Below are 55632 nucleotides of genomic sequence, written 5' to 3'. Positions count from 1 at the left end.
TCCGCGCGGCGCGCTAAAGCTCGAAGACAGTCAGGCGGCCGCCGCCGTCGGCCAGATCGCCCTGGCGCGTCTCTGGGCCGAGATCCTGCACGACCGCGGCCTCGTCGCCGGGCAGGTGCTGGTGACGCTCGGCGACACGGAGGAGCGCCGCCGCTACCTCTATGCGCGCGAATGCCTGACGCGGCTTTTATCGCTGCGCGCCGTGCCGGTGATCAACGAGAACGACACGGTCGCGACGGCGGAAATCCGCTATGGCGACAATGACCGCCTCGCCGCGCGGGTCGCCACCATGGCGAGCGCCGATCTGTTGATCCTACTCTCCGACGTCGACGGGCTCTACAGCGCCCCGCCCGATTCCAACCCTGACGCCAGACACATCGACATCGTGCCGCGCGTCACCGCCGAGATTGAAGCGATGGCGGGGGGCGCCGCGTCGCAATATTCGCGCGGCGGCATGCGCACCAAGATCGAAGCGGCGAAAATCGCCACGACCGGCGGCGCGCATATGGTGATCGCCGACGGCCGCGAAGAGGCGCCGATCGCGCGCATCGCCGCGGGCGGCCGCTGCACCTGGTTTCTGACGCCCTCCAATCCGGTGACCGCGCGCAAGAAATGGATCGCCGGCTCGCTGGAGCCGAAAGGCGCCGTGCATATCGACGACGGCGCGGCGAAGGCGCTGCGCTCGGGCAGGAGCCTGCTGCCGGCGGGCGTGACGCGAATCGAAGGAGGCTTCGCGCGCGGCGACTGCATTTTGATCCGCAACGCCAAGGGCGGCGAGATCGGCCGCGGCCTCGTGACCTATGACGCGGTCGACGCGGCGAAGATCGTCGGGCGTTCGACGAAAGACATTGAAGGGCTCCTGGGTTTTAAAGGCCCCGATGAGATCATTCACCGCGACGACATGGCGCTCGGTGGGGGGTGATCCTTTAAAGCTATATGATAGGCGTAAAATAGAATGCGCATGGTTGCATCCAGGATACTGAAGCGCAGAAATTTTGCGTCCTTTTCGTAGGAAGCGATCAGGTCAGTCTCGTCATAAGTAGCGATATTGCAAATGCCATTGATAATTTGCGATTTGTCCGACCGCTGCTTTATTAACTCGATCAGAGCGAGGTCTGCGAGTTTGATATTATGGGCGTAGGCATTCCGTAAACGTCTAATAGACTCAACGAAGCGAGAATCCTCCGGTGGGCAACCCGACGCTTTTAGTAAGTGGAGAAGCGAGGTCTTACCGTTCATCGGTAAGCTGTCCACGAACTCGCCCAAGCCTCTACGCCGACAAAACGATTAAGGATTTTCAATTTTAGCCCGCTCTTGACGATTTCCTTGGTCGCGGTCTCGAGCAGAGCATCAATTTTCAGAATGAACGTCCAGTCGTTTTCTGCTTCGAAAATCTGGTGCATCAAGTCTCTGTGAAGACCGACCGTCATACAAAAACTTTGAGCTTCCTCGAATAGGATTTTAGCCCGGAATGAAAGCTCGTCCTCTGGTGTGAGTTTTTTCCTTTTGACTTTGACGTTTGCTGGGGGGCCACGCTTTTTCGTCACTCGGCTCCTGCCTCCACTAAACCTCAAGAGACTGTTTAGAACGAAACCCTGTTGGGGGAAACGAGCTTCGCGCACTACTTCTCGCCAAGCCCTCCTCACGACCCTGCCCGCCTCGCCAACTCCGGCGCGGCACCATAGTCACCTCATCCTGAGGAGCGCGCGCAGCGCGCGTCTCGAAGGACGAGGGGCTGGGTTCCTTAGCGCAAGCAATCCCACACCCGTCATGGCCGGGCAAAGCCGTCAAAGACGGCGTCGCTTCGCTCGCCTATGACCCGGCCATCCACGCCGGGACATTCCGCAAATGTTGCAGGGCGCATGTAGCGGAGCCACGTGGATGCCCGGCACAAGGCCGGGCATCCGGCTGAAGTATTTCAGAACTCCAAATACCGTGTTAGTATTTTGCATGCGGCTCACGACCTTCACCGACTTTGGCCTGCGCGCCCTCATCCTCCTCGCCGACCGCAATCCGGAGGTGATGAGCGCGGCGGCGATCGCCGATCATTTCGACGTTTCGCGCCACCATATGGCGAAAGTGCTCCAGGAGCTCGCCGCAGCCGGATATGTCGAGGGCATCCGCGGCGCGCAAGGCGGCGTTCGACTGGCGCGCGATCCGCGCGACATTCGAATCGGCGAGGTGGTCCGCAGGCTTGACGACCAGCCGCTGGTCGAATGTTTCAGCCCGCAAGGCAGCAACTGCGCGCTTTTGCCGCGCTGCCGATTGAAGGGCATGTTAGCGCGCGCCGAACAGGGATTTATGCGCGAACTCGATCGCTACACTCTGCACGACTGCCTCGAAAAAACCGCCGCCTTTCCCCTCGCCGATCTCTCCGCCTGAACATGCGCCGCGAACATCGCTTGCCGCGGCTTGACTTCCGACCTTTTTAATACGCATTCTAAATACCTATTAAGGGAGCCAGGAGGGAGCGACATGTTCTGTTACCAATGCGAGCAGACTTACCGGTCGGACGAGGGTGCCGGCTGCGCCGGCGCGAAAGGCATGTGCGGCAAGGACGCGACGACCGCCGATCTGCAGGACATTCTGCTCTATGTCTGCGAGGGCGTCGGCCAATATCTGCATCGCGCGCGCCTGCTTGGCGCGACGGACATCGAAGCCGACCGCTTCATCCTCTTCGCCTTCTTCACGACCCTCACCAACGTCAATTTCAATGCGGCGAAATTCGTCGAGCTGATCCAGCAGGCGTCGCAAATCCGCGATCGGGCCAAGGCGCTTTACGAAGACGCCGCGCGCGCCGCAGGTAAGACGCCCGAGACTCTGTCGGGCCCCGCCGCTTTCGCGCCTGCCAGCGACATGGCCGGACTTTCCGCGCAGGCGTCCGAGGCGGCGGTGCGCAAGGACGCGGCGATCCTCGGCGAGGACGCGGTCGGCGCGCGTGCGCTCATTCTCTATGGCCTCAAAGGCGTTTGCGCCTATGCGCATCACGCGCGCGTTCTAGGCGAAGAGCGCGACGCGATCTATGCGACGGTCGAACATGCGCTCGATATGCTGGCGCGCGAAGAGCGCGACGTCGCGACGCTGCTCGACGAGGCGCTGGCGCTCGGCCGCGCCAATTTCCTCGCCATGGAGGCGCTCGACGCCGCGAACACCGGCGCATTTGGCGCGCCGACGCCGACGAATGTGCGCGTGACGCCGATCAAGGGCAAAGCGATCCTTGTCTCCGGCCATGATCTGAAGGATCTGCACGCCATCCTCGAAGCGACGAAGGACAAGGGCGTCAACGTCTACACGCATGGCGAAATGCTGCCGGCGCATTCCTATCCCAAACTCAAGGCCTATCCGCATCTCGCCGGCAATTACGGCGGCGCCTGGCAGGAGCAGCAGAAGGAATTCGCCGAATTCCCCGGCCCGATCGTCATGACTTCGAATTGCCTGATCGAGCCCCAGCCGCGCTACCGCGGACGCATTTTCACCGCGGGACCAGTCGGTTGGGCGGGCGTTCGCCACATCGCCGATGAGAATTTCGCGATCGTCGCGCAGGCGGCGCAGGCCCTGCCCGGCTTCACTGAAGACGCGCCGGAGAAGACCATCACCATCGGCTTTGGGCGCGAGGCCGTGCTCGGCGTCGCCGACAAGGTGGTCGACGCGGTGAAGAGCGGCGCCATCCGCCACTTCTTCCTCGTCGGCGGCTGCGACGGCGCCGCGCCGGGCCGCAACTACTACAGCGATTTCGCCGACGAAGCGCCGAAGGACACGGTGATCCTCACGCTCGGTTGCGGCAAATATCGCTTCAACAAGCATGACTTCGGGACCATCAACGGCCTGCCGCGCCTTCTCGACATGGGCCAGTGCAACGACGCCTATTCGGCGCTCGTCGTCGCGACGAAACTGGCGGAAGCCTTCGGCGTCGGCGTCAATGAACTGCCGCTGTCGCTCATCGTCTCTTGGTTCGAGCAGAAGGCGGCGGCGGTTCTTCTCACGCTGCTCGCGCTCGGCGTGCGCAATGTGCGCATCGGCCCGACGCTGCCGGCCTTTCTCACGCCCGCGCTCGTTGACGTGCTGGTGGAGAAGTTCGGCGTCCAGCCGATCGGCGACGCCAAATCCGACATCGCAGCCTCGCTCGCCCGCGCCGCTTAGGCCCATACGGCGGACGCCCCATCTCGGGCGTCCGCCCTTCGACGGAATCCGCCATGTACAAGGTCAGCCTGCTCACGCGCGACGGCGCGACGATCGCCTTCGACGCCGAACCCTCGGACACGCTACTGGACGCCGCCGAACGCGCGAGCATTTATCTTCCCTCCTCCTGCCGGGAGGGCGGCTGCGGCGCCTGCCGCGTTTCTCGCGCAAGCGGAGAGGTCGAACTCATGGCCTACAGCAGCGCAGCGCTAAGCGAGGACGAGCGCATGGCGGGCGACATATTGCTGTGCCGTGCACAGGCGCGCAGCGATCTCGCATTGCGGGCGCCCTTCGACGAAGCGGCGGTCGGCTTTGCGCCGGTGCCCGAACGGCGGGCGACGCTCGTCGCGCTTGAGCCCGTCGGCTCCGGAACGCTGCGCCTGCAGCTTCAATATGAGGACGATCCGACGTTCGGGCGCGCGGCGCAATTCACGGCCGGCCAATTCATCGAACTCATGCTTCCCGACGGCTCGGCGAAGCGCTCCTATTCGCTCGCCAATGCGCCGAACTGGGATGGAACGCTCGAGCTGTTCATTCGTCTTCAGCCGCACGGCGCCTTTTCGGATTATCTTCGCGATCGCGCCGCCGTCGGCGATACGCTGCTTGTGCGCGGTCCGCAGGGACAGTTCACCCTCGATGAGTCGAGCGCGGCGCCGCGCTGGTTTGTCGTCGGCGGCACCGGCCTCGCGCCGTCGCTGTCGATGCTGCGGCAAATGGCCGAATTCGCCGATCCGCGCTCCTGCCGGCTGTTCTTCGGGGTCAACAAAGTCGACGAGCTTTTCGCACTCGACGTGATCGAGGAGCTCAAGGCGTCGTTGCCGCAACTCGTCGTGACGCTCTGCGTGTGGAAGCCGGAACAGGACTGGCGCGCCTTCGTCGGCACGCCGGTCGAGGCGCTGGCGCAGGCGCTGTCGGGCGCGACCGAGAGGCCGGACATTTACGTCTGTGGACCGCCTGCGCTCATCGCCGCGGCTGAAGAGGCGGGCCAATCCGCTGGCGTCCTGCATGACCGCATCTTCAGTGAGAAGTTTACGGCGGCGTGAGGAAAGGTTTCACGTCATGGCCGGGCTTGTCCCGGCCATCCACGTCGGGACACTTCGCCAATGCTGAAAGTCCTGCGCAGCGGCGCCGCGTGGATGCCCGCGACAAGCGCGGGCATGACGCTGAAAGGCGACGCACTGACGATAGCCGCCGCCGTGCAAGGTTGAGGCGCGCCGCTGACGTAAAGCCATGCCAAAGAGGCGCGGCGCCCCCATCGCCCCCCGCAACGGAGCCGTTGCTCCCTGCGCCGGCCGCTCGACCGGACGAGCGCTACGCTACGCCGTGAGCGTGGCGGGGATGTCGCCATTTTGACCCATTTCTTTCAAACAATGAGCCGCAAGCAATGGGCCGCTGTGCGAAAGTCGCGCATCAGGTCCCCAGCCGGATTCCCGCGAGCTCCGTATCCTGCGAACCGGCCTCTGGCGAAGAAACCCATCGAGGGCGGTCCAAAAGAGGGTCACAAATGTTTTCAGCGCGCCGATTCGCTGCATCCTTGCCTGTCGCAAGCGCCTTTTTTGCCTTTCTTTTTCCCTTCTCAAACGCTCAGGCTCAAGATTCGCCCTGCGAGGAATCGGCTGAGGTCGCGGTTGTAACGTCGCCGGCGTCGCCTTGGGCAGGCGCGCCCCTGCGCATCCTCATCGCTGCGGAAAAGCCGCTCGACGGCGAGCTTTCGCTGATTGGGCCTGATGGAAGGGTCGCGGCCAGATCGCGCGGACAGCGTGGCGGACCTCCGTATGTCTGGTTCGCCGAAGTTGCGTCGCCTGGCGCCGGCGCGTGGCGTGCGACGCTCGACACGTCTTCATCCACTTGCGGCACGATCACCAAGGACATCGCCGTGAGCGCGCGCAAATCGTCCGCCGCGCACGCGGCCGAAGGCAGTGTCTGGCAGCTGCAAACTTCATGGAACCGCGCGACGGAGAATTTGTATTCAGCGTGGATCGCCAAACTTTTTGATGCGCCGCTCGAAGCGGAGCAGTCGTGGAAGACATGGCACGAGGTGCTGCGCAATCCCTCGCGCAATGTCCTGTTCAATCACCTCGGCATGGGCGAAGACAGCTTCACTCAATCGCTGAAACCCGACTGCGCCGATTTCGTCTACTTCTTGCGCGCCTATTTCGCCTACAAGATGGGGCTGCCTTTCGCCTATTCGAATTGCTCGCGCGGGGCCGGCGGCGCGCCGCCGCGATGCAATGAACGATTCGATATACTGCATCCCCAACTGACCCGACCCGCGCCGCCGCCCGAACAAGCCGTGGCGTCGGCCGCCGCGCCGCCGGCCCCTACCCGCATAGCGGCTCCTCCCACGAACTTTTTACAGCAGCTATTTGCACAGCCTCAGCAGGTCCAGCAGGCCGCGGCGCCGACGACTGCGCCGCTCGCCCCTGCGAAACCGCCCGCGCCTAAACGGCCGGCCGGCGTCGCCGGATATTTACGGGCCGTGGGCGACGTCGTTCATTCCGGTTCGGTGCGCGCGCCGGCAAACAGCGACAAATCCGATTTTTACACGATCCCGCTGACGCAGGAGACGCTGCGTCCCGGAACCGCCTACGCTGATCCCTACGGGCACGTCATGATGCTGGTGCAACGCATTCCGCAGACGGCGGACGCCGCGGGCGTGTTTCTCGCCGTCGACGCCGAGCCGGATGGCACCGTCACGCGCAAACGGTTCTGGCGCGGCAATTTCCTCTTCGCGAACGGAGCTTCCCTCGGCAGCCCCGGCTTCAAGCGCTTCCGGCCGATCATGCGGGAGAACGGCGGGTTGCGGGCGCTCACCAACGCCGAGATCGCCAAGAACCCGGATTACGGCGATTTCTCTCTGGAGCAATCACAACTCAGCGCCGAGGATTTCTACGATCGCATGGACGAAGTGATGTCGCCGGAGCCGCTTGATCCGACGCGCGCGATGATGGCGGCCATCACCGCGCTTGAAGAGCAGGTGAAGACGCGCGCGGTTGCGGTCGAAAACGGTCGCAAATTTCAGAGTGGTGGGCGCGGCGAGGCGTCGATGCCGGACGGCCCGGCGATTTTCGCAACCTCCGGCGCGTGGGAAGACTTCTCGACGCCGGCGCGCGATCTCCGCCTGCTGATCGCGATCGATGTTGTGCGCGGGTTTCCAGATCGAGTCGCCCGACGCAGCGATCGCTACGCCATGCCGTTTGGCAGAGGTCTGGCGGGCGTTCAGGCCCAACTGCAAAGCGCGCTGGCGAGCGAACTCGCGGCCCGCACATTTTCCTACACGCGCAGCGACGGCTCCGCCTGGACGCTCTCGCTCAAAGACGTGATGGACCGCGCGGCGGACCTTGAGATGGGCTACAATCCCAACGACTGCGTCGAGCTGCGGTGGGGCGCTTCGGACGGGAGCGCCGAGGCGGCGACATGCACGCGGCGCGCGCCGGCCGCCCAACGCGCGAAGATGACGGACTATCGCAACTGGTTCCGCGAACGCCACTGGCCGCACGCATAGTGGGAGGGCGACGGAAGTCAGGTTGGATCAATCACTTTGTCCGTGAGTTAAACCCGCGCGAAACATCGGCGGGAGAGTTCGGGGCGCCCACTCGCCGCCAGATTTCGAAAGTTTAATCGGCCGCGTTCGCGCTTGGGGCTTGGCGGCGTTTTGCGCCGGGGCCATATCTTCCTGCGCCGCGCCTTCGAGGGCGGCAACGATGGAGAACCCTATGTCACCGGAAGAACGCCAACTCATCGCTGGACTGTTCGAGCGCACCAAGAGCGCCGCCTCGACGCCGCGCGACCAGGCGGCGGAGGCTTTCATCAGCGAACAGATCAAGGCTCAGCCGGCGGCGCCCTATCTCCTGGCGCAGACCGTGATCGTGCAGGATCAGGCGCTGCAAGGCGCCAATGCGCGCATTGAGGAGCTCGAGGCGCGTGTGCAGGAGCTTGAGTCGAAGCCCGCCGGCGGTTTCCTTGGCGGCCTCTTCGGAGGTCCCCGTCCGGAGTCGCCGCGTCCCCCTCAGCAGGCTCGTCCGAGCGGACCTTGGGGAGCCCCTCAGGGCGGCATGAATCCCGTGGCCGGCGGCTACGCGCCGCAGGGCTGGGGACAGCAGCAGGCGCCTGCGCCTGAAACCGGCGGATTTCTGAAGGGCGCGCTCGGCACCGCCGCGGGCGTCGCGGGCGGCGTGTTGCTCGCCGACGGCATCCGCAGCCTGTTCTCGCATGGCGGCGGCTATGGCGGGATGGGGAATCTCGGCATCGGCTCCGGCTTTACGCCAACCGGCGGCGATACGGTGATCAACAACTATTACGGCGGCGATGAATCGGGCTCGGGCGCCACCGACGCCGGTTATGACTCCGGCGACCACGCGGGTGGGGTGGAGGACGCAGATTATGGCGCGGACCCCGGCTTCGATGACGGCGGCGGCTTCGACAGCGGCGGCGACGGCGGCTTCGACGTCTGACGCAGTTTGGCTCCCGGCCCACAAGGCCGGGAGTTCTTGTATCTGGCGCCCTGTGCGCCAGCGCACCGCGACTCCCCATGCGACGTTCTAGGGTCCGTTCATCCGCTGATCGAGCGGACGGACCACGGGGAACTCGCCATGAACCGTTCTATGAACAACACGACGAACCGCACGACTAACACCAGCTTCGCTTCGCGACCGGTTCGCATCGCGCTGGCCATGAAGATCGCCTTCGCAATCCTCGCCGCCAATGTCAGCTTCGCCGCCGCCAAGGCGCTCCTCGTCAAGGCGCCGGACTGGCAGCCTGCGCACGCCGCCGCCGACGCCTCGTCGGTAAAGCCCTTCATCCTCCCCATCGACTGGCAGGAGTCGACCGCCGTCGCACAGTCGGATCCTACGCAGAATTGCCATGGCGTCACCGTCGAGACCGACGAAGGCTATGGCGTGCGCGGACAAACGATCCGGTTCGTTTGCCGCAAGGCCTTGTAAGAGGCTCACAGGAGTTTGAGTCATGTTTCGCGTTTCGCTCCTCCCGCAGGCTGCTCCTTTCGTCATCGCAGGCGCACTGCTCGCCGCCCCGGCCATGGCGCAAATGTCGAACGCGCAAAACGATGCGCCCGACTCGCCAGCGGCCACAGAGCGCAGGGCGAGGCCGGCGCTGGAGCGTGAGAACTTCAACCGGCCGACGACCAACGCGCCGCGGGAAGCCGATGAGCAGCAGCAGAGCGATGAGCGCCGAGAGCTCGACCAAGGGCTCGAAAAGCAGCAGGAAGCCGACGCGCCGCAAGGCGTCGTCGATGACAAGCAGAGGGCCGATGAGCGGCAAGCGACCGATGCGCGCGAAAGCCTCGCGCGGGCGCTGCGCGACTGGTCGAATGAGGAGCCCGACGACAGCCGAAGCGTCCAGCGTTCGGAAATCGCCGCTTACTACAAGAGCCGCGATTATGCGCCGATCTGGCGCGATGCGGACGGCTTCGCCAAAACGGCGAAAAGTGCGCTGGACACCCTGCGCGACGCCGGCCGCGACGGCCTGCGCGTAAAGACTCCTGCGCAAGAGTCGTCCTGGAGCGCCGAGGGCGAACTGGCGCTATCGGAGGCCGTGGCCGATTATGCGGCGCAAGCGAGCGGCGCCCGGGTCAATCCTGCAACGATTTCTCCTGACATTGAGGAGCGGCCATCGGTGGTGAAGCCGGCGCAAGCGCTCGACGCGATCGCCGAGGCTGGAGACGGGGCCGGCGCGCGGCTTGCCGCCTTCAATCCGCCGCACCCGGCCTATGCCGCCTTACGCGAGAAGCTCGCAGAACTGCGCGCCGCGCGCGGGCATCCGCGCCGCGAGGCCACTGCGGCTCACGGGTCGGATGCGCGGCCCATCACGAATTTTGCGTCGCTGCCCGAAGCCAAGGCGAAGCGCGTCGAGGCGGAGATCATCGCCAATATGGAGCGGTGGCGTTGGGAACCGCGCGACATGGGCGCGACGCGCCTCGAAATCAATATTCCGCAGTACGAGGTGGCCTTCACGCGCGACAATGAACTCGTGCAGCGCGAACGCGCTGTCGTCGGGAAGAAGACGTCGGCGACGCCGGTGTTTTCCGACGTGATGCCATATATCATCATCAATCCGACCTGGACCGTTCCGGAGTCGATCATCGAGAAGGAGCTGGAGCCCAAAACCGGCGGCAAGCTCTCCAAACTCCGAGCGCGCGGATACAAAGTGACCTACCGCAATGGAAAGCCATTCGTTCAGCAGGAGCCCGGCGAGAAGAACGCGCTTGGCCGGCTGAAATTCGTCTTCCCGAACGATCTCCTGATCTACATGCACGACACGCCGCAGAAGAAACTCTTCGCCCGCGCCAAGCGCGCATACAGTCACGGATGCGTCCGTGTCCAGAATCCGTTCAAGCTCGCGGAAGAAATCATCGGGCGTCCTGGCTATGACGAAAAGCGCCTGAAGGCTCTGATCGGCAAGAAGGAGCACCGCATCAATCTGGCGAAGCCCATTCCGGTGCACATCGAATATTTCACGGCCGTGGTCAACGACGACGGCGCACTGAAGCTTTACGACGACATCTACGGCTATTCGGCGAAGGTGCGCTCGGCGCTGGCTTTGTAACTGGAGCAGGTTCCAAAAAAGTTGACAGACTTTTTCGAAGAGAACCTGCTCCAATATTTTTGATTTTGAGCGATTCCTAATCGATCACATGATTCCATGTGATCGGGAAGCGCTCTAGGCCGACGAGGCGAGCCGCGCCACCTGCCGGCGCAATTCCGCCTGCGCACGCGCCAGATTTTGATGCGCCCGCGCGCACCAGAGCTTGCGCGTCTCGTCGAGGCGGTAAAGCGCGTCTCCATGCGCGGCGAATGTGTCGATCATCTGGAGCCGCCCTAGGCAAAAGAGCGGCTCGGGCACCCAGGCGTATTCGAAACGAAGCCGCGCCAGATTTTGCTCGAACTCAGGCCAGGACGCGCCAAGCGAGGAAAGATCGAGGTCGAGGAAGAGGTCCAGATCGCGCGAAAAGCCAGGGTAATGCTCAACCGTCGCGCGCGCATTGAGGTGGTTCGCTGTCGCCATGATCAGATCATGGATGGCCTGCGCATCCGTTTCGTCGAATTTCGAATGACGTTCGAAGAGCGTTGCGCTCGCGCGAACATTTTCGGCGTCGGGACGAAGCAGACCGTCGTCGTCGCATGTCACATAGACAGCGTCATGCCAGAAGATTGCGGCGGCGATCAGATCGGGCCGGACGGCAAGCGCTTTCAAGCAGTCGAGCTTCGTCAGCAAATCGACGATATGGTTCCAATCATGATACCTGCGTTGCGGCTCGCGATAGGCGGCGTCGATGACCGAAAAAGCACTCGTGTCGTGACGCCCGGCGATCAGGGCCCAATAATTCCGTACCGGATTTGAGATCATGCGCGAGTAGCGATCATAAGAGAAACCCATAATACATGCGGCTTCACGGCAGGACAGCAGTCGCGCTCGGACGCAAACGTCACTTGCTCGAAAGATTCCATACCGAAGACCAGTTATCCTGCGACCCCTCCCTGGCGAGACCGCGATACCGCTGCTCCAAGACGACATAGAGCGCGGGCCAGGGCTCGGGAACCGATCGCGCCAACGCCGAGGCGCCCTCGGCGGCGGCCTCGAATCGGCCCGACTCATATTCCTGTCGCATGAGGTCGTGCGACTTGCGCCAGCGCACATACGAGTCCGAGACCGCCGTCTCGCGGTCGCCGACGAGCGCGAAAACCCTCGTCGGTTCGCTCTTTCCGACGACGCGGACACGCCCAAGGTCAAGCCAGGCGAAGTCTGGCGCGGCGTCGTGGACCGCGCCAGAGGCCACAATGTCCGTCTGAAACGCCTTGCTCGCCCCTTCGAGCCGCGACGCGAGATTCACCGTGTCGCCGAGAATCGAATAGTCGAAGCGACGGATGGACCCCATGTTGCCGACGCTGCAAGGGCCGAGATTGAGGCCAAGCCCCATCGCCGCGGGCTGCGCATCAGTGCCCGACGACGCAGCGGCCGCGGCGCGCCTTTTGTTGAGGCTGGCAAGAGCCTCGCGCATCGTCAGGGCGGCCTGAACGGCCTTGCGCGGATGGTCGTCGATATCGAGCGGCGCGTTCCAGAAGGCGAGCACCGCATCGCCCATATATTTGTCGATCGTGCCTTCCTTTTCGAGGATCGCGTCGGTCATGGGAGTCAAATATTCATTCATGAACTGCGTGAGTTCGCGCGCGTTCATGCCTTCTGAAATCCCTGAGAAATTGCGTAGATCTGAGAACAGTACGGTCAATTCGCGCGTCTCGCCGCCGAGCACCAGCCGCTCCGGATGTTCGGCGAGGCGATCGACGACGGCGGGCGAGACGAACTTGCCGAAGGCCTGACGGACATGGCGACGCGCGGACGTTTCGGACCGCCAGAGCGTCACTGCGCCGAAGAGATAGCCGCCAATGATCGCGAGACTCGGATAAGAGGGATCGAGCAGCAGGCCGCGGCGATCGAACAGATAAAAGGCGCCGGCGAATAGCCCCGCGACGGCGAGCGGCGCCGCCGCCGCCGAGACGAGTGGCGGCGCGACAAAGAGCAGGCTCATGATCAGCAAAAACGCGAAGGCGGCGACGACGAACTCCAGTCCGGGCGCCCAGTCCGGGCGCGCGAGCAGCGAGCCCGATGCGATCGATTCGACGATTTGCGCATGCACGTCGACGCCAGGAACGACCGGCTCCAGCGGCGTCGCGCGGACGTCGCCGAGACCCGTCGCCAACGCGCCGACGAAGATGATGCGCCCCTCGATTTCGTCGTGCGCGACGCGGCCCTCGAGCACGTCCTTGACTGAGATGTCCCGCACAGCGTCGGTATGCGAATAGCGTGGCCGAACCTCTGCGTTGGGGCCGGTCGAAATTTCGAAGGCGCCGACCTTGATCGCGTTGACGCCCGTCTGCTTGCCGAAGGCCGTTTGTCCGCTGGCGTTTGAAGACCGAATGATGATGGCCGGCTCACCCTGGGCGACGCGCAGCGCTTCGAGCGCCAGGGAGGGCATGAGAACGTCGCCGGCGCGCGTCACCAGCGGCACCCGACGAACGATCTGGTCGTGATCGGGCAGCCAGTTTGTCGCGCCGAGCCCTCGCGCCGCTTCCGCAAGCTTTGGTGCCGGGCCGACCGCGCCGGCGAACGCGGCGAGAAAGGGTGCGGGATCGTCGCCGGTGGTGACCAGCCCCGACTTCGCGGGCAGCGGCGCCGAAACGGCGTCGGTTAGCGTCACTCCAAGCGTGGCGGGCGCCTTCGAGAGAGCCTGAGCCAAGATTTGATCGCCGCTCGGCGCTTTTGCGACGAGCTTGGCCACCTCGGCGCGGGCGCGTGGGTCAGGAATCGCCTCGATGAGCTGGGACGCTCCCGCGCGATCCGCCTCCGCGAAGATGAAGTCGAAGGCGATGGACGCCGCGCCAAGTTCGCGCAGGCGGTCAAGAAGTTCGGCGAGGCGGGCGCGCGGCCAAGGCCATTGCCCATAGGCGCTGAGACTTTTCTCGTCGACGCCCACGACCCGCGTCGGCGCCTCGGGATCATAGGCGCGAGGAGCCAGACGCTGGAACGTGTCGAAGACAAAGTTGCGAAGGTCGTCGAGCGCCCGGGGTTGAATAACTCCCCAGGGAAAAATGAGAACCGCAGCGGCGACGATCGCGAGAAGGTAGGCGCGACGCCGCTTCAACATCTCCACCTCGCATGACGGTCACGCCGCCGCCGGGGGGATTGGCGAGGCTGGCGACGCCGCAGAACTAGTCGCCCGGACCGTCAATCGCAACAGGCCCGCCTCCGTGACCGCCGCTCCCATGACCACTGCTTCCGTGACTCCCTTGGCCGCCGTAACCGCCGCCGCTCCCATGGCCCGAGCCGCCGCCCCCGAAGAGGCCTCCACCGCCGCCTTCGCCGCCGTGACCGCCCTCGCCACCGCCGTACTGGCCGCCCTCGCCGCCCTCACCGTGGCCGCCTCCATAACCACCGCCGTGACCGCCCTCGCCGCCGTGACCACCTTCGCCATGTCCGCCGTGGCCGCCCTCGCCATGACCGCCATGACCGCCGTGACCGCCGTGTCCGCCATGACCGCCATGACCGCCTTCGCCGCCTTCATGACCACCGTGATCATGGCCGCCATGGCCGCCGTGATCATGATCGTCGTGGTGGCCGTCGTTTCCACCTTGGCGCGCTGGCGTCGGCAGCGGAGCAGGCTGATTGTCGACATTGGCGCGGCTCTGCACGATCGCATTGCCGAACCAAACCGGACCCAGCGCGTCAAGGCCCGGCGGACTGACGACGTCCGGCGGACGATCATTGCCGAGGGCAAGATTCGCCTCTTCGTTCGTCGGCTCGCGCTTGGCGCCGCCACGCTGTCCTTTACCGCTCTCCAATGCCGCGACGATTTGCGCGATCGTCTCAGGCGGCACGAGGAAAGGCTCCGACACCGGCCCGCCGCTCGGCGCGCAGACGCCATAGCCGGGGCGCGTGAGCGCTTGGCCGCCGACGTCGATGAAACCATATTGATGCACGACGAGCGTGCCGCAGGAGCCGCCAACCCGAACCAGCGCCGTCCCACCGCGCACGCCGATGGACGCCGTCGGCGTGCGCAGCTTTGTGCCGCCTTCGTGGCTGACGCCGCCGCCGACGAAGCGCATGACGCCCTTCGCCATCGACACGCCCTGCTGACCGCCGCCGCCTTGTGAATAGACAAAATCGTCAACGGTGACGGCGCTGTTGCGCCCGACGGTCATCGTCGATGTGTCGTTAAAGACGATCTGGGCGCTGCCGTACGGACTCGTCTCGATGCGTTCGCGCCGCTGCACGCCAAGGCCAACCGATAGCGAGCGCTTCGCGGCGCCCGGCGGCGTGCCATGTGCGCTCTGATTGACCGCGCCGACGTTCCCGACGTTATCTGCGAGCGCGGGGCCCGCGACGAGCGCGAGAGCGGTTGTGGCGGCCGCGGAGAACTTTTTCATTTATCGTCTCCGTCAGAACTTTGCCGTTGGCCCGAAACTGACAGACACGTTGTCAGTCTTGAAATTCGGCAGATTTGAATCGTTGCGCGCATACTCGACGTTGCCAGCGAAACCGAAATACGGCGTGATCGGCAAGTCCACCATCAGGCCGCCGATCCAGACGGTGTCTCGACGCGCGACGAAGGGATTGATCACCGGATTGGCGGCGTCGAAGGCAAGATGCGTAAAGCGGCCATAAGGCGCGAAGGTCCATCTGCGCGGAATAACTGGAAATGGCGGGTCGACCTCGAGCCGCAGCATCGCCTGAACGTCCACCTGATCGGAAGATTGCTGCGGATTGCCCGCCCACGCCCGCGTATAGGCGACGCGACCTTCAAGCCTCAGGTCGTTTGTCAGTCTGTAGGAGCTGCTCAAGTAGCCGGTGACGACGTCGCCAGTCGCCAACGTCGATACTGTCGAATAGGGCGAAAAACCGGTATAGCCGAGGAACCCCGGCGAGGGATCAACCCAGATCGCCCGCCATTCGGCGCCCGGCTCGAACCACAGGTCACGATTGAGTTCCGCGCCGAAACTCATGCCCGCGCCGCCGGCGTTCAGATAATTGCTGCCGCCGAGCAGCGCCACCGCGCCGGTCACGTACGGTTTGATGGAGAGGCCCGGATAAAGATCGGGCGCGATATGGATGCGTGGTCCTACGGAGCCTGCGAATAGCGCGACGCTATATTGCGGCAGGCGAAATTGCTCGGTGGCGTAGCCCGTCACGCGCGTCTCGAGCTGGTCGCCCCGCGCATTCTGAAAATCCAGATCATGCGCGGCCTGCACCAGCTGAAAGCTGTTGATGTCGCCCTTGCGCGAGGCGGCCGACGCGACGCCGACGCCGCCGACCTGGAAAAGATTATTGGTCGGGAAGAAATTGGCGTTCGATTGCGCCCGCAGGCCGACGTGCATCCGCAGATAAAGCCGGTTGGCTTGCGTGCGCTTCTCGATATCGGGCAGCTGCGCTTCGACCTGAGCCACCTGAACCGGATCGAGGCCGCCTTCGGCGAGCGCGTTGCGCAAATGCTGCGCCGAGATTTCATAGGCGCCGAGCCGCGCATAAAGGAAACCGAGCTCCTTTCGGGCGCGCGACAAGTTCGGGTTGAACATCAGCATGCGTTCAAGCGCGCCGATTCCCGCTTCATAGTCGCGTAGCTCCGTCGACAGCAGGACGTAGCGATACGTCGCGTCATAGTCGGTCGGATTATGCTGAATATAGGCTGCGAGGCGCTCCTGTTCGGCGCGCGGATCCTCCTGCGCCAGAGCCGGACTGAAAAGTGCGAATGCGGCAAACAGTGCGCCCAAAAGCCTCGGCGCCGCTCTATATGCGAACATAAATGGCAAGCCCCCGTAAAAAATCGGAAAACGGCGATCGAAGCCCGGACCGTCAGCTGAACCGGAAGCTGACTCATGTCGCCTGGAGTAGCAAGGCAGCCTCGGACGATGCGCCGATGCGAATGACACGACGGCGCAATGTGTCTGCTGCGAATTAATCCTATGCAGCAACGGCTTAAGTCCTTTTGTGCCCATCCTCCTTGCGCAAATGGCGGATACAACAAATTCTCGGGTGTTGCCTTGAAAGCACAGGCGCGACGCGCGGCTAACGCCGGAGCCCGCCATCGAAGAGAGAGACAACTTCGCCGCTTTCCGTCGACGACCGCTCCGCGACCGACGAAAGAATGACGCCCCTACGCCAGCGCGCCGAGACCACGCGGCGGCGCGGACGCGCGATGGCGCGTGAATCCTCGCAAGACGCGCCCGGCGCGAGGAGCCAGCGCAGCACGATCAGCAAGTCGGCGGCGCGGCGCGACGCGCCGATTTCCACCGCGTTGCGGATGTCGGCGACGACTCGCCCACGTGCGGCGTCGATCGAGACGGCCCGGCGGTATCGCGCCAGCATGCGATGATGCTTGTCGCTAGGGCTCACGCCCAGGATGAGTTCATGGCTGCGCAGGCCCGCTATTTCGGCGCAACGCTCAATCGGCGTCAATTCGGGAATCATTTCGGGTTCTCCCAGTCGCTTGCTCTGCCACGGGTCTTTTGCCTCTTGTCGGCAGCATAGCGACGGTAGCGCCCTGTTCCTCATCTGTTTGTGTGAGAACGCACACCGATCATTCGGCTTCGTTGAGCGCCTCTTGAACCCGCTTCTCCAGGACCGACGGGCGCAACAGCACGAGACCGCCGCGGATTTTTTCGGCGAGGCCTTCGTCGATCATCGCCGAGAGCTCGCGGCTGACCTGTTCGCGCCGACAACCGATACGGGCGGCGAGATCATGCTGAAACGGCGGCGGCGATACGATCGACTGTCCCGTCGACCCCTTGCGCGGCGCCGACATGCGCAACAATTCGGAATAGAGCCGATGCTTGAGGTCGAGCACCGAGCGCTCGAACAGGCGCGTATTCAGTTCCCGCACTCGCGCCGTCAGCAGACGCAACAGCCGCTCGCAAATCTCCGGCTCGCCGAACAGGATCTCCTTGAAGACCACTGGCGGCACGAGCAAAAGTTCCGCGTTGGTAAGCGCCGTCACATTGGCGGAGCGCTTGGCCCCGTCGACCGCCGCCATCTCGCCGAAGAATTTGCCCGGCCCGAAGTCCCCGAAGATCATTTCCTTGCCGGCGGCGGTTCGTATCAGCACGCGAACGTCGCCGCTGACGATGAAATACACGTCAGTCGAAGGATCGTCGAAATCGAGGACCAGCTCATGCTCGGCGTAGCGCCTGCGCACGCAGTGGCGCGCCAGCTGTTCGCCGCGCGTTGGGTCAAGGCCAACAAAGAAAGGAATCCCGTCAAATAGGGACACATCGCGCTCCTGAATTGGAAATAGCGCCGATATTGACGCTAAATGTCGACGTCGTCGAGGCGCAATCTGCTGGCGGACGCAGACTCTTCGGGCGATGATTGATGATGCAAGCGTTCCGACTCGCGACCTTCAATCTGGAAAATCTCGATTGGTCGGGGACCAAACCGGAGGCGTTTGCGCGCCGAACCGGCGCGCTACGCCCCCTGCTGGAGACGCTCGACGCCGATATATTGTGCCTGCAGGAAATTCATGCGCAGAGGCGTCACAAGCATGACGCGCGGCAATATATCGCGCTCGACCGCTTGCTTGCGACGACCAGATACGCGAATTTTCATCGGGCGACGACCGTTAGGCCGGGCGGCGACGCCCCCGCCGACGTGCATAATCTGGCGATCCTTTCACGATGGCCGATGCGCGCGCAACGGCAGATCCACCACGACATCGTGGCGCGATGGGTCTGGCCGCCGCCGCGGGACGCCGACGGCTCCCAGCCGGAGCCGGTGGAGATCGCTTGGGACAGGCCCCTGCTCTACGCTGCCGTCGAGCTTCCCAACGGATGCGCGCTCCACGTCGTGAATCTGCATCTACGCGCGCCGCGCGCGATTCCTATCGCGACGGCGCGCGGTTTCGGGTCGAGCCGCGCACAGATCGAGGGCCAGTTCGTGGCGGCGCTCAAGCGCGAAGGCCAGGCGCTGGAGGCCCGGCTGTTCGCCGAGACTCTTTTTGACGCGGACCCGCAGGCGCAGATCGCCATTGTCGGCGACTTCAACGCCGACGCGCATGACGCGCCGACCAGACTCTTGCGCGGCGGCGGAGACGAAGCGGCGGAAGGCGACCGGGCCCTCGTCGCCTTGGAAGAGCGCGTCGCGCCGTCGCGGCGCTTCACCGTGGTGCATGCGGGACGCCCAACATTGATCGACCACCTCCTTGCCTCACGGACATTGGCCGCCAATTGGCGCGAGACCACGATCCTGAACGACGGGCTGCAGGACGAAGTCTACGCGGAAGAGCCTGTCGAGGGCTCGCTCCACGCGCCCGTGTGCGCTCGATTTGAGCTGGTCGCAAAATGACCGCGGCGCCGCTTGTGAACCCGAGCGCGCCGCTCGAGCGTAAGGCCGCCTGTCACATTGAGGCGAATGATCTCAACTGTTCGGCCATGGCGCGCGTTTCGCTCCAGTCCAGTTCAACGTCCGCTTGACCTTCGGAGGAGACGAGGATGCCGCTCTGCTCGACCCTCGCGTCGAAGTCATGATCACTGGCGATCGGGCTCATATAAATTTGCTGTTCGCCGCGGTCGCCCTTCGCCACGGAGTCGAGGGCGCGCGAAAGGATCGCCGCCTCTTCTTTGGTAAAGCGCCGCAGGGGGTGGCCGGGAAGGCGGAGCGTCGCCAATACGACAAACGTTCGATGCTTTGAGGCGACAAGCTCGAAAAGCTGAGACATTTTCAAGACCCCATCGGCAGTTCAACACAGCAAGAGACGCGTTTTTGCACGCCGTCGCGCAGGCGCGCTTCTTGAAGGAAGGTCAGGAGCCCGCCTTTCGTAGATGAGCGCATCAAATTTCATGCCGGGAAACAGACAAGGGTCTTGCCATGAGAGAAACAGATGAATGACAAGCGCCTCTTCGCGCCATCGACCGCGCGCAATCGCGGCCCGATCCTCGACGTCCTGCGCAACGTCTTGCCGTCGAAAGGGGTGGCGCTCGAGATTGCGAGCGGCGCGGGAGAACATGTCACATTTTTCGCGCAGCATCTGCCCGGACTGACATTCTGTCCGTCCGACCCGAGCGCTGAAGCGCGAGAGAGCATTTCGGCCTGGATCGCCTCCACGCGACTCGCCAATGTGAATGCGCCGCTCGCGCTGAACGTCGAGGATTTTCCTTGGCCGATCAATGCGGCGGACGCCATCATCTGCATCAACATGACCCACATTTCGCCCTGGAGCGCGACCGAGGCGTTGTTCGAGGGCGGGAGCAGGGCTTTGCGCAAGGAAGCGCCGCTCTATCTATACGGTCCATACAAGCGCGGCGGCGCGCATACAGCGCCAAGCAACGCTGAGTTCGATGCGAGCCTTCGCGCTCGCAACGCCGCGTGGGGCATCCGCGATGTCGAAGATGTCGCGGCCTGCGCGCGCGCGAAAGGATTTGGAGAGCCTCAAATCGTGGACATGCCCGCCCATAATCTCAGCGTCATCTTTCGCCGGTAACGAAAACATTGACGCGCACTAGCCTGGAGCCAGCGTTGCGCCGCGTGTCTCGAAATGATGACACGAGCGCAGCCATGCCGATGGAGCCCGCGAACGGGCCCTCTCGGCGCGTGTAGTGAAGCCCACCTGGAGAAACACCATGGAACGTCGCGAATTCATCGCAGTCGGAACCGCCGCCGCCGTCGCAGCTGCCACCCAAGCGTTTGCTCAGGCGACCGGCCAACAGGACAGCGCGGCCAAAATGGAGGATATGCATCCGCCGCTCTACAAAAACCTGGAAACCGCGAGCATCGAATGCGTCTCCACCGGCAACGACTGCCTTCGGCATTGTCTTGGCATGTTTGCGATGAAAGATACGAGCATGGCCGAATGTGCGGACGCCTCGCTGCAGCTTGTCGCTGCATGCAATGCGCTCGCATCGCTGGCGGCGCTCAACTCCTCGCATGTCGGTCCGCTGGCGAAAACGGTGGCCATGATTTGCGAGGACTGCAAGAAGCAATGCGACAAGTTTCCGAAGATCGCCGAATGCGTGGCCTGCGGCAAAGCGTGCCAGAAATGCGCCGACGAATGCCGTAAGGTCTAGCCGACTCCAAGCAGCACCTCCGGGAGCTTCGATGAAGACCACGCGATACGCATTCGCGCGAGTCGCCGCTTGCGCCGCCATCTCCATGGGGATTGGCGGCGCCGCTGCCAGCGCGGCAGCCCAGGGCGCGCCGCGCGACACTGTCGCCCAGGCGACGGAAAAGGCGGAAAAGACGACGGGGCAAGGCGAGGGCGTCGTCAGAGCGGTCGACGCGGACGATCGCAGGCTCATGATCACCCACGGGCCAATCGCCGGACCACTGGAAATGTCGCCTATGACAATGGCGTTTCACGTGGCACCAAACGTGGATCTCTCCAGCCTGTCGAAGGGCATGAAGATCAAATTCACGATCAGTCGCGACGCGAAAGGCCTCTATGTCATTGAGGACGTGCGGCCGGAGAAACCCTAATGCGCGCTCACGTCCGTGCGGCTATATCCCAGTCCGTCCATGCCGATGCGGTGCATCAGATAGCATAGACAATCCTGCTGCACGGCGCGTGGGTCAACTGTCAGCATGGCCGGAATGGCGGGGCGCGCGAGCCTGATTTGGCCACCCGCGTAATCGAAATAGTTGATCGGCTGCGTGTCGAACCCTTCGCCCGAGAGGACTTCGAGGCGCGCGTCTTCGTCGCCCAACGCGCCGAAAGAGGCGCCCGCGCCCAATTCGCTGAAATTCAGATGGTCGATATCAGGGCGGAAGACAAAGTCCGCCGGCGTTCCGTCGAAGGAAAAGCTTGCGCCGGCGGGCGGCTTCACGATGGCGCATGTGCGCAGCAACTCAATGTCCTGCGGGGCCGGCGCGTGGTCGGGAAGCTCTGCGATCGATACGCAGGCGTCGAGCAATTCGACGACATGCGCCACGCCGGCATCGGCGCCCGACTTGCCGCATTCGACCGTGATCGCCGGACATAGTTCGGCGAAGGCCGCTGCGCTGGTGCCGCGCGGGCGCTGAAAATGCACGACAATGCGGGAGAACAGCTGCGCAAGGGCGACGTATTTCGGCTCAAGCCTGGTGACGCAGCTGTAGTGAGGATTGAAGCCGGTGTTGTTGTGGATGTCGACGGCGGCGAAAGCTCGGCGCTTCTCAACGTATTCGTAAATCCAGCGCGCCATATGCGCGAGCGGATCATCGGGAAAAGCCGTGCCGGGCCACACCCGGTTGAAGTCGCGTTGGTTCGGCAGCGTGCGCACATTCGCCGCCGCGGCTTCGACATTGCCGATGAACAGAATGAGCGACCGATTGAGCCCGCGCGCGACGTGACGACGCAAAATCTCCTGCACGGCGGCGAGCCCGCTCGTCTCATTTCCGTGCAGCAGCGTAGACACGAACAGCGGTTGCGGGTCGCGGCCCGGAAGGTCGAACAGCGTCGGTCGGGGAAGGATGTCCTTCAGGCGATTGGCGGGGCAGTCGAGAAATCCGTCAGGCAGCCGGTCGAGCAAGGCGCAAGGCGCGTCGGTCACTGTTCTCGTCATGTTTCCCACTGATGGACGGGGGCGCCGCTGCGCTGGCGCTCGCAATAGGCCGCCATCAGGGCATAAAGGTCCCCGCCGCGCGCCTCAAGGGCTTTTCGCTGCCAAGCCGCCCCGGTCTGCCGCGTCTGCACCCGAGCTTCGACGATATCGAGGAAATCGGCTTCGGCGACGCCCAGGTCGCGAAGCCCCGCCCTGGCGTCGGGAATGAGCCGATCGAGCAGCAGACGATCGGCGGCGATCTCGCCTTCGCCCGGCCATTCGAGCTTGGCGTCGAGGCCAAAGCGCGCGGCGGCGTAAAAATTTCGCTTGGCGTCAGCGAAGGCGAGGCCGCCGGCGCCGCCGTCCCCGCTCATGGCGATGGTCCGCGCCAGGCCGAGGTAAAGCGCGGCGTTCGCCATCATGTCGATGAAGGTCGGTCCGGCGGGCAGAATGCGGTGTTCGACGCGCAGATGCGGCGCCCCGCTCTCGTCGAAGCCGATCAGCGGACGATTCCAGCGCCAGATGACGCCATTATGCAACCGCAGGTGGCGCATCGCCTCGGGCGGGTCGTCATAGGCCACGGGAAGCAGCGCCTCATAGTCGCGTAAATTTTCCTCGAAGATCTCGATGAGGGAATGGTCGGCGTAGCCGGAGCCCATGCAGACCCTGGCCGGGCCCGGCATCTTCACTGCTTGTTCAAACAGCGGGATGCGCGTTTCCTCCCATAGCGCCTTACCGAAAAGGAACGGTGCGTTGCCGCAGGCCGCGAGGATCGGTCCCGACGCCGCCACCGAGGCGTTGTAATAGAGATGCGCCAGATCGGCCGGGGCCTTGAGATGGATCTGAAACGAGGTCGTCGCAGCTTCGAGCATCACATCTTTGTGCTCGGACGCAAGGCGGTCGCGGCCCGCGATATTGACGTGCAACGGCTGCCCGCCGCGCAGACGAAGCACTTCCTGGTTGAGCGCATAGTAGCGGTTGAGCGGCGACATATTGGCAATCGTCAGATCGCTGTCGCGGATCGTGGGCAGCGTGCCGATCATCACCAGATTGGCGTCGAGCTGGTGCGCCACGTCGTTGCATTTCGTCCAGAGGTCCGTCAGCGACCTGTGCGCTTGCGTCAGCGCATCGCCTTTGAGGTGGAACGGCGCGCAATTCAACTCGACGTTAAAGCGCGACAGCTCCGGCACGACGAGCGGATCATCGAGGGTTTCGAGGACATCCTGGTTGATCGAGGACGGCGCGTAATTGTGATCCACGATCCAGGTTTCGACTTCGAAGCCGACCATGTGGCCGTCGCGCGAAAATTTCTCCTGTTCAAACAGGACGCGTGCAAGATCCGTTTCCTGCGCGAGCCGGCCGGCAAAGCGCGCCTTGTCGGCGGGCGTAAAGCCCGTGGTTTTGATGTCCTCGCCCAAGGATCCTCCTTCCGCTCGTAAGCGCAGTTATCCGCGTCTCAAGCGCACCGGCGCAACGGCGTCCGCGACCGAGGTCGCGAGGAGCCCGCAAGGGCGATCCGCCGCAGATCATCTATCTAGTTCTCCCCGGCCGTATCGATAGAGCCCGAAGCGTCGGCAGGACAAGCCGCGAGCGCTGCTGTAGATTGCGCTCCCTTCTCCCGGGAGCCGACCGTGTCTGATATCGCTTACGTGAACGGAGCTTACATCCCCATCGACGAGGCGCGCGTGTCGATTCTCGACCGCGGCTTCCTGTTCGCCGACGGCGTTTATGAGGTTGCGGCCGTCATCGGCGGAAGGCTGATCGACAATGACTCGCATCTTTCGCGTCTCGAGCGTTCGCTGCGCGAACTGCGTATCGAAACTCCTGTTCCGATGGCGGGCATCGCGGAAATCGAGGCCGTACTTATCGCGAAGAATGGTTTGAGCGAAGGCCTCGTCTATCTGCAAATCACCAGAGGCGCCGCCGCCGAGCGCGAGTTCGGATTTCCCGCGGAAGCGGCGCCGACGTTGGTCGCCTTCGCTCAGAAGAAAAACATCATCGCCTCTCCCGCCGCCGAAACCGGCGTGAAGGCGCTTACCGTTCCGGATCTGCGATGGGCGCGACGCGACATCAAGAGCACGGCGCTGCTCGCGCAGGTTCTGGCGAAGCAAGCGGCGCTCGAGGGCGGCTGCCAGGAAGCGTGGATGGTCGATCAGGACGGTTTCGTGACCGAAGGCTCATCCTCGACCGCCTTCATCCTCACTCGCGCCAATGTGCTGGTGACGCGTCTAAACTCCTCCGCGGTTCTTCCGGGCTGCACACGGAGAGCCGTGCAGGTGATCGCGGAGCGGGAAGGATTGACCGTCGAGGAGCGCAGTTTCTCGGTCGCCGAGGCCTATGAGGCGAAGGAAGCCTTCCTCACAAGCGCCTCCAATCTCGTGCTGCCGGTTGTCTCGCTCGATGGCCGCCCCATCGGATCTGGCGCGCCGGGCGACACGAGTCGCCTGCTGCGCAAGCGCTACATCGAATGGGCGACGAACGCGGCCAGCGCTCGCTAGCGCTGCATTTCCAGTCCGTCGAAGTCGGAGCTGCGCTCTTCTTCAATCGCGAGCGCGATGATCAGGCTGAACAGCGCAGCAGCGAGACACCAAACCGAATACCAAGCCGGCCGGTTAGCCGCGAGCGCCAAGAAAAACGTCGCCAACACCGCGACGCCGAATACATTGATCGCCCTTCGCTGGCTGAAAATGAGCGGCGACACGGTCAGCACGAGATAGAGAAAATCCGTCACGAGCGGCGGACGCTCGAACAGCGGATCGTAAGCGAGCGAATGCCGATACACCGACAGGTCGATGCCGTCGGCGCCGGCGAGTTTGGCTACAAGATAGGCGGCCAGGACGATGCCTACGCCGCCCATGGTCCACCAAAGACGATTTCGCTCCGGATCCGATTCCGCATAGGCGGCCGCCATTGGCGTCAGCACGGGCCACATCGTAAAAGCGATTAAGGTGTAGACATAACGATAAGGCTGCCCGGCGGCGGGATCGTTCCGCGTGAGCCATACCGCAGCTTCGACGAACTGGTGCGCCGAGAACACGAGCGGAAACGCGGCGAAAAGCACCATGCGCCGGTCGTAGCGCAGCGCTTTTGAGACCATGCCGTAGCCCCCGCCAACCCCAGGCCGAGCCCAGCCGTAATGCTTGCCTCAAGCGAATAGCACATAGATCACGGTCACTGTGCAGGTAACGCTTCGGCCTATCTTAATGCGGATTTCGCGCGCGTCGAGACCTAAGCAATCGCGGGGATGAGTTCGCGTCGGAACATGTATGCAGCGGACGCGTTTTAGGACGAGAGTTCACAAGCGGAGGTCAAAATGGGCAACCTTCTGTATTGGGCCGTGGTGTTCCTGGTCGTCGCTCTCATTGCCGGATTTCTGGGCTTTGGGGGCGTCGCCGGCGTCGCGGTGGACGGCGCGCGGATATTGTTCTGGCTGGCGTTGGTTCTCCTGGTCGTTTCGGTCGTTCTCGGCCTCGTCCGGCGCGCCTAACGGTCGTCGCGTAATCTCGCAGTCGTAAATGAGCCGGACGCTCTTTTGAGTGGCCGGCTCAATTTTGCGCGTCAGGGAATATCATCGAGCGAGCTGACCCAGGCATCTGCGACGGAATCCGACGGCGCGCGCCAGTCGCCGCGCGGCGACAGCGACCCTCCCGAACTGACTTTCGGACCGTTCGGCAGCGCCGACCGTTTGAACTGGCTTCCCTCAAAGAAACGCTTCACGAAAACGCCGAGCCAATGTTTGATCGTCGAGAGGTCATAGGAGATCTTGTCTTCTTGCGCGATCCCTGTAGGCCATGAGCCGGCGGACGCATGCCGCCAGGCGCGCCAGGCGAGAAAGGCGATCTTCGCAGGCGCAAATCCGTAGCGCGTCGTATAATAGAGATTGAAGTCCTGCAGCGCATACGGCCCGACCGTATCCTCAGTTCGCTGCCTTGCTTTTCCCGGCACGAGCTCGGGGGATATTTCCGTCGCAAGAACGTCTTCAAGCACCGCCGCCGTTTCGGCGCCGAAGCGCGCGTCACGCGCGCACCAGCGGATGAGGTGCTGAATAAGCGTCTTGGGCACTGAGGCGTTGACGTTGTAATGCGACATCTGATCGCCAACGCCATAGGTGGACCAACCGAGGGCGAGTTCGGACAGGTCGCCAGTGCCAATGACCAGCGCGCCATGGCGGTTGGCAAGACGAAACAGCAGCGACGTGCGCGCGCCCGCCTGCACATTCTCGTAAGTCGTGTCGTAAACCGCCTCTCCGCGCGCAGCCGGGTGATCGATGTCGGCGAGCATTTGCTTGCAAGCGGCAGTGACGTCGATTTCCTGCGCGGTGACGCCGAGCGCGCGCATCAGCCGCCAGGCGTTGGCCTTGGTGCTTTCGCTCGTGGCGAAGGCCGGCAGCGTGAAGCCGAGCACATTTTCGCGCGGCAGACCGAGCGCATCCATCGCCGTTACCGCGACGAGCAACGCCTGCGTGGAGTCGAGTCCGCCAGAGACGCCGATCACCGCCTTTTTGATTTTCGTGGCGCGCAGCCGTTGTTCGAGACCGTGCGACTGGATGTTGAACGCCTCGAAACACAGCTCGGCGAGCCGCGTTTCATCCGCCGGAACGAAGGGAAAGCGTCCGACCTCGCGCAGAAATCCAAGATCGCGATCGCAAGATCCGGCGAGTTCGAAGTCTATGCGACGGTAGTTCGTCGCGCCCTGCTCCACGTCGGCGCAGGCCCCAAACGTGCCCTGCCGCATGCGCTCGGCAAGAAGACGACCGATATCGACATCGGCGAGCGCCAGCTGCGGTTCGTCCGAAAAGCGCGGCGCCTTGGCGAGAACGTCGCCCTTCTCGCAGATCAGCGCTTCTCCGTCCCACGCGAGGTCCGTCGTCGACTCGCCCTGCCCGGCCGCCGAATAGAGATAGGCCGCTAGGCACCGCGCCGAATGCGCGCTGCAAAGCGTCTCGCGATAGTCGGATTTGCCGACGATCGCGTTCGACGCCGAGAGATTGAGCAGCACGGTCGCGCCCGCCAGCGCGGCGCGCGCCGAAGGGGGGATCGGAACCCAGACGTCCTCGCAAATTTCCGTGTGGATCACGAGTCCGGGAAAATCCGTCGCTTCGAGGAGCGTATCGGAACCGAACGGGGCGCATTGTCCGGCGACGGCGATGTCCTCGCCCGAAATAAAGGCTCCGGACGCGAAGTGCCGCTGTTCGTAAAACTCGCGATAGTTCGGCAGATAGACCTTGGGCGTCACGGCGAGCACGCGGCCGCGCAGGATCGCCACGGCGCAATTATAGAGACGGCCACGATGGCGCAGCGGCGCGCCAACGACGATCAGCGGGTGAATGCCGCAAGAAGCCTCGACGAGTTCGGCGAGCGCGGCGTCGACGGCGGCGAGCAGCGCCTCCTGCTGCAAGAGATCGTCGATCGCGTAAGAGGAGATCCCCAACTCGGGAAAAAGTACGAGCGAAGCGCCGTGCTGATCCGCTTGGCGCGCCAGTTCGATCGTCCGCGCAACGTTGAAAGCCGGATCGGCGACTCGCACGTTCGGCGTCGCGACGGCGACTCGGATGAAGCCATGCGTGTGCAGACAATAGAAGGGGTGGGTCATGACGCGATCATACAGCGTTCGCCGCAAAATTCGCAGACCTTCACCAAACAAAGCAAAAGGGCGAGGTCTCCCCCGCCCTTCGCAAAACTGCTTTAAGCGATCTCTCAGTGCGCCAGGATCGCCAGCATCAGCAGCGCCACGATATTGGTGATCTTGATCGCCGGATTCACTGCAGGGCCGGCGGTGTCCTTATAGGGGTCGCCGACCGTGTCGCCGGTCACCGCCGCCTTATGGGCCTCGGAGCCCTTCTCATGCTTCACGCCGTCTTTGTCTATGAAGCCGTCTTCAAAGGATTTCTTGGCGTTGTCCCAAGCGCCGCCGCCTGACGTCATCGATATGGCGACGAAGAGCCCGTTGACGATGACGCCCAGCAGCAACGCGCCCAGCGCCGCGAAGGCGTTGGCCTTGCCGCCAAGGATCCAGGCGACGACGAAGGCGACGATCGGCGCCAGCACCGGCAGCAGCGAGGGCACGATCATTTCCTTGATCGCCGCCTGCGTCAGCATATCGACGGCGCGGCCGTAATCCGGCCGGTCGGTGCCAGCCATGATGCCGGGCTTTTCCTTAAATTGACGGCGCACCTCGACGACCACCGAGCCCGCCGCGCGCCCCACCGCCGTCATGGCGATGCCGCCGAAGAGATAGGGGATGAGGCCGCCAAAGATGAGGCCCGCGACGACGTAAGGGTTGGAGAGCTCGAAGTCGATCTTTCCCAGCCCTTTGAAAAACGGCACGTCGGTGTCGATGAAATGCTTCAGATCGTTCGTGTAGGCGGCGAAGAGCACCAGCGCGCCGAGGCCCGCCGAGCCGATGGCGTAGCCCTTGGTCACGGCCTTCGTCGTATTGCCCACGGCGTCGAGCGCGTCGGTGTTGCGACGCACCTCCTTCGGCAGGCCCGCCATTTCGGCGATGCCGCCGGCGTTGTCGGTGACGGGGCCGAAGGCGTCGAGGGCCACGACCATGCCGGCGAGGCCGAGCATCGTCGTCACCGCGATCGCCGTGCCATAGAGCCCGCCGAGTTCATAGGTGAGAATGATGCCGAGAACGATGACGAGCGCCGGCGCCGCCGTCGATTCAAGCGACACGGCGAGGCCCTGGATGACATTGGTGCCGTGGCCCGTCACCGACGCCTGAGCAATCGACACCACCGGACGCTTGCCGGTGCCGGTGTAATATTCGGTGATGTAGACGATGGCGCCGGTGACGATCAGGCCCAGCACCCCGGAGAGGAACAGGCCATAGCCGTGGATGGCTTCGCCATTCGCCTTGCCGATCTCGCCCCAGCCGACGGTAAAGGTCGTCGCCAGGAAGAGCCCTCCGACTGACAGCACGCCGGCGGCGATGAGGCCCTTGTACAGCGCGCCCATGATGGAATCATCGATGCCGAGCTGCTTGAAATAAGGCGAAGCAAACTTACCCCACGGCGTGCCCTCGTCGTCGCCCATTTTCACGAAATAGGTGCCGGCGATCGAAGTGAGGATCGAAAGGCCGCCGATCGCGAGCGGATAGATCATCGCCGACGACAGGCCTTCCTGACCGGCGAAGAAGATCGAGGCGAGCACCATGGTGGCGACGACCGTCACCGCATAGGTCTCGAAGAGGTCGGCCGCCATGCCGGCGCAATCGCCGACATTGTCGCCGACGTTATCGGCGATCGTGGCGGGATTGCGTGGGTCGTCCTCGGGAATGCCGGCTTCAACCTTGCCGACGAGATCGGCGCCGACGTCGGCGCCCTTAGTGAAGATGCCGCCGCCAAGGCGGGCGAAAATCGAAATCAGCGATCCGCCGAAGCCGAGGGCGACCAGCGCGTCGACGACCGTGCGATCCGAAGGCGCATAGCCGGCGAACCAGGTCAGGATCGCGTAATAGACAGCGACGCCGAGAAGCGCGAGGCCGGCGACAAGAAGTCCGGTGACCGCGCCGGCCTTGAAGGCGATGTCGAGGCCGCCGGCGAGCGATTTCGTCGCCGCCTGCGCCGTGCGGACATTGGCGCGCACCGAGACGTTCATGCCGATATAGCCGGCCGCGCCGGAGAGCACCGCGCCGAGCAGGAATCCGAAGGCGACCGCCCAGCCGAGCAGGATGACGAGAATGACGAAGATCACGCCGCCAACCATGGCGATGGTCTTGTATTGGCGGTTGAGATAGGCCTGCGCGCCCTCGGCGACGGCGCCCGAAATTTCCTGCATCCGCGCCGACCCCGGATCGGCTGCGAGCAATTCCTGCGAGGTCTTCACGCCATAGACGATAGACATCAATCCGAAGACGATGGTTAGAAACAGAACCATTTTGGCTTCGCCTTTTCGTTCTTCGACCGGGGAATGGCCGAATTGGTCGCGTCGCCGCGAACGGAGTCGCGCAACAAAAAAAGGAGCAGCGACCCCGCCGAGCGAATCGGGCGGGGACAGCAGCTTTCCAGCGGGCTTTCTGCCAGAAACGTGGCCGCACGGCAATGCTGTGCGATCCCGTATTTTTCAGAAGTGTTGGAAGGACAATTTTTTGAAAAAGACGGGCTTTTTGTGTCCGTCGAGAAAAATCGGCGGCGCGCTTCCCGCTACAAATTCGCCGATCCGACAGGCCGGCGCGGCAGGCGGCGCTTCGCTGCCCACAGCGATGAGAATTTCGTAGTCGTCCCCGCCGGTTATCGCCGTTTCGAAGAGCGCGGGATCGATGGCGATCGCCTCTCGCGCCGCCGCTGAAAGCGGCACGGAGGCGAGATCGACAACGGCGCTCACGCCAGAGGCGCGGCAAAGCTTGGCGAGATCGCCGGCGAGGCCGTCGGAAATGTCCATCGCGGCGCTGGCGTTGGCGCAAAGCCACGCCGAGAGATCGACGCGCGGCTGTGGCAGCAGATAGCGCCCGATGAGATGGTCACGTGCGCTAGCCGAGAGGCGCCTCGCCAGCGCCGGATCGCGGCGCAGCGCGAGACCCAGCGCCGCGTCTCCGATCGGGCCCGAGACGAAGATGGCGTCTCCTGGCTTGGCGCCGGTACGGGGCACGAAGCGCCGGGCGCGGCCGAGCGCGGTGATCGAGATGGTCAGCGGCCCCGGAGTCGCAGCCGTGTCGCCGCCGATGAGCGGCGCGCCATACGCGCGCGCATCCTCGGCGAGCCCGGCGGCGAAAGCGTCCAGCCAAGCGTTGGTCCAGTCGCCCGGCAGCGCCAAGCCGAGCAGAAAGCCGATCGGCTCCGCGCCCTTGGCCGCAAGGTCGGAGAGATTGACGCGCAGGGCTTTCTTGGCGATCAGCGAAGGGTCGTCGTCCGCGAAGAAATGCACGCCGGCGACGACCATGTCGGTTGTCACGACGAGCGGCGCGCTTTCGGGCGCGAGAAGCGCCGCATCGTCCTTAAGGCCGAGCGCGGCCGCGCCCGCGATCGGCGCGAACACGCGGGCGATGATGTCGTCTTCGCTATAGCGCGGCATGGCTTCGCCCTCGTGCTTCGAGACGCGAGCTTCGCTCGCTCCTCAGCATGAGGGCGAGGTTTAGGCGCCGCCGGCCTCCTCATCCTGAGGAGCCCGCGCAGCGGGCGTCTCGAAGGACGAGGAAGCCGCAGGCTCCGCTCCTGTCAACTCAACTCCTCGGCGCGCTCCTCATGCGCGATCCTATCGAGCACGGCGTTCACCATCCCCGACTCGGTCGGTCCGAAAAAGGCGCCGGCGACGTCGACATATTCCTTGATGACGACGCGCGCCGGGACGTCCTTGCGCGACCGCAGTTCATAGACGCCGGCGCGCAGGGCGGCGCGCATGACGGACTCCAATCTTGACAGCGGCCAGCCGCCGGATAGCGCGCGATCAATCTGCCGGTCGATGGCGACCTGATCGGTGAGCACGCCTTGCAGCACGTCGCGAAAGAAAGCGGCGTCCGCCGGCTTATACTGCGCGCCTTCGATCTCTCGCCCGATCCAGTGAGACTCGAACTCGGCGAAAATCTCGTTGAGCCCTTTGCCGGCGACTTCCATTTGGTAAAGCGCTTGCACGATCGCCAGACGCGACGCCGAGCGTTGATCGACGCTCATACGACGCCTCGTTTGAGGCGCACAAGCGCGAGCGCCGCCCGCGCCGCGTCGGCGCCCTTGTCGCCCTGCTTGGGATCGGCGCGCACGATCGCCTGCGCCTCATTCTCCACAGTGAGCACGCCATTGCCGAGCGGCAGACGGCGCGAGACGGAAAGATTCATCAGCGCCCGCGTGCTTTCATTGGCGACGAGTTCGAAGTGATAGGTCTCGCCTCGGATGACGCAGCCGAGCGCAACGACGCCGTCATAGGGCGCGCCGGCAAGCTCGGCGTCGTCGAGCGCGATCGCGGCCGCAGTGGCGATCTCCAGCGCGCCGGGAACTTCGATCACCGTCGCCTGCGCCTGGAGCGTGCGCAACGCATCAAGCGCGCCTTCACGCAGCAGCGCGACGATTTCGCCGTTGAACTTCGTCGTGACGACGAGAATATGCGCGCCGGGCACGGGCTGAGCGTCATCGTCGTCGGGTGCAAAACCAGCCATTCAGGCGACTCCAGTGGGTGCGCGCAACCCTCTCCCTTGGGGGGAGGGCGGCTGCGAAGCAGCCAAGTGAGGGTTAGCGTTCTCAATTGCAAAGGTGCGGGACGCGCCGCCACAGCGAACGCATTAACGCTGAGGCGCAAACCGCTCACCCGACACTGCCAAAAGCCCGTCGTTGACGACGGGCGTCCTTACAGACGCCCTTTGGCCGGATCCCTCTCCCTGTGGGAGGGGGACGCCGCGAACCGATTATGGGCGCGTTATGTCACACGAGCGACGCTCTGTCAGCCGATATGGCCGTTATACACATTCTCGCGCAAACTCAGACTACCGCGCTTCGCTCAACCTTGCCGCGTAGCGCGCCATCAGATCGACTTCGATATTGAGCGCATCCCCTGCCCTGCGCGCGCCGAGCGTCGTAACGCTAAGTGTATGCGGAATGAGCAGCACGGAAAAACGATCGCCGTCGACCTCGTTCACCGTGAGCGAAACGCCGTCGAGCGCCACGGAGCCTTTCTTGGCGATGAAGCGCGACAGCGCTCGCGGCGCCTCGATCCAGAATCTGGACATGCTTGTTTCTTCGGACGGGCGTCCTTCGGGCGCCCTATCGCAAAAGTCATCGCGCGAAATAATGCGCGCGACGCCGTCGATATGGCCGGTGACGATATGGCCGCCGAGTTCGTCGCCGATCTTCAACGCGCGTTCGAGATTGACGCGCGTTCCGCAGGCCCATGTTCCGACTGTGGTGACGGCGAGCGTCTCGGCGGCGGCGTCCACTTCGAAGACCGTTCGCGCGTCCTCGCGCGCGACGGCGACGACCGTCAGACACACGCCCGAGCAGGCGATGGAGGCGCCCAGAGCGATGCCGTCGGGATCGTATGAACAGGCGATGCGCAGGCGGCGCAGTTCGCCGCGCGGCGTCATCGCAACGATTTCGCCCACATCGGTGACGATGCCGGTGAACATCAGTCGACCCGCGCGTATCGAGTCATCGTGTCGGCGCCGAGCGCGCGCGTCTCGATCAGACGGTAGCGCGAGTCGTCATCGAGGGCTGCGCGCGCCGCAGGAGTCAGCGCCGGACGGCCTGCCCTCCCAAGCGGCTTGACGGCAGTGTGCAAGATGACCTCATCGGCAAGATCCGCGGCGAGCAGACTTTCGGCGACGCGGGGCCCGCCTTCGCTGAAGACGCGGGTGACGCCACGATCCGCCAAAAGTCTTAGGGCGCTGGTAAGATCAAGCAGGCCGTCCCGCATCGCGATGCGAACAACCTCTGCGCCAGTGGCGTCTTCAAACGCTTTGGCCGCTTCATCGGCGACGGCCGCTCCAGCGATCACGAGCAGCGGCGTTTCGCGCGCGGTGGACGCCAGGCGCGAACGCGGCGACAGCGACAACTTCTCGTCGAGCACAACGCGAAGCGGCTTGCATTGTTGCATCCCCGGCAAGCGTACGGTCATCAGCGGATCGTCGTCGCGCGCCGTGCCGCCGCCAATCATGATCGCGTCATGCAGCGATCGCTGCACATGCGTGAAAGCGTCAGCGATAGGTCCGGTGATGTGCAGGCGCGGATCATGCGCTGCGCCTGCGGCGTAGCCATCCGCCGTCCGCGCGAGCTTGAGCGTTATCATCGGGCGGCGACGCGTGACGCGCAAAATGTGCCCGAGATGATCGGCGCGCGCCGCCGCAGCGCCGGGACCAATGATGACGTCGATTCCTGCTACGCGCAGCCGGGCGAAGCCATCGCCCGAGACGCGCGGGTCGGGGTCCTCGAGGGCGGTGACGACGCGCGCGACGCCGCCGGCGATGATCGAGTCGACGCAAGGGGGCGTCGCCCCATGATGCGCGCAGGGCTCCAAAGTGACGTAAAGCGTTGCGCCGCGCGCCGCCTCGCCCGCCGCAGCCATGGCGATCGCCTCCGCATGCGGGCGCCCACCGGGCGCGGTCCAGCCGCGGGCGATAACGACGCCATCGCGCACGAGCAACGCGCCCACCGCGGGATTTGGCGCGGTGCGGCCCAAATTGCGCCGGCCGAGCGCAAGCGCCGCCGCCATATAGGCGTCGTCGGTCGCGGTCTGCGGAAAGGCTTCGTGGATCGTCATGCCTTCTCTGGGTCGTCGGCGTCCGGTGCAAAAGCCGCGCCGTCGCCGCCGCTCTCCAATTCATCGATCACCGCGGAGAAGTCGCGAACTTCGCGGAAGTCACGATACACCGAGGCGAAACGCACATAGGCGACGGGGTCGAGCGAACGCAGGCCTTCGATGACCAGTTCGCCGATCCGCTGACTTTCGACCTCCACTTCGCCGAGGCTTTCGAGCTGACGAACGATTCCGGAAATCATCTGCTCGACGCGTTCCGCTTCGACCGGACGCTTACGCAAGGCGATCTCAACCGATCGCATCAGCTTGTCGCGATTGAACGGCGCACGGCGACCCGACTTTTTCACGACGATGATTTCGCGCAGCTGCACGCGCTCAAAGGTCGTGAAGCGGCCGCCGCACGTCGGACAGACGCGGCGCCGCCTTATGCAGGATGAATCCTCCGCAGGACGGGAGTCCTTCACCTGCGTGTCGACGGAACCGCAATAGGGACAGCGCATTTCGGGCGCCTTTCCCCTCTCCCGCATGCGGGAGAGGGAGGCCCCGCGAAGCGGGGTCGGGTGAGGGCTATCTCAAATGAGGCGACGGAGAGAACCCTCATCCGTCGCGCCTTCTCCCGCAAGCGGGAGAAGGGAACGTCCCACTTTTTTAATAGATCGGGAACTTCGCGGTGAGCGTGTGAACCTTTTCCTTCACCGCGGCTTCCGTCGCGGCGTTGCCTTCTTCGCCCTGCGAGGAGAGGCCGTCGAGCACCTCGACGATCATCTGCCCGACCTGTTTGAACTCGTTCTGGCCGAAGCCGCGCGAGGTCGCCGCCGGCGAACCGAGACGGATGCCGGAGGTGACGAAGGGCTTTTCCGGATCGAAGGGAATGCCGTTCTTATTACAGGTGATGTGCGCGCGGCCAAGCGCGGCCTCGGCCGCCTTGCCGGTGATCTTCTTGGGACGCAGATCGACGAGCATCAGATGGTTGTCGGTGCCGCCCGAGACGATCGCAAGGCCCGCGTCGACGAGCGTCTGCGCGAGCATTTGCGCATTGTCCTTGACCTGCTGCTGATAGGTCTTGAACTGCGGGGTCAGCGCCTCGCCGAACGCCACGGCCTTTCCGGCGATGACATGCATCAGCGGACCACCTTGCAGGCCGGGGAAGACCGCCGAGTTGATTTTCTTGGCGATGGCCTCGTCGTTCGTCAGCACCATGCCGCCGCGCGGACCGCGCAGCGTCTTATGCGTCGTGGTGGTGACGACATGCGCATGCGGCAGCGGCGACGGATGAAGTCCCGCAGCGACCAGACCGGCGAAATGCGCCATGTCCACCATGAAATAGGCGCCAACGCTGTCGGCGATCTTGCGGAAGCCTTCGAAGTCCCAGATGCGGGAATAGCCGGAGCCGCCGGCGATGATGAGCTTCGGCTTATGCTCCTGGGCGAGCGCGGCGACCTGCTCCATATCGATGCGCTGATCGTCCTTGCGCACCGTATAGCTCACCGGCTTGAACCAGCGGCCGGAGACATTCACCGGCGACCCATGCGTCAGATGACCGCCCGCGGCGAGATCCAGCCCCATAAAGACGTCGCCCGGCTGAAGAAGCGCGAGGAACACCGCCTGATTGGCCTGCGAGCCGGAGTTGGGCTGCACATTGGCGAAACCGCAGTCGAACAGCTTCTTGGCGCGGTCGATCGCGAGATTCTCGGCGATGTCGACGAATTGGCAGCCGCCGTAATAGCGCTTTCCGGGATAGCCCTCGGCGTATTTGTTGGTGAGAACCGAGCCCTGGGCCTCCAACACCGCCTTTGAGACAATGTTCTCCGACGCGATCAGTTCGATCTCGTGCCTCTGGCGGCCGAGTTCGAGTTCGATCGCCTTCGCGATTTCCGGATCGGAAGCGCTGAGGGAGGCGGTGAAGAAACCGGATTGGCTCATTGGAATGGACCTCTATGCCTAACGGCGCTGAACGAAAACAAAAACCGGCTCCCGGTCTTAATCGGCGAAGCCGGTCCCTAGGACGCGCATCGTGAGACGCGTCGCTTATCACGGCGAAGCCGCGACGGGAAGAGCGGCCGTCGTCGCGGTCTAAGGCCACGCCAAGTCTCGCGCGTGCTTCGTCAGTCCGGTTTTGTTGTGGGGGCTTTGGGTGGGCCGCGCAAGCTTCGCACGCCAGCGTCTCCGTTTCCTGAAGCGCCAAAATGACGCATGTTGCGCTCGCCCAATGGCCAGAAATAACGCGTTGCCGCGTCGCCATATTTTCGCTTCAAACGAGCGTTTGAATTTCAATCAGTCGTTTTAAACGGAGGTTCGTCGTGAGCGATCATCTGGAAACAAAATTTGCCGCGCTTAGCGCCAAGTCGCGCAGGCTGCTCATCGATGCCGCGGTCTGCTTCGTCGCGACCTGGCTTATCGCTTTCCTGCCGCCACAATGGAAGAATGGCGAAGCGCTGAAGGAAATCGCTTTCACGACCGACCCGGTGAGCGGCAAAATCATCGACCGGATCGCTTCCGCGGAGACGGAGCGCCCTTCCTTGAAGTCGAAAAACGCTTCGCCGGCTCCGGCGCTGTTCGCCGTCTATCCGCAGGAGCGCATCTCGGATTGGTCGAACGAAGCCGCCGCTGAACAGACGGAGACGATCCCTGTCAGGCCGACGAAAGTCGTCGCCTTGCGCAGGCCGTCTCCGGAAAAGAGAAACCCTGTCGAGTCGACGCCGCCGGCGCTTCCGACTGTCAACGCCGAGCCGCCCGCCTCTCCCCAGACGATGGGCGAGAACGCGGAGCAACAGGAACGGAGTTTGTTGGCCAAGCTCGACCCGACAGGGCTCTCATCCAAACTGGCTCCGCTCGGCCGCAAGGCGTGGAATAGCGCGACGTCGCTCGGCGGCGCAGTGTATAGCCTCGTCAACGTATATCCTTTTTGAGGACGACGCCTTGAGTAATATGGATCAGGCGCGCGTCGCGTCTCGCTCGACGGAGACGACGCGCGCTGCGCTCATCAAAGCGGCGACGTCGGTCTTCGCGGAATATGGGTATGACGGCGGCTCGGTGCGGCTCATCACCCAAAGGGCGATGGCCAATCAGGCGGCCGTCAATTACCACTTCGGCGGCAAGGACGGACTTTATCGTGAAGTGTTGATTGCTGCGACGCGGGCCTTCGAAGAGAATGCGTTCCTGGACCCCGAAGAGCTCGATGCGCTTTCGCCTGAGGACGCGCTCCGGCGCTATCTGCATCAGTTTCTGCTGCCGCTCGTCAAGCGCGATCGCGTCAGCCGCTTTCTGCGCATCTTCGCCTGGGAAAGCGTGCAGCCGAGCGAAGTCTTCAGCGCCTTCATCGCGAATTCGCCGCCCCGCATCTTTCGCTTGGCGGAACGGGTCGTGCGGCGGTTCCTGCCGCAAGACGCCTCTGCGGAGACCGTCACATTCGCGATGCTGTGGCTTGCCCAGCAGCCGATGTTCTTCGTGCGAGACGCGGAGCGGCTGGCGCAGCCGCCCTTCTCGCTCAAATTCGACGAAGACGCGCTCGAGCGGCTCGTCGACACGCTGGCGGGCTTAAGTCTTCGTGGACTCTCCGGAGTCTAAACCTGACCAATCGCTCCCGTCCGCTCGCGGTGCGTCTTAGGGAACAAACATGACAGCTCTGCTGCACAGCAATTATTTCTCCGCGGTTCTGACCGAGACCCAAAAGGCTCTGGAGTTCTCCGCAAACGTCCTCATTCTCGCCGCGACCGTGGCGCTCATCGGGGCGTTCTTGGCGCTGATCAAGGGCGCCTAGCCCTTTGCGCCGGCCGCGCGCCGCGTTCTTGTCGTCGTCGCGCAAACAAGGCATGTTTCAACTCGCCCCAAGCAACACATGGGTGATGAAAGTGAACATTGCAGCGGCGTTGTTAGCGGTTGCGACCGCCTCGGTTTTTGCAAATTCGGCGCAAGCGAAGCCTTTGACGCTGCTCTGCCGCCATAGCGACAATCTCTATGCAGCCCCCTATACGGTCGCCTATTCCCCGATCAGTTCGACGCTCGCGATCGTGGACGATGGACGAACCGACGCATACGCCGTCGAAGACGTTGCAAAAGAGAACGGGGGATACATCATTCAGGCCTATGGCAAGCTGCTGAACGCGCACATTACGCTGATCACTTCGCTTCCGAGGCAAATCCTTTATTCGGGCGCCTTCACCAACGACGTCTTCGCGATCGATTACTGCAGGTGAGCGGTTTTTCTTCGCCGCTGTTGGCGGCCTACGCCGCCCGCTTCTGATAGTCCTTCACATCCGAGAATGTGATTGCCGGATTGCGCTCGGCGTCATAGTTGAGCTGGAACGCCGACGAACTCATGAACACGGGGGCGCCGTCGAGATCGTCGGCGATGCTGGAGCCGTTCGAGTCAATAAAGCTTTTCAGCTTCGCCGGCTCGTCCGAGGCGATCCAACGGCAAACGGTAAAGCGCGGCTGCTCATAGCGCGTCTGCAGTCCATATTCCCCATCGAGCCGCGTCGCGAGCACGTCGAGCTGCAGCGCGCCGACAACGCCGACGATCGCGCCAGAGCCGTCGTGCGGCGTGAAAACCTGCACGACGCCCTCTTCCGCAAGCTGCTGCAAGGCTTCACGCAGCTTCTTCGCCTTCATGGCGTCGCCGATGAGAATGCGGCGCAGGATTTCCGGCGCGAAGCTTGGCACGCCGCGAAAGACAATCTCCTCGCCCTCGGTCAGCGTGTCGCCGATGCGCAATTGGCCGTGATTGGGCAGACCCACAACGTCGCCGGCGTATGCTTCGTCGGCGATCGAGCGGTCGCGCGCGAAAAAGAATTGCGGCGCGTTGATGGGAATATTCTTGCCCGTGCGAATCAATTTCGCCTTCATGCCGCGCGTGAGCCGACCCGAGCAGACGCGCATGAAGGCGATGCGGTCGCGATGGTTGGGGTCCATATTCGCCTGGATCTTGAAGACGAAGCCGGTCATCTTCGGCTCCTTCGCCTCGACGAGGCGCTTGTCGGCCTCCTGCGCGCGCGGGCTCGGCGCATATTCAGCCATCGCGTCAATCAGATCGCGAACGCCAAAATTGCGCAGCGCGCTGCCGAAGAAGACCGGCGTCAGATGTCCCTCGCGGAAGGCGGAGAGATCGAAGGGCTTGTTGCCTTCTTCGGCGAGCATCGCCTCTTCGCGCCACGCATCCGCGCCGCTCGGCAAAAGCGTGTCGAAGAGCGGATCGTCGAGGCCGCTGGTTTGCAGCAGCTCGGCGTCCTCATCGATCCGGCGCACGGTTTTCGTGGCGAATCGATAGGTGCCGGCGAAGCTTCTGCCCGAACCGATCGGCCAGGTGATCGGCGTCGCGTCGAGCGCGAGAGTTTTCTCGATTTCATCGATGAGATCGAACGGGTCGCGCGCCTCGCGGTCGAGCTTGTTGATGAAGGTGACGATCGGAATGTCGCGCAGGCGGCAGACTTCAAAGAGCTTGCGCGTGCGCGCCTCGATGCCTTTGGCGGCGTCGATCACCATCACCGCAGCGTCGACGGCGGACAGCGTGCGATAGGTGTCTTCCGAAAAGTCCTCGTGGCCGGGCGTATCTAATAGATTGAAGACGCAACCGCCATATTCGAAGGTCATGACCGAGGTGACGACCGAGATTCCGCGCTCGCGCTCGATGCTCATCCAGTCCGAGCGCGTCTGCTGAGCGTTGCGCTTGGCCTTGACCGCGCCGGCAAGCTGAATCGCGCCGCCGAAGAGCAGCAGCTTTTCGGTGAGCGTCGTCTTGCCGGCGTCAGGGTGCGAGATGATCGCGAAGGTGCGGCGGCGTGAAACGGGGTCGTTGGCGGGGGTTGTCAATGCACTGTCGGTTGTGAGGGAAACGCTTGAAGACGACTTAATGGCAAGCGAGGCTCACTGCAAACTTGCTTCATTAGAGGCGAGGCATCATCGATCGCCGCCAAGCGCGCATTCAGGCGAAATCCTCCGCAAGCGATGCGCGCGTCGCTTCCGACAAAACAGCCATATGGCTGTAGTTGGGATGCGACAGGCCCAAAATCACGCGCGTGTTCGGCTCCCTGAACGCTGCAATCTGCGCCTTCGTGAAGGGGAAGTGCACGAATTGCACGCTGCTCGCCTTGCCTTCAGCCGTAGTGCGATCCTGATCCTGCTCGGCCTTGCCGGCGACGCGCTCGCCGCCGACTTCGATGGAGGCCGTCTCTTCGACGCCGCCGAGCTGCGCCAAGACGCGGGCCCGCCGCAACGCGTCGTCGATCTCGATCATGAACGTCGCGACGAGTTCATTACCCTTTGGAATCAGCGGATTATATGCCGCAAGCTCGTCGATGATCTGCGCCTCGCCGCCTTTTTCGATGTGCAGCATCTCCTGCACCTGCAGCCACATCGTATCGAAATTCTCGAAGTAGAAGGTGACGTAAGGGCCGACCTCAACCCGGCGATGCCGCTTGAGCGCCGTGATGCGCTTGCGATGTTCCGCCCGGTCCTTGGCGTATTCCGCCCAGGGAAGAATATCGGCGGCGGTGAGTTGGTGACGATCGGTCATGAGGCGCCTCGCATCTAACACCCTCCCCTTGAGGGGGAGGGTCGAAGCGCGAAGCGCTTCGGGGTGGGGTGACTACAACGAAAACGAGGGGCGGGCCACCCCACCCCGCGCCTTCGGCGCGACCCTCCCCCTCAAGGGGAGGGTAAGGTTCGGGTCCAGCCGCTACGGGTTTGACAACCCGTAAGCTCGCGCCATCAGCACGATCGGATGGCCGACGCGTTCCGGCTTCGGCGTCTCGCCGCCGAGCGTCTCGATCTCCTGTTCGATATGCAGTCCGGCAAGCGGGCATTCGGAAACGACATGCTTCTTGTCGGCGTTCTGCAACTGCCGCGCGGCGGGCTTGCCCACCTTCATCGCGGTTTCGAAATTGCCCTTCTTGTATCCCCAAGCGCCGCCATGGCCCGAGCAACGCTCGACCACGGCCACATCGGCTTCCGGGATCAGCGCAAGCAGCTCGGCGCCTTTCTGGCCGATATTCTGGGCGCGCGAATGACAGGAGACATGGAAGGCGACGCCGCCATTGAGCGGCGCCATGCCTTCGGCCAGCCCCTCTTTGCGCGCGATGTCGACGACATATTCGGAAAGGTCGAATGTCGCCTCAGCCAGACGCTTGACGCTCTCGTCCTCCGGCAGAATCAGCGGCCATTCGAATTTCAGCATCAGCGCGCAGGACGGCACGGGCGCGACGATGTCGTAGCCCTCGTCGATATAGGGCGCGAAAGCCGCGGCGACCTTGCGCGCCGCCTCCGCCACGTCGTCGAGCATCCCCTGTTCGAGCTTCGGCATGCCACAGCAGGCCGGGTGCACGACTTTGGCATCGACGCCGTTTTTTGCGAGCACGGCAAGCGCCGACATGCCGATCGACGTGTCGTTATAGTCGCCGTAGCAGGTGGCGTAGAGCACGGCCTTGCGCGCCTTGGCCGGCGCCGACTCGTCGCGCATGGGCGGATGCGTCGCGGCCTGCGCTTCGAGCGTCTTGCTGGCGTATTTTGGCAGCTCGGCGTTGCGATCGATGCCCGTCGCCTTCTCCTCGAGGCCGCGCATCATTGCGTTGTCGCGGCGCGTCGCCCAATTGACCGCGCCTGAGATCAGCGTCGCCCATCGGCCGTAGCGGTCCGTATCGGCAAGCGCGCGATCGACGGCGGGCACGCCCTTCTTCTTCGCTTCGACCGCGCGATAGCGCAGGATCAGATGCGGAAAGTCGATGTTGAACTCATGCGGCGGCACATAGGGGCACTTCGACATGAAACACATGTCGCAGAGGGTGCAGGCGTCCACGACCTGTTTGAAATTCGCGCTCGCGACGGTGTCGAGCTCGCCGCTTTTCGATTCGTCGATGAGATCGAAGAGCCGCGGAAAGGAGTCGCACAGATTGAAACAGCGCCGGCACGTATGACAAATATCGAAAACCCGGCGCATTTCCGCGTCGAGCTTCGCATCGTCATAGAAATCGGCGCTCCGCCAATCCAGCGGATGCCGGATCGGAGCCTCGAGGCTGCCTTCTCTCATCTTTGTTGTTCCAAAACACAACGGCCGTCATGGCCGGGCTTGTCCCGGCCATCCACGCGGGGATGCTGCGGAGCGGTCGCCGCAAGACAGGGAGCCTGAAGCCCAGCCGCTGGCGCGCGGGTCAGGCTCTGAGCCTTTCGCCGGTCCCATCGCGTGGATGGCCGGGTCAAGCCCGGCCATGACGCGAAGGACCTAATTCTCTACTTACTTCAGCTCGTCCAGGGCGCGCTGGAAGCGGCCGGCATGCGAACGCTCAGCCTTGGCGAGCGTCTCGAACCAGTCGGCGATCTCCTCGAAGCCCTCGTCGCGGGCCGAGCGCGCCATGCCGGGATACATGTCCGTATATTCGTGGGTTTCCCCGGCGACGGCGGCCTTGAGGTTATCGGCGGTCTTGCCGATCGGCAGGCCGGTCGCAGGATCGCCGACCGTCTCCAGGAACTCCAGATGGCCGTGGGCGTGGCCGGTTTCGCCTTCGGCGGTGGAGCGGAACACGGTGGCCACGTCATTGTAGCCCTCGACGTCGGCCTTTTGAGCGAAATAGAGATAACGGCGATTCGCCTGCGATTCGCCAGCGAAAGCGGCCTTCAAATTTTCTTCGGTCTTGCTGCCCTTGAGCATAGCCATTTTCTTGCCTCCGAGTATTCGAGTCGGCGCGGCCGTTAGGCCACGACACAGGAATTAGAATAATTCAAAACTAGCTCCTGTCCAACCAAAATCCGGAGCGGAGACGCGGGGATTCGTCGCAGGCGCCGTGGACGCGTTCGCGCGCGCGGCGGCTCTATTTGACGCCGACCACCATGGAATCCGGCCCCGTCAGATGCTCGATCCGGGAGCTGGAGAACCCGGCTTCCTTCATCCAGCCCTCGCAGTCGGCCCCCGTAAAGTCGAAGCCGCCGTCGGTCTCGATCAGCATATTGAGGCTCATCAGCAGCCCAAAAGCGTTCTCGCGACGATCATTATCAATCATGGCTTCATAGACGATCAGCGCGCCGCCTTTTGGGAGAGCGTCATAGGCCCGCTTCAACAGCATCCGCTTTTGCTCAAGATCCCAGTCATGAAGGATGTGCCCCATGATGATGACGTCGGCCTTGGGCAGATCGTCCTTGAAAAAGTCGCCGGGGTAGAACCGCAGTCGCTCCGCGAGCCCATTGGCGGCGACAAATTCCTCGAATATCGGTCCGACTTGGGGGAGATCGAAGCCGCCGCCCGAGAGATGCGGATGCGCCCGCGCGATTGTGACGGGGACCATGCCCTGCGCGGCGCCGACGTCGACGAAGGTCCGATAGTCCCGCCAGGAGAATTTGTCGGCGATCGCCTGGGCGGCGCCGGCGCTCACGCCGCTCATCGCGGAGAGGAAGCCGCGCAGACGTTGCGGATCGGCGTAAAGCGCCGCGAAGAAATCGCTCTCGTCCTGATTTTCGCTTTGGCGTCGGCCGGTTCTCAGCGCCTCCGACAGATGTCCCCAGCTCTCGTAGAGACGCGCATTGGCCATTTCCAGCAGCCCGCCGACATAGCTGGGCCGACCGCGCACAAGGAAAAAATCCGTTTCGGGCGTATTGGCGTAACGCCCGTTGGCGTCGCGCTCCAGAACTTTCATTGCGACGAGCGCGTCGCAGAAGTCGTGCGCGGAGCGCTTATGTAAGCCGAGTTTCGGCGTCAGCGTCGCAAGGTCGGCGGGGCCGTCGGCGAGAGCGTCGAAGACGCCGAGCTCCACTGCCGAAAGCAGCGCCTTGGCGTTCCAGAACGACATGCCGAGAGCGAGAAGTTTTTCAGGAGAAGGCTTGAGCATGGCGCCACAATCTCGCGAGCGACGTCATGACACAAGAGTCGCTCAGCCTTTGTGACGTCCTTCGAAGGGGTTCTCCCCCGACTTTTTTGAGATCCTGATCGGCACGCCGGGAAGGTCGAAGGTCTTACGCAGACCGTTGATCAGGAAGCGCTCGTAACTCGTCGGCAGCTCGTCGAGCTGATTGCCGAAGAGCACGAAATGCGGCGGCCGCGACTTGGCTTGCGTCATGTAGCGTATCTTGATGCGCCGCCCGGAAACCGCCGGCGGCGGCGTCTCCTCGATTTGCGTCAGCAGCCACCGGTTGAGTCGCCCCGTCCCGATGCGCTTGTTCCAAATTTCATGAACCGCGAGGATCGCTTGCATGAGCTTGTCGAGCCCCTGCCCCGTCGCGCCCGACACCGGAACCACCGGACAGCCGCGCAGCTGCGCCAGCAGGCGTTCTGCGTCTTCGCGCAGCTTGAGGAGCGTCGCGTCGCGGTTCTCGACGAGGTCCCATTTGCCGAGCGCGATGACGACGGCGCGCCCTTCGCGGGCCGCGAGGTCGGCGATCGAGAGATCCTGCTTCTCAAAGGGAATCGTCGAATCGACGAGCAGCACGACGACTTCCGAAAACCGCACTGCGCGCAGCGCGTCAGCGGCCGACAGCTTTTCCAGCTTGTCGACGACGCGGGCGCGCTTGCGCAATCCGGCCGTGTCGAAGAGCTTCATCTTGCGGTCGCGCCACACGAAATCGACCGAGATCGAATCGCGCGTGATTCCCGCTTCGGGTCCCGTCAGCAGGCGCTCCTCGCCGAGAATGCGGTTGATGAGCGTCGATTTTCCGGCGTTAGGCCGTCCGACGACCGCGATGCGCAGCGGCTTCGTGACATCGAGATCGCTGCCGTCCTCATCGTCGTTGCGCAGATTTTCTTCAATGGCGACGTCGTCTTCGAAGGGCTCGGCGGTCTCCTCCGGTAGAGCCTCGCGCAGCGCGTCATAGAGCGCGCCCATGCCTTCGCCATGCTCGGCGGAAAACGGCACGGGATCGCCAAGACCCAGCGAAAAGGCGTCGTAGACGCCTGGCCCGCCGGCCTTCCCTTCCGCCTTATTGGCGATCAGGATAACCGGCTTGCCAGCGCGACGGACGAGATCGGCGAAATATTTGTCGTCGGGCGTGACGCCAACGCGCGCGTCGATGAGAAAGAGAATTGCATCGGCGGAGAGGATCGCGTTCTCAGTCTGGGCGCGCATGCGCCCTTCCAGAGTTCTGCCCCGGCCTTCCTCCAGCCCGGCCGTGTCGATGATGGTGAAGCGTAGATCGGCGAGCTTGGCTTCGCCCTCCCGGCGATCGCGGGTGACGCCGGGACGGTCATCGACAAGCGCCAGCTTCTTGCCGGTCAGTCGGTTGAACAGCGTCGATTTGCCGACGTTAGGCCGGCCGATGATCGCGAGCGAAAAGGACATGACTCGTTTCTCGCTGCGCTGCCGCGCCCCTACGCCAACTATTTCGAGGGCTTCACCTCGAACGGCGCCTCGCCGGACGATGCAGCGCCTTCCTGTTCCGGCTCGATCACCGGCGTCACGGTGACATTGCCGCCGCTCGCGGCTCCCCCGGCTCCCGCCGTCGGCGCCGCCGCCGGCTTGGGTCCGCGTTTCGCGTGCAGCAAGCCCTGATAGGCCGCAGCGCGCTGACGCACGGATTGCGGAGCGTCGCGATCGCTGAGCAGAATGTTGAAGTCCCTCTCGGCCTCTTCGAAATCGTCATTGGCCAGCGCGTCGAGACCATTCAATTCTTGCGCCGAAAAGCGGAATGCGCCGTTCGACGTCATCATCGGTCCGAGCGCGCGTTCCATCTTCTGGCGGTCTCCGCTCTCGAGGATGATCAGCGCAGCGCGCAGCAAAGCGACTTCCTGATTCAGTTTGTCGACATTCTTGTCGTCGGCGATCGCCTCCAATTCCTGGAGCGCGCGCGCCCTGTCTTCGCGCAGTTCCGCAGCCCGGATGCGCGCGAGCGCCGCATAGCCTTTGGGAGCGTCCTTGGCGAGCGCATCGAAAGCGGCCGCCGCCTCTTTCGCGTTGCCTTCGTTGGCGAGCGCGACCGCCGCTTCAAAACGGGCGTTCGCGGCTTCCGCCGTTTTTTGACGGTTGGTCTGGTAATAGCTCCACGCGCCGGTCGCAGCGACGATCAGCACGGCGAAGATCAGGATCGGCGTGTGATAGCGCCGCCAAAGGTCCGCCGCCTTGTCGCGCCGGACATCTTCATCGACCTCATGGAAAATATCGGACATGTGCGCCAGACCCTTGACTCCGCCCGAAAAAACCGGGCTGACCGCAGCCGATAGCATAGGCGGCGGCCAAATGCGAGCGCAGCCGGCTATTCCGCCAGCGCGATCAGGTGAAGGGCTTCCTCATTCTGAGGAGCGCGCGCAGCACGCGTCTCGAAGGACGAGGCAGCGCGTGTTTTCCTCACCCGAACCCGCTAGCTATTCCGCTTGCTTCTTGGCGGCGCTCGCCCGCCACACGACGCCGCCGGCGTCGTCGGCGACCAGCAGCGCGCCGCGCTTATCGACGATGACGCCGACCGGCCTGCCCCGCGCTTCTCCGCGCTCGTTCAGAAAGCCGGTCAGCACCTCTTTCGGGGCGCCCACCGGCGCGCCATTCTCGAACTTTACGAAAATGACGCGGTAGCCCACGCGGGGACTGCGATTCCACGATCCGTGCTGGCCGATGATCGCGCCGTTCTGGAACGGCCCGAGGGCGGAATCGCCGACGAAGGTAAATCCAAGCGAGGCCGTGTGAGAGCCGAGCGCATAGTCCGGCCGGATCGCCTGCTTCACGAGTTCCCGATCTCGCGGCTGCACGCGCTCGTCGACATGCTGTCCGTAGTAGCTGTAGGGCCAGCCGTAAAAGGCGCCCTCGCGCACCTTTGTCATGTAGTCGGGCACGAGATTGTCGCCGATCTCATCGCGTTCGTTCACCGCGACCCACAGGTCGCCTGTCGCGGGGTTCCAGTCCATCCCGACCGGGTTGCGCAGTCCCGAAGCGAAAACCCGTGTGTCGCCGGTCGCCGGATCGATCTCCAGAATGTCGGCGCGGTTATGCTCCTCCTCCATGCCGTTTTCGGCGGCGTTGGAGTTGGACCCGACGCCGACGTAAAGACGCGAGCCCACCGGATCCGCGACAAGGCTCTTCGTCCAGTGATGATTGCGACCCGACGGCAGATCCACGACCTTCTCCGGCGGCGCTTCGATGCGCGTGTCGCCTTCCTTATACGGAAAGCGCACGAGCGAATCGGCGTTGGCGACATAAAACTGATCGCCGACCAGCGCCATCCCAAACGGCGAATTGAGGTTTTCCAGAAAGACTTCCTTGGTCTCGGCGACGCCGTCGCCGTCCGCGTCGCGTAGCAGCGTGATGCGGTTGGCGCTTGGCTTATTCGAGCCGGCCTGGCGCATATAAAGGCCCATAAAGAAGCCGCGAACGCCGCCGCCTTCATTCTCGGACTTGGGCGGCGCATCGGTTTCCGCGACAAGAATGTCGCCGTTGGGCAATTCGTACAGCCAGCGCGGATGGTCGAACCCCGTCGCAAGAGCTTCAACGTCCAGACCCTCGGCGGGCGTGGGTTTTTCGCCGCTTGGCCAGCCCACGGCGCGAGCAATATTCACGTAAGGAAATGCGCCGGTCGGATGCGGCGACGGCAGCGTCGGATTGGGTCCATAGCCAGCGCTCTCTGGCATTTCGGGGCCGCGATCGCAGGCGGCGAGCGCGGTAGCGGTCAGCGCGAATAGAAATCTCCAGAAAAAATTCGCCACCATGGCGCCTTCTCCCCAAACGAACCCCGGTAAATACGAGAAGCCGCAGCTTCAACCATCGACAGCCGGCGACGAAGACAAATATGTTATCGACGACGCCGCTAAGATGGCGCGGCGGGGGTAAGTCTCAAGCCCTCGCCAGTCCATACTAGGCTGGAACGCAAATGAGTCGAAAGACCGGACGCGTCTATGTCGGGGTCGGCGGCTGGAATTACGCCCCCTGGCGCGAATCCTTTTATCCCGCTGACCTCGCGCATAAGCGCGAACTCGAATATGCGAGCCGCAAGCTCGCCTCGATTGAAATCAACGGCACCTATTATCGCACGCAGAGCGCCGCGAGCTTCGCCAAATGGCGCGACGAAACGCCCGAAGGCTTCATCTTCAGCGTCAAGGCGCCGCGCTTCGCGGTGATGCGCAAGACGCCACGAGAAGCGGGCGAGTCGATTGACCGCTTTTTCGCAAGCGGCGTGATGGAGCTTGGGGACAAACTCGGACCCATCTTGTGGCAGTTCCTGCCCAACAAGAAATTCGACGCGGGGTTCTTCGACGCTTTTCTTTCCCTGCTGCCAAAGAACATCGGCGGCCTACCGCTGAAGCACGCGATTGAGCCGCGCCATGAGAGCTTCAAGACGGCTGAATTCATCGCGCTGGCGCGCCAGCATGGGGTCGCCATCGTCGTCGCTGGCGATTCAAAATATCCGCTTATCGCCGATCTGACGGCGCCCTTCGTCTATGCGCGCATCATGGGAACGCGTCCCGATGCTCCACTCGGCTATGACGATAATGCGCTCGAGCAATGGACGCAGCGTGCGCGACAATGGGCGAGCGGCGCTGCGCCGAGCGGGCTTGACTATGTCGCGCGAACGCAACAGAAGGCGGCGACGCCTCGCGATGTTTTTCTCTACGTCATCAGCGGCGCCAAAGAACGCAATCCGGCCGCCGCCATGGCGCTGATGGAGCGACTCTCCCACTAGCAGGCGCCCAAACGGCTGACAGACTTTTTCGATGAGAACCTGCTCCGACATTTTGATTTTGAGCGATTCCTTATAGGTCGATATCCACCCATATCGCCGCGTGATCAGACGCCGCGTCCTCCTTGCGCGCGACTTCCGGATAGGCCTCCCAGCGTTTGGCCCGCGCGCCGGGCCACATGCCTTTGCGAAACACGCCGCCGCCCTTGACCCTTTCGAACAGCGCCGGCGAAAGCAGGATGAAGTCGATCTTGTTGTCCGCGGCGCAACTGCCGTAGGTGCCTGGAAAACCGCCGTCGGCGAATGTCGGATGCAAAAAGATGTCCTTCAGATCCGTCCCTTCGACGAGAGGACTCAAAGGTTCGCTGTCCGGCGTGTCGTTGAAGTCGCCCATGATGGCGATGTTCTTGATCCCCATGGCGATGCGCTCGTCGTAGATCTCCGCGACGCGTTTCGCCTGCGCGCGACGTTTGGCGTTGGACGATTGCTGCGAGCCGAAACCCTTGCTCTTGAAGTGATTGAGCATCACCAGCAGGCGCCCGCCGGACGGCGACGACACCTCGAATTCGGCGCAGTCGCGGGAAAATATCGGATTGCGCTCGTCCAGCATTTCGTCGACGTGGCTGCGCAGCACGCCGATGGGGAACCCCTGCCGCGTCAACAGGCCGACGTCGATGCCGCGCGTGTCGTTGCCGTCGATCACCATCGCGTGCCGGAATGCCTCTCCGCCGAGCGCAGCGACGACGTCCGCGTTGAAATCCCGCAGCACCGGCCGGCTCTCGACTTCGACGACGCCGAGAACGTCCGCCTCGATATCTCTCATCACCCGCGCCGTATTCCGCATCGCCTGTTCGTCGATGGGCTCGTCGCGCAACTCCAGCGAGCCGACCCAATCGGCACGCCCGCTCGCGACAATCTCAACGCCGCCTGACTTGGGGCGTTTGATCAGTCCGCCCCTGTTGCGCCGGAGGATGACGAAATCGCTGATGTCGGATTTTTCCAAATCGAGTTCATTGACAAGTTTCGCCATGCGCGTCTTGTCGGCGGCGCTGTACGACGGCTGCGCCAGCAGCGCATTCAGTTCCGCGAAGCGTTCGAGAATAGGTTTGCCTTGCGAAAGGCTCTTGAGATTCATTGCGCGTGCGCGATCGAAAAGATTCTCAACATTGTATGAGGCGAGTCTCATGAAATCCCCCAAGCGCAAAAAACAACAGAATGCGCTGGAGGCTAAAGCTCGACGCGCGCCGTGACAACCGCATGACCGGCGACGCAGGCCTTCGAACTCAGGTGAATTTCAGCTCACCTTCCGCCGTCATGCCTGCGCTTGTCGCGGGCATCCACGCCGGGACATCGCGAAACGCATCATCGGACACGGCATGTTCGGCTCATGTCCTGACATTTGCCTCTTGTCATCGCGTGGATGGCCGCGACAAGCGCGGCCATGACGCGGCGAGATGACGCCTTGTTATCCTGGATACGGAGCCCCGACGGGCGACGTGCTACGCCGGGGCCGAACTCGGCTTTTCGCCTGCGCCTTCCGGCGACGGAGGACGCGCTTGCTTGAGCGCAATCTTCGTCGCGAACGCGGCGCCGACAAGCCCCAAGGCGCCCAACCAGGCGGTCGCTTGAAAACCGGCGCAGAACGCGTCGCGCGCGGCGGCGAGCGTCCGCTCGGCCACTTCGGGAGGCAAGAATTTGACGGCGTCCGCCGCGCCGCCGAGGGTCGCGCCAGCCGCCCGCGCGACGTCCGCCGGGAGCCCCGCGACGACGTGGGCCATTTTGGCGCGATAGATCAGCGTGCCAAGACTGCCGAGCGCGGCGATGCCAAGGGCACCGCCAAGTTCTATCGCCGTTTCCGACAAGGCTGACGCCGCGCCGGCGCGCTCGGGCGGCGCCGACGTGACGATGATTTCCGTCGTCAGCGCGATCACCGGCGTGAAGCCGACGAGAAGCAGAGACGATAAAAGCACCCCGTAGAATCCAGCCGCCAGCGCGAGGCCGACAAATCCAGCCGCAGCGACGATCAGTCCGCCGGCGAGAAGATTGACGGGCGTGATGCGGCGCGCGAGCGCGGGCGTGGCGAAAGAGCCGATCATGAAGACGATCGCCGACGGCGTTGACCACAGCCCTGCATCGAGCGGCGTCAAACCAGCAACGAGCTGAAAATACTGGGCGAGCAGAATGAACGCCCCGAACATGAAGAAGACGCCAAGCATGTTGATGCAAAGCGCCAAATTCAGCGACCGTGAGCGAAACAGCGCGAGATCGATCAAAGGGTCTTCGAGCCGCGACTGTCGGCGCAGGAACAGGAGCGCGAGCGCGACGCCTGCCGCCGTCGCTCCGATCGCGTCGGCGCCGAAGCCTGCCTCGGCGGCGCGCTTCAATCCGTAAACGAAGGCCAGCACCGCCGCGAGCGACAGAAGCGCGCTGGCGAGATCCAGCCGGCCCGCGTGGGGGTCGCGATATTCCGGCAGAAGCACCGGCCCGAGAACAAGCAGAAGGACCATCACCGGGACGCCCGCGAGAAAGACCGAGCCCCAGCCGAAAGACTGAATGAGCGCGCCGCCGACGAGCGGCCCGATAATGGCGCCGGCGGAGAAGCTCGAAATCCACATGCTGACCGCGAAGGTGCGTTCCGACGGATCGCGGAACATGTTGGCGAGCAGCGACAGCGTCGACGGCGCGAGGGTCGCTCCCGCGATGCCGAGCGCGGCGCGCGCAAAAATCAGCATCTGCGCCGATTTGGAGAAAGCGGCGATGATTGATACGGCGCCGAACGCCGCAGCGCCCAGCAGCAGCACCTTGCGCCGGCCGATGCGATCGCCGAGCCCGCCCATGATCATCAGGAAGCCGGAGACCATGAAGCCGTAGACGTCGATGATCCACAGCAGTTGCGACGCGCTCGGTCGCAGCTCCGCCGTCAGCGCCGGAATGGCGAGATTGAGCACCGTGAAGTCCATCGCATAGACCAGACAGGGCAGAGCGAGGATGGCGAGCCCGATCCACTCCCGGCGCGTCGCCTTGAGCGAAGGATCGGATGTGTCTGGCGCGGCGCTATGCAAGGAGTCGCTCCGTCGGCCCTCTTGGCCGTGAGCGCGCAGCGTTTATCGGTTTTGAAGAGCGACATCAATAAACGCCCCTGCCCGAGGCGTGGCAGCGCACCTTAAGAAGCACGATCGAGTCTTGAAGTTCACACGACGGCGCTTGACATCGGCGAGATGCAATGTCACACGCTATGACATGACGTCACATAAACTGACATCACTTCGCGAGACTCATAAGGATCATACGCGAACGCGTATTCTCGAGGCCGCGATCGACGAGATGCGCGAGGGAAAGCTGGATGCGCTCACCATCGCCAAAGTGGCTGAGCGCGCGCAGGTGACCGAACGAACCGTCTACCGTCACTTCCTGACGCGCGAGGATCTCTTGAAGGCGGTCTGGCCGCGCATGCAGGCGCGCGTCGGCAGTTCGGGCTTTCCGCAGACCGCTGACGATTTGATCGCCACGCCGTTGCGGCTGTTCCCAAGATTCGATGAAGAAGAGGGGCTGATCAGAGCGTCGATCTCTTCCGAACCCGGACGCGAAATGCGCTTAAGTTCGAACCCGCAGCGTCAGGCGGCGATGCTCGCCTGCGTCGCCGACGCGCTGCCTGAGATGGACGACGCCGCCAAACGCCGGCGCGCTGCGGTCGCCCAGCTGATCGACAGCGCCTACGCCTGGTCGGTCCTCAGGGATCTCTGGGGATTGGAGGGCGCCGAGGCCGGCCGCGCGGCGTCCGAGGCGATCGCCGTCCTGCTCGGTCGCCGTTCGGCCGCCGATGAACGTGATTTGTCGTCTGAACGCGTTTTTCCACATGGAGAAGAGAAATGACCTGCATCGCCCACGCTTCCATCCCAGCGGACAATCCGGAGGTCGTCGCCAAAGTGCTCGCAGAGATCATGCAGGGCGAAGCGACGCCCTTCCCGCCCGCAGGGCCGAGCTCCTGGATGGCCTGGTCGGGCGACGGCGACGTCGAGCTTGAGATCGCGCCGCGCGGACATGTGCTCGCCTGCGGCCCTGACGAAGGCTATTGGACCCCGCAAAATCAAGGAACGCGTCTTTCCGAAGCCCATCTCGCCATTTGCGTGGCTCGGCCGGCGGAGGAGATCATCGCCATCGCCACAAGGGCCGGCTGGCCGGCGCGGGCTTGCGATCGCGGCGGCGGATTGTTCCAGCTGTCGGAAGTGTGGGTCGAAGGCGCATTCATGCTGGAATTCCTGGACCCGGCGCAAACCGCGCGCTATCGCGAGGTAGTGACGCCTGAAAACTGGAAGCGCTTCCTGCAGTCGATGCAGAACGCGGAAGCGACCGCCGGCTGATCCACGCTCGCGCCTCGCATCGCAGAAGACGCGCGTTGACCTGGCGGCTTCCACGGCGCTCTCAAAATATCGCGCAGAGACATGATATAACAGGCGCAGTTCCGAGGATTTCATGAGCCTATCCGACACTCCCGTCGCGCCCACGACGACGCTTAAGCCTTCGCTGGCCGGAATGACCCGCGCCGAGATCGCCGACGCCTTGCGGGCGCTCGGCCTGCCGGAGCGCGAGATCCGCATGCGCGTGTCGCAGATCTGGCATTGGGTCTATTTCCGCGGCGCGCGCGACTTTGGCGAAATGCTGAATGTCTCGAAGGCGATGCGGGCGCAGCTCGCCGACGCCTTTGCGCTGCGCCTTCCGGAAATCATCGAGGAGCAGATTTCGGTCGACGGCACGCGCAAATGGCTGCTGCGGCTGCAACCCGTCGACGCCTTCGACAAGGGCGCCGAAGTCGAGTGCGTCTACATCCCGGAAAGCGACCGCGGAACGCTTTGCGTCTCCTCGCAGGTGGGCTGCACGTTAAATTGCAGCTTCTGCCACACGGGCACGCAGCGGCTCGTGCGCAATCTGACGACCGCCGAGATCGTCGGGCAATTGCTCGTCGCCCGGCAGCGGCTCGGCGATTTTCCCGATCGCGACCGACCGACCGACGGGCTGGTGCCGGCAGGCGAAGGCGTGCGCGCCGTTTCCAACATCGTCTTCATGGGCATGGGCGAACCGCTGTACAATCTCGACAATGTCATGGCGGCGATCGAGATCATGGCCGACGGCGACGGGCTGGCGCTGTCGAAGCGGCGCATCACCGTCTCGACCTCCGGCGTCGTGCCGCAGTTCGAACGCTTGGGCGCCGAATGCGGGCCGGCGCTGGCGATTTCGCTGCACGCGGTGCGCGACGAGCTGCGCAACGATCTTGTGCCGCTCAACAAAAAATATCCGATCAAAGAACTGCTGCAGGCCTGCCGCGACTATCCCGGCGCGTCGAACGCAAGGCGCATCACCTTCGAATATGTGATGTTGAAGGGCGTGAACGACTCGCCTGCCGACGCCCGGGAGCTGGTGCGGCTCCTGAAAGGCCTGCCGGCGAAGATCAATCTGATCCCCTTCAACCCCTGGCCGGGCGCGCCCTACGAATGTTCGGATTGGGAGACGATCGAGCGCTTCTCCGACATCGTCTTCAACGCCGGCTACGCCAGCCCGGTGCGCACGCCGCGCGGGCGCGACATTTTTGCGGCCTGCGGACAACTGAAGAGCGAGACGGAAAAGCTCAGGGCGAGCGCCCGGATGGCGGCGGGCTAAAGGAAAGCGTCTCAACGAACTTCGGGTCAAGACGCCATGAGCGCCGACCGGGCGGCGAACTATTATCGAATGCGGCGCGCGCCGACGAGAGCAAGCGCCGCCAGCACGGCCGAGATGGCGACATTCCAATTCGCCAGCGTCAGGCCGAAAATCCATAAATTCGGCTCGTCGCAGCGCACGACCTTCACGGATTGAAGTTGCTTCATGAAATCGGCGACCGACGGCGCCGTCGAAAGCGGCCCGGAACAATCGGACGGCCCGGCGAAAATCTTCCACTCGACGCCCGAATGATAGATCGAAAGGATGGCGTTGCCGGCGAAGAGCAGCGCCATCAGCAGGAAGGCCGCGCGGGCCATTCCCCCCCTCCCCGTTTGCGCGGCGAAGGCCGCGAGCGGCGCGAGCGCGAACGCCGCGTAATAGGGCACGCGCTCCTTGTAGCAGAGTTCGCACGGCAGATAGCCGAGCGACTCATAGGCGAAGGCGCCGCCGATCGCCGCGACGGCGGCGGCGAGGATCAGCAGCGCGATATTGCGGGGCGCTAAAAGGCCGCTCGACTCAAGCAGCGCCATGCGAGATCCGACCATCAGGACGTAATATACTGCGCCTGCCCCTGCGCCAAGAACTGGAAGAGATCATAGGCCATCCAGATATAGCCGCCACTGCCGTTCCATGTGGCGCCCCAATCCGTCCCGAAGCTGTTCTGGATCAGAATAGCCCCTTGGGAGTCGTCGTAGCCGATGATCAGCATGCAGTGGCCGACGAGACCGCCATCGGGGTTCTTGATCTTGTCGAAGGGCCCATTCATTGGGCTGGGCGAGCCGTCATAGGCGATGAACGTTGAATTCAGCGCCGTGCCGTAACAGAGCGCGCCGCCATTGGCGATGACCGTCTTGACCGAGTCGAGATCGGAAGTCTCCACCATCGCCCAGCCCGGAATCTGAAAGCTCGCGTCGATCGTCGCATTCAGATCATAGCTCGACCAAAGCGTCGAACAATTCGGCGTGTAAGGCGCCGTCGCCCAGTTCGGGGTG

At 63.6% G+C, this 55632-nt stretch carries 54 protein-coding genes (2 of these 54 only partly in view); 22 read left to right on the top strand and 32 right to left on the bottom strand.

What is annotated here, in order from left to right; all coding sequences use genetic code 11:
- On the top strand, nucleotides 1-922 hold the 3' portion of the coding sequence (gene proB, locus ACPS74_RS01120) for a glutamate 5-kinase (protein ID WP_029651327.1). It extends 209 nt beyond the left edge of the window; only the last 922 of its 1131 coding nucleotides appear in the window; the start codon falls outside the window, past its left edge; its stop codon occupies nucleotides 920-922.
- 313 nt (nucleotides 923-1235) lie between these two features.
- Here the strand turns inward: proB and ACPS74_RS01115 are convergent, their stop codons facing one another.
- Nucleotides 1236-1547, bottom strand: coding sequence for a hypothetical protein (locus ACPS74_RS01115; RefSeq protein WP_157055272.1), 312 nt, complete (start codon nucleotides 1545-1547; stop codon nucleotides 1236-1238).
- A 403-nt stretch (nucleotides 1548-1950) separates the two neighbouring features.
- Between ACPS74_RS01115 and ACPS74_RS01110 the strand changes: the two genes are divergently transcribed.
- The 7 genes from ACPS74_RS01110 to ACPS74_RS01080 all read left to right on the top strand — a co-directional run bounded on the left by ACPS74_RS01110 (nucleotide 1951) and on the right by ACPS74_RS01080 (nucleotide 10743).
- Nucleotides 1951-2382 (top strand): Rrf2 family transcriptional regulator, encoded by a 432-nt coding sequence (locus ACPS74_RS01110; protein ID WP_029651330.1) that lies wholly within the window; start codon nucleotides 1951-1953, stop codon nucleotides 2380-2382.
- A gap of 93 nt (nucleotides 2383-2475) precedes the next feature.
- Nucleotides 2476-4140, top strand: coding sequence for a hydroxylamine reductase (gene hcp, locus ACPS74_RS01105; protein WP_029651331.1), 1665 nt, complete (start codon nucleotides 2476-2478; stop codon nucleotides 4138-4140).
- 53 nt (nucleotides 4141-4193) lie between these two features.
- Nucleotides 4194-5222, top strand: coding sequence for a 2Fe-2S iron-sulfur cluster-binding protein (locus tag ACPS74_RS01100; RefSeq protein WP_029651332.1), 1029 nt, complete (start codon nucleotides 4194-4196; stop codon nucleotides 5220-5222).
- 461 nt (nucleotides 5223-5683) lie between these two features.
- A complete protein-coding gene (locus ACPS74_RS01095) occupies nucleotides 5684-7684 on the top strand; it encodes a hypothetical protein (protein ID WP_029651333.1) in 2001 nt (666 codons plus the stop codon).
- 211 nt (nucleotides 7685-7895) lie between these two features.
- The gene (locus ACPS74_RS01090) at nucleotides 7896-8633 is read left to right on the top strand and encodes a DUF2076 domain-containing protein (RefSeq protein ID WP_029651334.1); all 738 of its coding nucleotides are present in this window, start codon (nucleotides 7896-7898) and stop codon (nucleotides 8631-8633) included.
- A gap of 138 nt (nucleotides 8634-8771) precedes the next feature.
- Nucleotides 8772-9122 carry a hypothetical protein gene (locus ACPS74_RS01085; RefSeq protein ID WP_029651335.1) on the top strand — a complete coding sequence of 117 codons (351 nt, stop codon included), beginning with the start codon at nucleotides 8772-8774 and terminating at the stop codon, nucleotides 9120-9122.
- Between the two features lie 22 nt (nucleotides 9123-9144).
- A complete protein-coding gene (locus ACPS74_RS01080) occupies nucleotides 9145-10743 on the top strand; it encodes a L,D-transpeptidase family protein (RefSeq protein ID WP_029651336.1) in 1599 nt (532 codons plus the stop codon).
- 114 nt (nucleotides 10744-10857) lie between these two features.
- On the opposite strand, the gene ACPS74_RS01075 is transcribed toward ACPS74_RS01080, so the two are convergent.
- From ACPS74_RS01075 to ACPS74_RS01050, 6 genes are all read right to left on the bottom strand, one after another.
- Complete coding sequence (locus ACPS74_RS01075) at nucleotides 10858-11574, bottom strand: HD domain-containing protein (protein WP_029651337.1); 717 nt, start codon at nucleotides 11572-11574, stop codon at nucleotides 10858-10860.
- Nucleotides 11575-11623: 49 nt separating this feature from the next.
- Nucleotides 11624-13840 carry a CHASE2 domain-containing protein gene (locus ACPS74_RS01070; protein ID WP_029651338.1) on the bottom strand — a complete coding sequence of 739 codons (2217 nt, stop codon included), beginning with the start codon at nucleotides 13838-13840 and terminating at the stop codon, nucleotides 11624-11626.
- Nucleotides 13841-13904: 64 nt separating this feature from the next.
- A complete protein-coding gene (locus ACPS74_RS01065) occupies nucleotides 13905-15119 on the bottom strand; it encodes a FecR family protein (RefSeq protein ID WP_029651339.1) in 1215 nt (404 codons plus the stop codon).
- A 12-nt stretch (nucleotides 15120-15131) separates the two neighbouring features.
- Nucleotides 15132-16460, bottom strand: a complete 1329-nt coding sequence (locus tag ACPS74_RS01060; RefSeq protein ID WP_239754522.1) for a tetratricopeptide repeat protein — start codon at nucleotides 16458-16460, stop codon at nucleotides 15132-15134.
- Between the two features lie 295 nt (nucleotides 16461-16755).
- Nucleotides 16756-17157, bottom strand: a complete 402-nt coding sequence (locus ACPS74_RS01055; RefSeq protein WP_029651341.1) for a hypothetical protein — start codon at nucleotides 17155-17157, stop codon at nucleotides 16756-16758.
- 109 nt (nucleotides 17158-17266) lie between these two features.
- The gene (locus tag ACPS74_RS01050; protein WP_029651342.1) at nucleotides 17267-17956 is read right to left on the bottom strand and encodes a Crp/Fnr family transcriptional regulator; all 690 of its coding nucleotides are present in this window, start codon (nucleotides 17954-17956) and stop codon (nucleotides 17267-17269) included.
- Between the two features lie 101 nt (nucleotides 17957-18057).
- Here ACPS74_RS01050 and ACPS74_RS01045 point away from each other — a divergent pair, with 101 nt between their 5' ends.
- Nucleotides 18058-19026 (top strand): endonuclease/exonuclease/phosphatase family protein, encoded by a 969-nt coding sequence (locus tag ACPS74_RS01045; RefSeq protein WP_029651343.1) that lies wholly within the window; start codon nucleotides 18058-18060, stop codon nucleotides 19024-19026.
- Nucleotides 19027-19078: 52 nt separating this feature from the next.
- Here the strand turns inward: ACPS74_RS01045 and ACPS74_RS01040 are convergent, their stop codons facing one another.
- A complete protein-coding gene (locus tag ACPS74_RS01040) occupies nucleotides 19079-19399 on the bottom strand; it encodes a hypothetical protein (RefSeq protein WP_029651344.1) in 321 nt (106 codons plus the stop codon).
- A 162-nt stretch (nucleotides 19400-19561) separates the two neighbouring features.
- Here ACPS74_RS01040 and ACPS74_RS01035 point away from each other — a divergent pair, with 162 nt between their 5' ends.
- From ACPS74_RS01035 to ACPS74_RS01025, 3 genes are all read left to right on the top strand, one after another.
- Nucleotides 19562-20161 carry a DUF938 domain-containing protein gene (locus ACPS74_RS01035; RefSeq protein WP_029651345.1) on the top strand — a complete coding sequence of 200 codons (600 nt, stop codon included), beginning with the start codon at nucleotides 19562-19564 and terminating at the stop codon, nucleotides 20159-20161.
- A gap of 139 nt (nucleotides 20162-20300) precedes the next feature.
- On the top strand, nucleotides 20301-20744 hold the full coding sequence (locus ACPS74_RS01030) for a four-helix bundle copper-binding protein (protein WP_029651346.1): 444 nt from the start codon (nucleotides 20301-20303) through the stop codon (nucleotides 20742-20744).
- A gap of 31 nt (nucleotides 20745-20775) precedes the next feature.
- Nucleotides 20776-21153: a copper-binding protein gene (locus ACPS74_RS01025; RefSeq protein WP_029651347.1), complete on the top strand. Its 378-nt coding sequence runs from the start codon at nucleotides 20776-20778 to the stop codon at nucleotides 21151-21153.
- On the opposite strand, the gene ACPS74_RS01020 is transcribed toward ACPS74_RS01025, so the two are convergent.
- Complete coding sequence (locus ACPS74_RS01020; protein WP_029651348.1) at nucleotides 21150-22217, bottom strand: M14 family metallopeptidase; 1068 nt, start codon at nucleotides 22215-22217, stop codon at nucleotides 21150-21152. The two genes, ACPS74_RS01025 and ACPS74_RS01020, sit on opposite strands and share 4 nt — an antisense overlap.
- On the bottom strand, nucleotides 22214-23614 hold the full coding sequence (locus ACPS74_RS01015) for a hypothetical protein (protein WP_029651349.1): 1401 nt from the start codon (nucleotides 23612-23614) through the stop codon (nucleotides 22214-22216). The genes ACPS74_RS01020 and ACPS74_RS01015 overlap by 4 nt, the downstream gene beginning before the upstream one ends.
- A 213-nt stretch (nucleotides 23615-23827) precedes the next feature.
- Between ACPS74_RS01015 and ACPS74_RS01010 the strand changes: the two genes are divergently transcribed.
- Nucleotides 23828-24694 (top strand): D-amino-acid transaminase, encoded by an 867-nt coding sequence (locus ACPS74_RS01010; protein ID WP_029651350.1) that lies wholly within the window; start codon nucleotides 23828-23830, stop codon nucleotides 24692-24694.
- Here the strand turns inward: ACPS74_RS01010 and ACPS74_RS01005 are convergent.
- Nucleotides 24691-25293 carry a DUF6629 family protein gene (locus ACPS74_RS01005; protein WP_239754523.1) on the bottom strand — a complete coding sequence of 201 codons (603 nt, stop codon included), beginning with the start codon at nucleotides 25291-25293 and terminating at the stop codon, nucleotides 24691-24693. The two genes, ACPS74_RS01010 and ACPS74_RS01005, sit on opposite strands and share 4 nt — an antisense overlap.
- Nucleotides 25294-25509: 216 nt before the next feature.
- Here ACPS74_RS01005 and ACPS74_RS01000 point away from each other — a divergent pair, with 216 nt between their 5' ends.
- Nucleotides 25510-25683, top strand: a complete 174-nt coding sequence (locus tag ACPS74_RS01000; protein ID WP_018408550.1) for a DUF1328 domain-containing protein — start codon at nucleotides 25510-25512, stop codon at nucleotides 25681-25683.
- Nucleotides 25684-25754: 71 nt separating this feature from the next.
- Here ACPS74_RS01000 and ACPS74_RS00995 read toward each other — a convergent pair whose 3' ends face one another.
- From ACPS74_RS00995 to glyA, 9 genes are all read right to left on the bottom strand, one after another.
- Nucleotides 25755-27788, bottom strand: coding sequence for an NAD(+) synthase (locus tag ACPS74_RS00995; RefSeq protein WP_029651351.1), 2034 nt, complete (start codon nucleotides 27786-27788; stop codon nucleotides 25755-25757).
- 104 nt (nucleotides 27789-27892) lie between these two features.
- Complete coding sequence (locus ACPS74_RS00990) at nucleotides 27893-30076, bottom strand: V-type H(+)-translocating pyrophosphatase (protein WP_029651352.1); 2184 nt, start codon at nucleotides 30074-30076, stop codon at nucleotides 27893-27895.
- Nucleotides 30077-30262: 186 nt separating this feature from the next.
- Nucleotides 30263-31210, bottom strand: a complete 948-nt coding sequence (gene thiL, locus ACPS74_RS00985; RefSeq protein WP_029651353.1) for a thiamine-phosphate kinase — start codon at nucleotides 31208-31210, stop codon at nucleotides 30263-30265.
- Nucleotides 31211-31353: 143 nt separating this feature from the next.
- Complete coding sequence (nusB, locus tag ACPS74_RS00980) at nucleotides 31354-31806, bottom strand: transcription antitermination factor NusB (RefSeq protein ID WP_018408555.1); 453 nt, start codon at nucleotides 31804-31806, stop codon at nucleotides 31354-31356.
- Nucleotides 31803-32285 (bottom strand): 6,7-dimethyl-8-ribityllumazine synthase, encoded by a 483-nt coding sequence (gene ribH, locus ACPS74_RS00975; protein ID WP_029651354.1) that lies wholly within the window; start codon nucleotides 32283-32285, stop codon nucleotides 31803-31805. The genes nusB and ribH overlap by 4 nt, the downstream gene beginning before the upstream one ends.
- A gap of 324 nt (nucleotides 32286-32609) precedes the next feature.
- Complete coding sequence (locus ACPS74_RS00970; RefSeq protein ID WP_029651355.1) at nucleotides 32610-33248, bottom strand: riboflavin synthase; 639 nt, start codon at nucleotides 33246-33248, stop codon at nucleotides 32610-32612.
- On the bottom strand, nucleotides 33248-34378 hold the full coding sequence (gene ribD, locus ACPS74_RS00965; protein WP_029651356.1) for a bifunctional diaminohydroxyphosphoribosylaminopyrimidine deaminase/5-amino-6-(5-phosphoribosylamino)uracil reductase RibD: 1131 nt from the start codon (nucleotides 34376-34378) through the stop codon (nucleotides 33248-33250). Before ribD ends, ACPS74_RS00970 begins: the two co-directional genes overlap by 1 nt.
- Nucleotides 34375-34875: a transcriptional regulator NrdR gene (gene nrdR, locus ACPS74_RS00960; RefSeq protein ID WP_036242014.1), complete on the bottom strand. Its 501-nt coding sequence runs from the start codon at nucleotides 34873-34875 to the stop codon at nucleotides 34375-34377. Before nrdR ends, ribD begins: the two co-directional genes overlap by 4 nt.
- Nucleotides 34876-35023: 148 nt before the next feature.
- Nucleotides 35024-36298 carry a serine hydroxymethyltransferase gene (gene glyA, locus ACPS74_RS00955; protein ID WP_029651358.1) on the bottom strand — a complete coding sequence of 425 codons (1275 nt, stop codon included), beginning with the start codon at nucleotides 36296-36298 and terminating at the stop codon, nucleotides 35024-35026.
- A gap of 377 nt (nucleotides 36299-36675) precedes the next feature.
- Between glyA and ACPS74_RS00950 the strand changes: the two genes are divergently transcribed.
- The 4 genes from ACPS74_RS00950 to ACPS74_RS00935 are packed head-to-tail and all read left to right on the top strand — an operon-like array spanning nucleotide 36676 to nucleotide 38571.
- Nucleotides 36676-37284, top strand: a complete 609-nt coding sequence (locus ACPS74_RS00950) for a hypothetical protein (protein ID WP_239754535.1) — start codon at nucleotides 36676-36678, stop codon at nucleotides 37282-37284.
- 19 nt (nucleotides 37285-37303) lie between these two features.
- Entirely contained in the window at nucleotides 37304-37942 is a 639-nt protein-coding gene (locus ACPS74_RS00945) for a TetR/AcrR family transcriptional regulator (RefSeq protein WP_036242004.1), read from the top strand.
- Between the two features lie 49 nt (nucleotides 37943-37991).
- Nucleotides 37992-38135 carry a hypothetical protein gene (locus ACPS74_RS00940; RefSeq protein WP_157055273.1) on the top strand — a complete coding sequence of 48 codons (144 nt, stop codon included), beginning with the start codon at nucleotides 37992-37994 and terminating at the stop codon, nucleotides 38133-38135.
- Nucleotides 38136-38187: 52 nt separating this feature from the next.
- Nucleotides 38188-38571 carry a hypothetical protein gene (locus tag ACPS74_RS00935; protein WP_157055274.1) on the top strand — a complete coding sequence of 128 codons (384 nt, stop codon included), beginning with the start codon at nucleotides 38188-38190 and terminating at the stop codon, nucleotides 38569-38571.
- Between the two features lie 28 nt (nucleotides 38572-38599).
- Here ACPS74_RS00935 and ACPS74_RS00930 read toward each other — a convergent pair whose 3' ends face one another.
- From ACPS74_RS00930 to ACPS74_RS00895, 8 genes are all read right to left on the bottom strand, one after another.
- Complete coding sequence (locus ACPS74_RS00930; RefSeq protein WP_029651363.1) at nucleotides 38600-40183, bottom strand: peptide chain release factor 3; 1584 nt, start codon at nucleotides 40181-40183, stop codon at nucleotides 38600-38602.
- Nucleotides 40184-40295: 112 nt separating this feature from the next.
- Nucleotides 40296-40886: a DUF3501 family protein gene (locus ACPS74_RS00925; RefSeq protein WP_029651364.1), complete on the bottom strand. Its 591-nt coding sequence runs from the start codon at nucleotides 40884-40886 to the stop codon at nucleotides 40296-40298.
- 162 nt (nucleotides 40887-41048) lie between these two features.
- Nucleotides 41049-42395 carry a heterodisulfide reductase-related iron-sulfur binding cluster gene (locus ACPS74_RS00920; protein ID WP_029651660.1) on the bottom strand — a complete coding sequence of 449 codons (1347 nt, stop codon included), beginning with the start codon at nucleotides 42393-42395 and terminating at the stop codon, nucleotides 41049-41051.
- A gap of 204 nt (nucleotides 42396-42599) precedes the next feature.
- Complete coding sequence (locus tag ACPS74_RS00915) at nucleotides 42600-43019, bottom strand: rubrerythrin family protein (RefSeq protein WP_026223003.1); 420 nt, start codon at nucleotides 43017-43019, stop codon at nucleotides 42600-42602.
- A 154-nt stretch (nucleotides 43020-43173) separates the two neighbouring features.
- Entirely contained in the window at nucleotides 43174-44184 is a 1011-nt protein-coding gene (locus ACPS74_RS00910; RefSeq protein ID WP_029649617.1) for a methyltransferase, read from the bottom strand.
- Nucleotides 44185-44226: 42 nt separating this feature from the next.
- A complete protein-coding gene (gene der, locus ACPS74_RS00905) occupies nucleotides 44227-45627 on the bottom strand; it encodes a ribosome biogenesis GTPase Der (protein WP_029649619.1) in 1401 nt (466 codons plus the stop codon).
- 38 nt (nucleotides 45628-45665) lie between these two features.
- Complete coding sequence (locus tag ACPS74_RS00900) at nucleotides 45666-46451, bottom strand: tetratricopeptide repeat protein (RefSeq protein WP_029649621.1); 786 nt, start codon at nucleotides 46449-46451, stop codon at nucleotides 45666-45668.
- A 195-nt stretch (nucleotides 46452-46646) separates the two neighbouring features.
- Nucleotides 46647-47978 carry a PQQ-dependent sugar dehydrogenase gene (locus ACPS74_RS00895; protein WP_029649623.1) on the bottom strand — a complete coding sequence of 444 codons (1332 nt, stop codon included), beginning with the start codon at nucleotides 47976-47978 and terminating at the stop codon, nucleotides 46647-46649.
- Nucleotides 47979-48139: 161 nt separating this feature from the next.
- On the opposite strand from ACPS74_RS00895, the gene ACPS74_RS00890 reads away from it, so the two are divergent.
- Entirely contained in the window at nucleotides 48140-48949 is an 810-nt protein-coding gene (locus tag ACPS74_RS00890) for a DUF72 domain-containing protein (RefSeq protein WP_029649624.1), read from the top strand.
- A gap of 70 nt (nucleotides 48950-49019) precedes the next feature.
- On the opposite strand, the gene ACPS74_RS00885 is transcribed toward ACPS74_RS00890, so the two are convergent.
- Together ACPS74_RS00885 and ACPS74_RS00880 are read right to left on the bottom strand one after the other, a co-directional pair.
- Nucleotides 49020-50132 carry an endonuclease/exonuclease/phosphatase family protein gene (locus ACPS74_RS00885; protein WP_029649625.1) on the bottom strand — a complete coding sequence of 371 codons (1113 nt, stop codon included), beginning with the start codon at nucleotides 50130-50132 and terminating at the stop codon, nucleotides 49020-49022.
- 313 nt (nucleotides 50133-50445) lie between these two features.
- Nucleotides 50446-52008, bottom strand: coding sequence for an MFS transporter (locus ACPS74_RS00880; RefSeq protein WP_029650634.1), 1563 nt, complete (start codon nucleotides 52006-52008; stop codon nucleotides 50446-50448).
- A 178-nt stretch (nucleotides 52009-52186) separates the two neighbouring features.
- On the opposite strand from ACPS74_RS00880, the gene ACPS74_RS00875 reads away from it, so the two are divergent.
- The 3 genes from ACPS74_RS00875 (at nucleotide 52187) to rlmN (ending at nucleotide 54601) form a co-directional block, all read left to right on the top strand.
- Nucleotides 52187-52819: a TetR/AcrR family transcriptional regulator gene (locus ACPS74_RS00875; protein WP_029650632.1), complete on the top strand. Its 633-nt coding sequence runs from the start codon at nucleotides 52187-52189 to the stop codon at nucleotides 52817-52819.
- Nucleotides 52816-53307, top strand: a complete 492-nt coding sequence (locus ACPS74_RS00870; RefSeq protein ID WP_029650630.1) for a hypothetical protein — start codon at nucleotides 52816-52818, stop codon at nucleotides 53305-53307. Before ACPS74_RS00875 ends, ACPS74_RS00870 begins: the two co-directional genes overlap by 4 nt.
- Nucleotides 53308-53419: 112 nt before the next feature.
- Nucleotides 53420-54601, top strand: a complete 1182-nt coding sequence (gene rlmN, locus ACPS74_RS00865; protein WP_029650628.1) for a 23S rRNA (adenine(2503)-C(2))-methyltransferase RlmN — start codon at nucleotides 53420-53422, stop codon at nucleotides 54599-54601.
- A gap of 62 nt (nucleotides 54602-54663) precedes the next feature.
- Here the strand turns inward: rlmN and ACPS74_RS00860 are convergent, their stop codons facing one another.
- Complete coding sequence (locus ACPS74_RS00860) at nucleotides 54664-55170, bottom strand: disulfide bond formation protein B (protein ID WP_036241841.1); 507 nt, start codon at nucleotides 55168-55170, stop codon at nucleotides 54664-54666.
- A gap of 14 nt (nucleotides 55171-55184) precedes the next feature.
- A protein-coding gene (locus ACPS74_RS00855; protein ID WP_029650624.1) for a C1 family peptidase crosses the window boundary here: on the bottom strand, nucleotides 55185-55632 show its 3' portion. The gene runs 368 nt beyond the window's last position; 448 of the gene's 816 nt are visible here — the last part of the coding sequence; its start codon lies off the right edge, out of view — the gene reads right to left on this strand; its stop codon occupies nucleotides 55185-55187.

This window comes from Methylocystis sp. SB2, from assembly GCF_049817085.1.
In the GTDB taxonomy this organism is placed as follows: domain Bacteria; phylum Pseudomonadota; class Alphaproteobacteria; order Rhizobiales; family Beijerinckiaceae; genus Methylocystis; species Methylocystis rosea.
This window is presented reverse-complemented; position numbering and strand designations above follow the sequence as displayed.

What these genes read in the sequence shown, in the direction of transcription:
- ACPS74_RS00890 (WP_029649624.1), top strand. Translation starts at nt 48,140, where the DNA reads ATGAGTCGAAAGACCGGACGCGTCTATGTCGGGGTCGGCGGCTGGAAT.
- ACPS74_RS00875 (WP_029650632.1), top strand. Translation starts at nt 52,187, where the DNA reads ATGACGTCACATAAACTGACATCACTTCGCGAGACTCATAAGGATCAT.
- ribD (WP_029651356.1), bottom strand. Translation starts at nt 34,378, where the DNA reads ATGACGATCCACGAAGCCTTTCCGCAGACCGCGACCGACGACGCCTAT.
- ACPS74_RS01045 (WP_029651343.1), top strand. Translation starts at nt 18,058, where the DNA reads ATGATGCAAGCGTTCCGACTCGCGACCTTCAATCTGGAAAATCTCGAT.
- ACPS74_RS01075 (WP_029651337.1), bottom strand. Translation starts at nt 11,574, where the DNA reads ATGGGTTTCTCTTATGATCGCTACTCGCGCATGATCTCAAATCCGGTA.
- ACPS74_RS00900 (WP_029649621.1), bottom strand. Translation starts at nt 46,451, where the DNA reads ATGTCCGATATTTTCCATGAGGTCGATGAAGATGTCCGGCGCGACAAG.
- ACPS74_RS01090 (WP_029651334.1), top strand. Translation starts at nt 7,896, where the DNA reads ATGTCACCGGAAGAACGCCAACTCATCGCTGGACTGTTCGAGCGCACC.
- ACPS74_RS01005 (WP_239754523.1), bottom strand. Translation starts at nt 25,293, where the DNA reads ATGGTCTCAAAAGCGCTGCGCTACGACCGGCGCATGGTGCTTTTCGCC.
- ACPS74_RS00910 (WP_029649617.1), bottom strand. Translation starts at nt 44,184, where the DNA reads ATGCTCAAGCCTTCTCCTGAAAAACTTCTCGCTCTCGGCATGTCGTTC.
- ACPS74_RS01035 (WP_029651345.1), top strand. Translation starts at nt 19,562, where the DNA reads ATGAATGACAAGCGCCTCTTCGCGCCATCGACCGCGCGCAATCGCGGC.
- nrdR (WP_036242014.1), bottom strand. Translation starts at nt 34,875, where the DNA reads ATGCGCTGTCCCTATTGCGGTTCCGTCGACACGCAGGTGAAGGACTCC.
- ACPS74_RS01025 (WP_029651347.1), top strand. Translation starts at nt 20,776, where the DNA reads ATGAAGACCACGCGATACGCATTCGCGCGAGTCGCCGCTTGCGCCGCC.
- ACPS74_RS00885 (WP_029649625.1), bottom strand. Translation starts at nt 50,132, where the DNA reads ATGAGACTCGCCTCATACAATGTTGAGAATCTTTTCGATCGCGCACGC.
- ACPS74_RS00895 (WP_029649623.1), bottom strand. Translation starts at nt 47,978, where the DNA reads ATGGTGGCGAATTTTTTCTGGAGATTTCTATTCGCGCTGACCGCTACC.
- ACPS74_RS01095 (WP_029651333.1), top strand. Translation starts at nt 5,684, where the DNA reads ATGTTTTCAGCGCGCCGATTCGCTGCATCCTTGCCTGTCGCAAGCGCC.
- rlmN (WP_029650628.1), top strand. Translation starts at nt 53,420, where the DNA reads ATGAGCCTATCCGACACTCCCGTCGCGCCCACGACGACGCTTAAGCCT.
- glyA (WP_029651358.1), bottom strand. Translation starts at nt 36,298, where the DNA reads ATGAGCCAATCCGGTTTCTTCACCGCCTCCCTCAGCGCTTCCGATCCG.
- ACPS74_RS00920 (WP_029651660.1), bottom strand. Translation starts at nt 42,395, where the DNA reads ATGAGAGAAGGCAGCCTCGAGGCTCCGATCCGGCATCCGCTGGATTGG.
- ACPS74_RS00995 (WP_029651351.1), bottom strand. Translation starts at nt 27,788, where the DNA reads ATGACCCACCCCTTCTATTGTCTGCACACGCATGGCTTCATCCGAGTC.
- ACPS74_RS01065 (WP_029651339.1), bottom strand. Translation starts at nt 15,119, where the DNA reads ATGAAAAAGTTCTCCGCGGCCGCCACAACCGCTCTCGCGCTCGTCGCG.
- ribH (WP_029651354.1), bottom strand. Translation starts at nt 32,285, where the DNA reads ATGGCTGGTTTTGCACCCGACGACGATGACGCTCAGCCCGTGCCCGGC.
- ACPS74_RS01070 (WP_029651338.1), bottom strand. Translation starts at nt 13,840, where the DNA reads ATGTTGAAGCGGCGTCGCGCCTACCTTCTCGCGATCGTCGCCGCTGCG.
- nusB (WP_018408555.1), bottom strand. Translation starts at nt 31,806, where the DNA reads ATGAGCGTCGATCAACGCTCGGCGTCGCGTCTGGCGATCGTGCAAGCG.
- ACPS74_RS01055 (WP_029651341.1), bottom strand. Translation starts at nt 17,157, where the DNA reads ATGATTCCCGAATTGACGCCGATTGAGCGTTGCGCCGAAATAGCGGGC.
- ACPS74_RS00970 (WP_029651355.1), bottom strand. Translation starts at nt 33,248, where the DNA reads ATGTTCACCGGCATCGTCACCGATGTGGGCGAAATCGTTGCGATGACG.
- ACPS74_RS00915 (WP_026223003.1), bottom strand. Translation starts at nt 43,019, where the DNA reads ATGGCTATGCTCAAGGGCAGCAAGACCGAAGAAAATTTGAAGGCCGCT.
- ACPS74_RS01085 (WP_029651335.1), top strand. Translation starts at nt 8,772, where the DNA reads ATGAACCGTTCTATGAACAACACGACGAACCGCACGACTAACACCAGC.
- ACPS74_RS01030 (WP_029651346.1), top strand. Translation starts at nt 20,301, where the DNA reads ATGGAACGTCGCGAATTCATCGCAGTCGGAACCGCCGCCGCCGTCGCA.
- ACPS74_RS01080 (WP_029651336.1), top strand. Translation starts at nt 9,145, where the DNA reads ATGTTTCGCGTTTCGCTCCTCCCGCAGGCTGCTCCTTTCGTCATCGCA.
- ACPS74_RS01020 (WP_029651348.1), bottom strand. Translation starts at nt 22,217, where the DNA reads ATGACGAGAACAGTGACCGACGCGCCTTGCGCCTTGCTCGACCGGCTG.
- ACPS74_RS00870 (WP_029650630.1), top strand. Translation starts at nt 52,816, where the DNA reads ATGACCTGCATCGCCCACGCTTCCATCCCAGCGGACAATCCGGAGGTC.
- hcp (WP_029651331.1), top strand. Translation starts at nt 2,476, where the DNA reads ATGTTCTGTTACCAATGCGAGCAGACTTACCGGTCGGACGAGGGTGCC.
- thiL (WP_029651353.1), bottom strand. Translation starts at nt 31,210, where the DNA reads ATGCCGCGCTATAGCGAAGACGACATCATCGCCCGCGTGTTCGCGCCG.
- der (WP_029649619.1), bottom strand. Translation starts at nt 45,627, where the DNA reads ATGTCCTTTTCGCTCGCGATCATCGGCCGGCCTAACGTCGGCAAATCG.
- ACPS74_RS00925 (WP_029651364.1), bottom strand. Translation starts at nt 40,886, where the DNA reads ATGACCGATCGTCACCAACTCACCGCCGCCGATATTCTTCCCTGGGCG.
- ACPS74_RS00945 (WP_036242004.1), top strand. Translation starts at nt 37,304, where the DNA reads ATGGATCAGGCGCGCGTCGCGTCTCGCTCGACGGAGACGACGCGCGCT.
- ACPS74_RS01100 (WP_029651332.1), top strand. Translation starts at nt 4,194, where the DNA reads ATGTACAAGGTCAGCCTGCTCACGCGCGACGGCGCGACGATCGCCTTC.
- ACPS74_RS00860 (WP_036241841.1), bottom strand. Translation starts at nt 55,170, where the DNA reads ATGGCGCTGCTTGAGTCGAGCGGCCTTTTAGCGCCCCGCAATATCGCG.
- ACPS74_RS01110 (WP_029651330.1), top strand. Translation starts at nt 1,951, where the DNA reads ATGCGGCTCACGACCTTCACCGACTTTGGCCTGCGCGCCCTCATCCTC.
- ACPS74_RS01040 (WP_029651344.1), bottom strand. Translation starts at nt 19,399, where the DNA reads ATGTCTCAGCTTTTCGAGCTTGTCGCCTCAAAGCATCGAACGTTTGTC.
- ACPS74_RS00940 (WP_157055273.1), top strand. Translation starts at nt 37,992, where the DNA reads ATGACAGCTCTGCTGCACAGCAATTATTTCTCCGCGGTTCTGACCGAG.
- ACPS74_RS00935 (WP_157055274.1), top strand. Translation starts at nt 38,188, where the DNA reads ATGTTTCAACTCGCCCCAAGCAACACATGGGTGATGAAAGTGAACATT.
- ACPS74_RS00990 (WP_029651352.1), bottom strand. Translation starts at nt 30,076, where the DNA reads ATGGTTCTGTTTCTAACCATCGTCTTCGGATTGATGTCTATCGTCTAT.
- ACPS74_RS01000 (WP_018408550.1), top strand. Translation starts at nt 25,510, where the DNA reads ATGGGCAACCTTCTGTATTGGGCCGTGGTGTTCCTGGTCGTCGCTCTC.